This is a genomic window from Priestia sp. D51 (genome assembly GCF_053345675.1).
The window spans coordinates 55,800-113,470 of the sequence record NZ_JBLTIR010000001.1; the positions used below are offsets into that span (position 1 = coordinate 55,800).

Consider the following 57,671-nt stretch of genomic DNA (forward strand, 5'->3'; position numbering starts at 1 on the left):
GCTGAAGCTGTCCCGCTAGCGCTTGGCTATCAATGTCTGCTTGCTCGAGTAAAAATAATAGATAGCGTTCAGATACAAAACCTTTTAAAACATTTTTAATCACTTTTTTCGGCTCTTCTTTTGTTGTTTTGACTAATTGTTGAAAAATCTCTTCTTCGTTTTTGCTAGGAAATAAATCAAGAGACATTTGAACAGTGTTGCTTTTTTGTTTCTTTAACTCTTTAACAACATATTGGCTGCAGCGAAGAGCGGCAGGGCCAGAGATGCCAAAGTGAGTGAAAATCATATCCATCTGATGAGTTATGACAGGTTTGCCTTTTTTATTAAGTACGCTTAGTCCTACGTTGCGAAGCGATAGACCTTGAAGCGTTTTTGTTTTAATAAAGTGTTCGCTAGATGTAATAGGAACTTCTGTTGGGTAAAGTTCAGTAATTTTATGACCTGCATCTTTTGCCCATTGATAACCGTCTCCTGTCGAACCCGTATGAGGCACTGATTTTCCGCCTACTGCAATCACAACGCTTTTCGTTTGGATTGCTTCTCCGTCTTGAAGCACAACTTCTTTCACGGTGTTGTTTTCATAGTTTACGCGTTTAACGGCTGTGTTTGTGCGAATTGTTACACGAAGACGGTGAAGTTCACTAATTAATGCATCAACAACAGATTGTGCTTTATTGCTAACCGGAAACATACGCCCGTGATCTTCTTCTTTTAATTTAATTCCAAGGCCTTCAAAATAGGAGATGATATCTTCGTTATTAAAAACAGAAAACGCACTGTATAAAAAGCGTCCGTTTCCTGGAATGTGTTTAATAAGTTCATCAATCGGAAGGCGGTTTGTTACATTACAGCGGCCCCCTCCAGAAATGGCAAGCTTTCGTCCGAGTTTATTGCCTTTATCAATTAATAATACGTTTGCACCTGACTCACCAGCTGCAATCGATGCCATCAAACCAGAAGGTCCTCCTCCGATTACGACTACATCATATATCATACTTTCACCAACCTGTCTATTCTTAAAAAATTTTAGTTTGTTCACTGACAAATCTCTCAACATTGGATAAAATGGGCTATAGTCTTTGTTTTTTAGCTTGTTGACGAGTGTGAGTGAGTATAAGACCTTTCTTAGTGTATACTCTCACTTGCTTCTTTTCAATTCTATCATTATTATCAGTATGTAACATTAAGTATCGGAGGCAAACGTATGTCTGATTCAAAATTGTTAAGAGGGACCTTTGTGCTAACGCTTGGCACTTATGTATCCCGAATTCTGGGAATGATTTATTTATTTCCATTTGCGATCCTTGTTGGAACCGTAGGGGGAGCACTGTTTGGTTATGGATATAACCAATATGCTATTTATTTAAGTATTGCTACAGCCGGTATGCCAATGGCCGTATCGAAATTTGTATCAAAATATAATGCACTCGGTGATTATTATACGAGTAGAAGAATGTATCGGGCCGGCATGAAATTAATGCTTGTCACAGGAATACTTGCATTTTTACTTTTATATTCGTTAGCGCCTGTTATGTCTAGAATTACACTTGGAGGTTCTGATTTAAATAACTCCTTAGAAGATGTAGTAATGGTTATGCGAATGGTTAGTGTTGCGTTAATTGTAGTACCGATGATGAGTTTAATGCGAGGATTTTTCCAAGGTCACCAGTCTATGGGACCCACAGCTGTTTCACAAGTAGTTGAACAACTTGTGCGGGTTGTCTTTTTATTAGCATCCACTTATATCGTCATCAAAGTTGTACATGGGAGTCTTGCGCTAGCCGTTGGATTTGCTACAATGGGTGCTTTTGTAGGAGCTCTTGCTGGACTTGCCGTATTAATTTGGTACTGGAAAAAACGAAAGCCTCATCTCGATAAAATGGTGAACGAGCAGACGGTAACGCCTACGCGTATTTCTACCGTATCCATTTTTAAAGAGCTGCTTACGTATTCATTGCCCTATGTATTTGTCAGCTTAGCTATTCCGCTTTATCAGTATGTGGATCAATTCACATTTAACCGTGCGATGGTAGCGGCTGGACAAAAAGAAATAGCGGAGTCCATGAACGGAATTGTTCAGTCTTATGTTCCAAAGCTTGTGATGATTCCTGTTTCATTAGCTACTGCATTCGGTTTGACTCTTGTACCAACGATTACACGTTCATTTGTGAATAAAGATTATAATGTATTGCAAAAGCAAATTGATCAAACATATCAAACGATTATGTTTCTTGTGCTGCCAGCATCTGTAGGGTTAATGGCTTTAGCTGGTCCAGCCTATACGTTTTTCTTTGGAACAGATGCATCGGATGCGGGTGGAAATGTCTTGCTTTATTATGCACCCGTAGCTTTATTGTTCTCGTTTTTCACGGTTAATGGAGCTATTTTACAAGGGATCAACAAACAAAAATATGCTGTTTTAAGTCTATTATTTGGATTGATTGTGAAAATTGTCGTGAACGTGCCATTTATTCTTATGTTCCACGAGATCGGTTCAGTTTTAGCGACAGCACTAGGCTATATCGTATCTCTTGTTTATATGTTTGCGCTTATTCAAAAACACGCAAAATATAACTACAGTGAGTTTATAAAACGCTCTGTGCTCATTCTCATTTTTGTTGCGATTATGGGAATCAGCGTAAAAATTGTTTCAGTAGTAATTGGTCTGTTTACAACCCCAGGACGATTCTCTGCCACGGTTATTACGATTATAGGAGCAGCAGTAGGCGGCCTTATTTACTTTATTATTACCTATCGTTCAAGCCTGCTTGAAAAAGTAATGGGAGCGAGGGTAACAGGTGCAATTGAACGAAAGATACTGCGCCGAAATAAACAGCGCAGTGCATAAGAAGATGACTCGTTAGAGTCATCTTCTTTTCAAAAAAAGGAGGATATTACATGCGTTTGGATAAATTGCTTTCTACCATTGGGTACGGAAGCCGAAAAGAAGTTAAAGGTCTTTTAAAGACTGGAGCTGTTAAGGTAGACGGTACAGCGGTTAAAGATGCTAAGGTACATGTTAATCCAGATGAACAAGAAATAACTGTGCATGGCGAAGCCGTTTCTTACCGAGAATTTGTTTACTTTATGCTGCATAAGCCGCAAGGTGTCATATCAGCGACGGAAGATTCTCTTCATGAAACAGTTTTGGACTTATTGGAAATTGACGATGCTGTGTATGACCCATTTCCGGTAGGGCGTTTAGACAAAGATACAGAAGGGCTCTTGCTGCTGACAAATGATGGTCAGCTTGCACATCAGCTGCTATCTCCTAAAAAGCACGTTCCTAAAACGTATTTTGCAAAAATTAATGCGCCGGTGACTGAAGAAGATGCTGAAGCATTTAGACAGGGTGTCACTCTTGATGATGGATACGTAACAAAATCAGCAGAGTTAAAGGTACTAACAAGCGGTGTGGAATCAGAAATTGAATTAACGATCGTTGAAGGGAAATTTCATCAAGTGAAGCGTATGTTTGAAGCAAGAGGAAAAAAAGTAACGTATTTAAAACGTTTATCTATGGGAGCTTTGCTATTAGACGAGTCGTTAGATTTAGGAGAGTACAGGGAGTTAACGGAAGAAGAACTAGCTTTATTACAAAAATCAAATGCCTAAGAAGAGGCGAAAGAAAAAGGAACCTAAGTCTAAAATGGTTCCTTTTTTTGTCCACTTTATTCGACAAGTGAAACATTTCACGTTAAAGCACTTAAACGAGTACCAACTCTGCTTGACGTGCAAATGGAGCGGGGGACTATGCACTCGTCCAAGTCTTGACTTTCTACTGCGTAGAATTTTATCTCTATATATAAATCACTTACTACCCTTGAAATAAACTTACTAGGATGACATCTTGACCTTCTTTTGCGTAGTCGTCCATGTACCGCGACTTGGGCTGCGAACTAAATCATTATATGCTAACACATTCAAGTCACGCTGAATGGTTCTTGGTGTAATACCAAATTCGTCTACGAGCTCTTGCGTTGTAACTGTTCCATTTTTACAAATGAACATATAGACCGATTTGATACGAGTTAGCATTCGATTAGTTGAAGGTTTCAAAAAACCACTTCCTTATTCGTTTTTCGTAAGGCACAACTTCTTTATAACTCTGAGATGTCAAGCACTATTTCAGTCCTTATCCTTATTGTACACAAAATCGACAGAAAAATAAAAGAGAAAACGCAAATTAACACAATATTTACAAAAAATGATATAAATATGTAATCCTTTCGTAACATCTCCTTCCTCTATTTGCACATTTTTTATAGTATATGTAAACAATAAACAAATAGAATCCGTTTTTATCGATTGTGCCTACAAATTATTTCCCGGAATTTTGACTCTGTAAACCTTTGATATGAAAGGAAAGAGACAATTATTTCTTTCTATATAAAGGTATGATAAAGTTAAATTTACCAATAGTAATGATAGATACAATCTGTAAAAGCAGGCAAAGGAGGCACACAGATGACAGCAATTAATTGGAAAGAGGAAGTGCAAAAAAGAGAAGCTGAAATTCTAGCTGAGACGCAGCGTTTTTTGCAAATTAAAAGTGTTTTGACAAGCACAGAAAAAAAAGAAGAGCCATTTGGACCTGGAGTTGCTCAAGCGCTTCACTTTCTTTTAAACAAAGGAAAAAATGACGGGTTTTCCGTCAAGAACGTAGACGGATATGCAGGTCATATTGAAGCGGGAGAAGGAAAAGACCTTCTTGGCATTTTGTGTCACGTAGACGTCGTTCCTGAAGGAGACGGGTGGTCGGTTGATCCATACGGCGGTGAAATAAAAGACGGGAAAATTTTTGCTAGAGGAGCAATCGACGATAAGGGCCCGACGATGGCTGCTTATTATGCGATGAAAATTGTGAAAGATTTAGGGCTTCCTCTATCTAAGCGGGTTCGAATGATTATTGGAACGGATGAAGAAAGTGACTGGAGATGTGTGGACCACTACTTCAATCATGAAGAGATGCCAACGATGGGATTTGCGCCGGATGCGGATTTTCCTATCATTTATGCTGAAAAAGGCATTACAGATGTAGAAATTCGCCAGCAGCCCATTGAAGGAACAAAGGGAAGCGTCCAGCTTACATCATTTGTCTCTGGGCGACGCTACAATATGGTTCCTGATCTTGCAACAGCTGTTCTTGAATTCCATAGTGAAACGGATATTAAAAATAAATATGATCAATTTTTAAAAGATAAGTCTTTAAAAGGTTCAATAACCGAAAAGAGCGGTGCGTATACACTTACTCTAGAAGGAGTTTCAGCACATGGAAGCGTGCCTGATAAAGGGAAAAATGCTGGGCTTACACTTCTTCGCTTTTTACACACATTAGAACTTGATGAACAAGCTAATCAGTTTGTAGGTTATGCAAATGCGTATTTAGTCCAAGATGCACTAGGAGAAAAAATGGGCTTAAATCGCAAAGATGAGGTCACGGGTGATTTAACGATAAATGTGGGAATCATGTCTTATAATCAAGAAGAAGCGGGGCACTTTGGCTTAAATATTCGCTATCCTGTATCAGCTCATATTGACGATATTATTGATACGATTAAAGAAAAAAGTGAATCTTATCAAATGACTATCAAACATTTTACAGATTCTAAACCACATCACGTCGATCAAAAACATGAGCTTATTCAAACGCTTCAAAAGGTTTACCAAGAACAAACAAATGAAGAACCTACGCTTATTTCAATTGGAGGAGGAACATATGCCAGAGCATTAGAAGCGGGTGTGGCATTTGGACCTCTTTTCCCAGGCCGTGAAGAAGTAGCGCACGAAAAAGACGAGTACATGGTAATTGAAGATTTGCTTCGTGCAACAGCTATTTATGCACAGGCTATTTACGAATTGGCTAAATAAAAAGAGGTTGAGACATAACGAAACGAATCCAATTTAAAGGTGAATAACTAGGATACATGAGCTGGACTGTTTGTGACACCGCAGTTGATTTCCATGCAAGGCTTCGCTTTCCGCGGGCGGCCGCTGAGTCTCCTCGTCGCCTGGGCTCCTGCGGGGTCTCACCTGTTCTGCTTTTCCCGCAGGAGTCTTCGCCTTGCCCTCCAATCAACTGCTAGAAGTAACGAAACCGATGAACCTACATTCACCATCACAAAAAAACGAACCATGAATCAAACATGTTGATCAATGGTTCGTTTTTCATTTGAGCTAAAATCCTTTTGTTCCAGCCTCTTTATTATTCATATGAGAATAGGTCGCTTGATAAATAACGTTCACCTGTATCGCAAGCAATACATACGACCACTTGATCAGGAGATAATTTTTTGGCTACCTCGATAGCAGCATAGCACGCAGCGCCAGATGAAGGACCGACTAAAATCCCTTCTTCAGAAGCTAGGCGTCGCGTAATATCGTAGGCTTGTTCATCTTTAATTTTTAAAATTTCGTCGTAAACCTCTATGTTAAGCGTATCAGGAATAAATCCAGGGCTTGTTCCTACAAGCTTGTGCTTTCCAGGTCTTCCTCCAGATAATACAGGAGACCCAGCTGGTTCCACAACATGAACGGTCATATTTGGGTAGTTTTCTCTTAGGACTTCACCTGTGCCCGTGATCGTTCCGCCTGTTCCAGCAGTAGCAACAAAAGCAGATAGGTCTTTTCCTAAATCGTTCATTGCCTCAATAATTTCCTTAGCAGTCGTTTTTCGATGTGCGTCAGGGTTTGCATTATTTTCAAACTGCATGGGCATAAATGCATTTGGAATTTCTTTTGTAAGCTCTTCTGCCTTACGGATTGCGCCAGGCATTTTTTCATCGCCAGGTGTTAGAACAACTTCAGCACCATATGCTTTTAACAAGTTAATTCGTTCTTGAGTCATCGTATCGGGCATGACTAAAATAGAACGATACCCTCTTGCTGCTGCATTCATAGCTAAGCCAATACCTGTATTTCCGCTCGTTGGTTCAATAATGGTGGAATTTTCATTGAGCAAGCCTGCTTTTTCAGCTTCCACGATCATATTAAAAGCAGCACGGTCTTTTACACTACGGCTCGGATTAAAAAATTCTAGTTTTAAGTAAACGGATGCTCCATCTGCTGGTTGAAGACGATTCAATTTAACAAGAGGTGTCTCGCCAATCAAATCAGCCATATTGTTAACAACTTTCATTTTTCTCATCCTTTTCTTATAAAAATTCTCTGTATTATTTCTATGATAACACAATTTCTTATTTTTTAAGCACATGACAAATTTTCAGAAAAACCTCTCTATTTGATCCAGAAAACCTTTAAAATAAATCTAGCTCTTTTTGAACATGACAAATTGGGGAAAGATAATGAAAAGAAAAGGAGGGATTTGATGAAAAGTGATCAACACTATTTTATTGGAATCAACGTGCCAGTCTCCATTGCATATCAGGCAGAAAATTGGGCAAAAGAATTAACACCTTTTCCTTTTAAACAATGGACATACCCTGACGATTATCATATAACACTACAATTCTTAGGATTTGTAGATAACAAAAAGGAAAAGCTGATTAACCGCTTAAAAGAAGTAGCCTCCCGTCATTCAAGTTTTTCACTGCAGACCGTTCAGTACGATGTGTTCGGTGCGTATAACAAGCCTAGAGTGCTTTATGTAAGCCTTAAGCCAAATGATAAGCTTGTGAATCTACAAAGGGATATACAAGCTGTATGGGGAGACCTAAGCGGCTTATACGAAAAACGTCCTTATCGTCCTCATATTACGATTGCAAAGAAGTGGGGAGGGGAAGCCGGGCTTTCGGAAGAGCAGTTAAAGCAAACGTCGGTTGAAGAACAGTTTCAAGTAAGTTCATTTGCCCTTTTTGAAGTTCATCCTGCTAGCAAACCTAAATATAAAAAAATACTATCTTTTTCATTGCAGTCACAGTAGCATATGAACATACAAGCATGGAGAGAGGTTATTTAAAGATCACTCTTATTAAAGGAAAGAAAACGCCGATGATAATAGAGAAACAATCGGTGAACCAAGTGTTAGAGGAATTTTAATTAGGGGATTGATGTAAACGTGGCGCAGCTACTTAAGGTGCAAGATTATATTTCCCGTTATGAAAAAGACGTTTATCACTACACGTCTCAGTTTAATCATTTAAAAAAACATAATTGGAAGAAAGCAAAGCAATTGTTTGAACAAGGGCTATTACATGGCCCTCCTGTAAAAGAAGAAACAAAAGCTCAACGTTCATTTTTGCAAAAAGCAAAAGAGCGGTTTACAAGGAAAAAAGAAACGCTTGAAGTGGAAGAAGCGTTCTCTAGCGATAGCGTGGAAAATCAAGAGCTATTGAGGTTTACAACTCTTCCACAAACAGCGGAAGATTTGAAAATATTGTTTTTAGAAAATGTATTTGATCTTCAAATGAAATGGGCTACATCCACTTTATTTGAGTTCTCGCAAGCAGATCGTAAATATTACCATGATGAAGCTCTCCGTTATTTTATTCAGCGCTTTCCTGATACGTATCTCGTGATGTACAAGCCTGTTTTCCTGATTAATAAAGCTCCGGTAGAAGGGGATATCATTATTGTTACTCCAACGGAAACCCTCTGTATTTGTTTAATAGAAACATATAAAAGTGCTGTTTTTCAGTATTCAAAGGAAAATTTTTGGACAGAGTTAAGAGGAAGAGATCAAAAAAAGATATTAAATCCGTTAATTGGGTTAAATCGAATGGAGCAAATTGTCCGAAGTATCTATCGTACTCACGATATTGAACATAGCGTAAAGAAAATATTACTAAGCAGAAATGGATACATTGACTACGCTGCGGAGCCTTATCAGGTTGAATTTGTAGATGCTAGAAAGTATGAAGAATGGTTTTATGAACTTAGGAAATCTAAAGCGCCTTTAAAGTTTAAACAGATGAAAGCAGCTCAGGTACTGCTCGAACACAGCCAGAGTATTTATTTTGACCGGGAATTCGAAGCAGATGAATAATCCGAACATTCATGCTATGAAAGTGCTTTCGTTTTTGCGTTTGCTACATATAATGCTACTAAAGAGGTAATTGGCATAAGGAGGAGAAAAGGATGACTGGTGATAATAAGTTTCAGGCTTATTTAGATCAAATAGATCGTATTACTGTTTTAGTTCCAACTTCTTATCATGAAGGTCAAATTGATTTTTTTGTGATTAAAGGTGCACAAATGCATGAGACCATCTCTATTGAAAACGTACATGAATTAGAAGGTTTTATCAAATATGAAGGTAAGGTTGAAGAGAGCATAGAAATTGGACATTCGTACGTTATCTGTGATAATCACGGGGAGAAAGTTCCGTTGCAGGTAGGGGCTGTTATACGAACAAAAGAGTTTGATGAAAGATTTTATTATAATCAAAATGATTTGGGTGCAGCCTTTTATTCAGATCATATTATGATAAAAGTCTGGGCCCCGACTGCATCAGCAGTGGTTTTAAAATTAATACATGCAAATAGCGGAGAAGAAGAACTGTACGTTATGACTCGTCAAAGAAAAGGCGTATGGGAAAAGGAACTTCCCTTAGATAAAGAAGGGTATTATTATCGATTTTTAATAGATGTAAACGGTCGGACAAATGAAGCGGTGGACCCTTATGCCGTTGCAGCTACAGCAAATAGTGAATACGGAGTTCTGATAAATCTTCATACAGCCTATGTTCATCCCCATGAAAAGCCGCCTTTCCTTCAGCCAACGGATGCCGTTATTTACGAAATGCATGTTCGAGACTTTTCTATTCATCCTTCAAGCGGGATAGAAAAAAAAGGTACGTACCTAGCTGTTACTGAATCAAGCGGTCAGCCAGGCAAACCAACAGGCCTCCATTATTTAAAAGAGCTAGGAGTGACCCATCTTGAATTTCTTCCTATTAACGACTTTGGCGGAGTAGATGAATTAAATCCTCATGCTTCTTATAATTGGGGGTATAATCCATTGTTGTTTAATGTGCCGGAAGGAAGCTACTCCGCTGACCCTTCAAATCCCACCACTCGTATTGTTGAAGTGAAGCAATTAATATCAACGCTTCATCAACAGGGATTCCGTGTTATTATAGATGTAGTTTATAATCACGTATTTGTACGAGAAGAATCACCTTTTGAAAAAATTGTTCCGGGCTATTATTTTCGACATGATGAGTTTGGGATGCCTTCGAACGGGACGGGAGTAGGAAATGATTTTGCTTCTGAACGGAAAATGGCGCAAAAGTTTATTATCGATTCAGTATTATTTTGGATAAAAGAGTACGATGTTGATGGTTTTCGTTTTGACCTCATGGGAATTTTAGATATAGAAACGATGAAAATCATTCGGAAAAAAATAAATGAAATTGATTCTACTATTTTAGTGTTTGGCGAAGGCTGGGATTTAAATACGCCTCTTCCCCACACTCAAAAAGCAATGATGGCGAATGCCCGCCAAACACCTCAAATCGGCTATTTTAATGACCGCTTTCGAGATTCTGTAAAAGGAAGCACGTTCGATGTGTATGAAAAAGGTTTTATCAGCGGGAATATTCATCAAAAAGAAGCAGTGCAATCTGTGATAGCGGGTAGCATTCTGGATAAAGAAGACAGTCCCGCTTTATTTATAAATCCAGCACAGTCAATTAATTATGTTGAATCACATGATAATCATACGCTGTGGGATAAGTTAACGAATTCAAACGGAGAAGAAGACGAAGACACTCGTAGAAGTCGTCATCGCCTTGCTACTGCTATTGTGCTTCTTTCACAAGGCATACCGTTTCTTCATAGTGGTCAAGAGTTTTACCGCACTAAAAAAGGCGTAGAGAACAGCTATAATTCACCCGATGATATTAATGCACTCGATTGGAATCGAAGAAGGGAATTTTCTTCTGATGTGAATTGGGTTCAAGAGCTGATTCGTATTCGCAAACAGCACGATGCATTTCGCTTGGGGGATGCTTCAGCGATTAGGCAGCATGTCTCTTTTCTAAACACGCCGCAATCCGTTATTGGCTATTGCTTATCAAACGTATTGGCTTACGGTCCGTGGAAGAATATTATTGTGTTTTTTAATCAAGGCCTAATGGAAGAAAAAGTAGTTTTGCCAGAAGGACCATGGAAAATAGCACTTGATCATTGTAAAGTATATAAAAATGGGTATCCTACTATAGAGGATAATGCTATAAATGTTCCAAAGCTTAGCGTTCTTATTTTATTTCAAACGTAATTATTGTCTTCAACCACTTGACGAAAAAAGTGTGATGGAGATAATATTTATAAAGGATGGCTATTGATACATATCCTCAATAGCCGTCTTTTTTATTTACTAAGAAAATAACGTCATGATGTCTTAATAGATTGCTTTATTGAGTGAAATTTTTAAACGAAATGTGTGTGTTGAAATTGAAGGTGAATTGGTTGGAAGATATATTAGGAAGCGAATGGGAAATTACTCCTGCTGGCGGAGCGACAGGAGAAGCTTATTTTGCAAAATTTCAAGACCGAAAGCTTTTTTTAAAGCGTAATTCATCACCTTTTTTAGCAGTATTGTCAGCTGAAGGAATTGTACCGAAGCTCGTGTGGACAAGACGAATGGAAAATGGAGATGTGATCACAGCTCAGCACTGGCTAGATGGTCGAGAATTAAAACCAAAAGATATGAATTCGAGTCGAGTGACAGAATTGCTTAGTAAAATTCATCATTCAAACGAGTTATTAGATATGTTGAAAAGGTTAGGGAAAACACCGCTTCTTCCCGGAGACGTGCTAGCCGATATTCTAGAGAACGTGGACGAGCGACTTCAAAAAGAGAGTATTGTAGAGCAGGGAATCAGCTATTTACAAGCAGAGCTTCCGTCCATTCAGACAGATAAATATGTGGTATGTCACTGTGATGTGAACCACAATAACTGGATGCTTGGAGAGAATACGCAGCTATATTTAATCGATTGGGACGGAGCGATGATTGCAGATCCTGCTATTGATTTAGGTTTATTGCTTTATTGGTACATCAATCCATCTCAGTGGGAAGAATGGCTTGAGCATTATGGGGTTGAACTAACTGAGAACTTGAAAACGAGAATGAAGTGGTATGTGATAAGTCAAACCATTTTATTCATTGAATGGCATCGTTCGAAAAATGAACATTCTGAAATGAATTACTGGCTTGAATATCTTCGGATGTTGCTCGTCAACGACATTCAAGCACAGTAGCAAAGGTTATGACAAGGTAGATAGTTCTTGGACCCATTGTGATAAATTTTGTTGATTGGTTTGAATATGTTCGTCTAAATGAGCAGCACTTTTTGCATCTTGCGTGTATTTATAAACGTTTTGTAGTGTTGCTTGTACGTCTGTGCTAGCATATCCTTTTGCTAACATTGATTGAATTAAACGTTCAACCTGTTCACATTCCGCAACCGTTCCGCAGCAATCACTTTGATGATTAGATAAAATATCTTTTACTATATTCATTTGGTGTTCGGCATTTAAAGGCATTAAGCATCATCCTTTCTCGTATGATGCTCTTATTTTTTTCTATCTAAACACAATTATGCATGAAAATGTCGGTTGTTTCGAATAACCGACATTTTCAATGCGTCAAAATAAATTAAAGAGGTGCAACATGAGATTACGAAACAAACCTTGGGCAAAAGATAAAATTGCTGAAAATCCCCAATACGTGGTTCCAAATCCAGCGGAGTATAAAGGAAACTGGAAAGAAGTTTTTGGAAATGAAAATCCTCTTCATATTGAAGTAGGAACAGGAAAAGGCCAATTTTTAGTAGGGATGGCTAAACAAAATCCGCATATCAACTATATTGGAATTGAAATGTATGAAAGTGTCATCTTAAGTGCTCTAGAACGATTGATTGAAGAAGAGCTTCCAAATTTAAAGTTGTTGAATGTAGATGCTAACCATCTTAGTGAGTTTTTTGCAAAAAATGATGTGGGTCGCGTTTATCTCAATTTCTCTGATCCATGGCCAAAAAAGAGACATGCCAAGCGCCGCTTAACATACAAAACGTTCTTAAGCATGTATGAAAATCTACTGGTTGATGGTGGAGAAATTCACTTTAAAACAGATAATCAAGGGCTATTTGAGTATTCATTGACAAGCTTTTCAGAATATGGACTTCTTCTCAAGTACATTAGCTTAGATTTGCATAAAAGCGATTTTGAAGGCAATGTTATGACGGAATATGAAGAGAAATTTTCGCAAAAAGGCAGCCGCATTTACCGCTGTGAAGTAAAATACCTGAATGAAAAAGACTGAGTTCCTCAGTCTTTTTTTGTTCAAAAAGAGAAGGGGATAGTGATAAAATAAAAAGGAATATAATGGAGGTGTAAAATGGAAACGCTAACAATAGGCGAATTAAAAGTTACATGGCTTCGTGGAGGGAATAATCATTTAGATGGAGGGGCAATGTTTGGTGTTGTTCCAAAAGAGCTTTGGACAAAAAAATATCCCATTTCAGACGGGAATCGAATTCCCATGAGGACTGATCCTTTGCTCGTTCAAACTGAAAAACACCTCATGTTAATTGATGCAGGTATAGGAAATGGGATGTTGGATGAGAAAAAAAAGCGTCATTTTGGCGTAACGGAAGAATCATTTATTGCTGAAGACTTACAAAAGTTAGGGTTCACGTGCGAAGATATTACTCATATCATTATGACGCATCTCCACTTTGATCATGTGTCAGGCTTAACAAAATGTATCAACGGAAACTTTTCCTCTGCTTTTCCAAATGCAAGAATTTTTGTTAGTGACATCGAGTGGAATGAAATGAGGAATCCTAATATACGTTCTAAAAATACGTATTGGAAACAAAATTGGGAATTTATTCAGCATCAAGTAATAACATTTAGCGACAAAGATGAAATTGTGCCTGGAGTAACGGTTCATCATACCGGCGGTCATAGCGATGGTCATGCTGTAGTTATATTAAAAGGAAACAATGACATCTTAGTGCACATGGGCGATCTTTTGCCAACACATGCACATCAAAATGTCTTATGGGTAATGGCATATGATGACTATCCAATGACTTCGATTGAACAAAAGCAGCACTGGTTAGCTTATGCCTATGAGCATCAAGCTTGGCTAAGTTTTTATCATGATGCTTTTTATCGAGCTGTAAAATGGGATAACAAAGGAGAAATAGTTGACGAAATTAAACGGGTGTATTCAGCGTCAATTCAATAATAGCACCGCTTTTTTTATCAATGAAAAACTCGTAATGTTCCTGTTTTGCATCACGTGTTCTGATAATTCCACCTGTATAACCATAAAAAGAGAGACCATGCTTTTGAATGACCTTAGTCGTCGTTTCAATCCATGAGCCGTCGATTGCCCCATTTTGTTTAAAAGCGCTTTTAACAATCGTAAGGGCTTCCGATGAGGAAATTGACGACGTTCTTTTTTGAATAATATAAGCGCTTGCAAATCCGACTGCAGCTCCTGCTATTAGTTGAGTCCATTTCACGTTATTCACCTGCTTTTTAAGGATATGTTTTCATCATTATATCAAATTGTCGAATGCTTTGTTAAGTTGAGTCATAGAAGAGAAGGACGGAACTAGCAACTATTTCCGGTTTTCGATACAATAAAGAAAATGATACATAAAGGAGAGTATATATGAACAATGAAACGCTATCTCTATTTAAAACATTAACGGAGTTACCAGGTGCCGCTGGAAACGAACATCAAGTACGTTCATTTATGCGCTCGCAAATTGAACCCCTTGTAGATGAAGTCATTCAAGATGGGTTAGGAAGTTTATTCGGCGTTCGCTATAATGAAGAAAAAGGTCCTAAAGTAATGGTAGCAGGACATATGGACGAAGTAGGATTTATGGTTACGTCTGTAACTGATAAAGGAATGCTTCGTTTTCAAACTCTAGGAGGATGGTGGAGTCAAGTACTTCTAGCTCAACGCGTCCATGTTGTGACAAAAAAAGGTCCTATCACCGGCGTAATTGCTTCTATCCCTCCCCATTTATTAGACGAATCACAGCGCAACAAGCCAATGGCCATTAAAAATATGATGATTGATGTGGGCGCAGATAGCAAGCAGGAAGTAGCAGAAATGGGCATTCGTCCTGGCGATCAAATTGTACCGATTTGTCCGTTTACGCCAATGGCAAATGAAAAGAAAATACTGGCAAAAGCATGGGATAACCGCTATGGGTGCGGACTTGCGATTGAATTATTAAAAGAAGTAAAAAATGAAAAATTGCCAAATATCTTATATTCTGGAGCTACTGTTCAAGAAGAAGTAGGACTTCGCGGTGCTCAATCAGCTGCGAATATGATTAAACCGGATTTGTTTTATGCACTAGATGCTAGTCCTGCTAACGATACGTCAGGCGATAAAAATGCATTTGGACAATTAGGAAAAGGCGTATTACTTCGTATCTTTGACCGTACGATGGTCACACATAGAGGAATGAGAGAATTTATTTTAGATACAGCGGAGACAAACAGCATCCCTTATCAATACTTCGTTTCTCCAGGAGGTACGGATGCAGGGCGCGTTCATACTTCTAATAACGGAGTTCCTTCTGCAGTGATCGGCGTATGTTCACGTTATATTCATACCCATGCATCTATGATTCATGTGGATGACTATGCAGCTGCAAAAGAATTATTAGTCAAACTTGTACGCTCTACAGACCAAACAACGCTTGATACGATTAAACAAAACGGATAAAGAAGAACAAAGCAGCTGCTTTTGCGGTTGCTTTGTTTCATCATGACAGGAGAAAAAAATGAAAATTGCAATCGGAACGAAGAATCCAACAAAAATAAATGCAGTAAAAAAAGTATTTGGAGATACTTTTACATATGTAGAGGTAGACGTGCAGTCCGGGGTGTCACCACAGCCTTTTTCTGATGAAGAAACCATCCAAGGAGCGATTAACCGCGCGCGTGCTGCTGTTAAAGAGACAGGTGCTGATATCGGCATTGGGCTCGAAGGAGGGGTGCAGGAAACACCTCATGGCTTATTCCTTTGCAATTGGGGAAGTCTTGTTACCTCTAAGGACCTTGAACCGATTTTAGGTGGAGGAGCTCGTATTCGGCTTCCTGAAGCGGTAGCCGACATGCTTCGTCATGATAAAAAAGAATTAGCCGAAGCTATGGAAGTGTATACAAACAAAAAAAATATTCGAAAAAAAGAAGGAGCAATCGGCATTTTCACCAATGGGAATTTAGATCGGACTTCTATGTTTTATCAGGTTGTTTTAATGCTAAAAGGACAGCTGGATTTTAGGACAAATCAAGCTGTTCAATAGGAAATTCCTTTGTAACCCTTTATAATAGAAAAGCATCAGTGTATGATAGTTGCAACAACTCATATACTATGTTTTGATGTAGAAGGATCAAAAAATGTATAGGGCTTTAGCCGTTTAAATACGAAAGTAAAAGAAAAAGTGGAGGAAAGAAAAATGGAAAAAATGCAAACAATTGAACAATACAAAGAAGTCATTAAAGAGGGAAAGCATATCATGATGTTTTCAGCAGACTGGTGCCCAGATTGCCGAGTAATCGAGCCTGTGCTTCCAGAAATTGAGGCGAATCATAGCGAGTATACATTTCACTATGTGGATCGCGACGACTTTATCGATCTTTGTGCAGAATTAAGCATCTTTGGTATTCCAAGCTTTGTTGGTTACAGCAACGGAGAAGAAACAGGACGTTTTGTCAGCAAAGACCGTAAAACAAAAGAAGAAATTGAAGAGTTCATTAACGGCTTAAATGCATAAAACAAGTGAAGACTGATAGCGATAAATTGCTATCAGTCTTCATACATAAAAATGAGAAAAGGAGGCGTAAATATGGCGAAAATGAATAGTCAAAAGATGAGAAAGCTACTTGAAGAGCGATTAACGGGTGCGGATTGGTCATTTTTATTTGACCGTGAAAAAGATACGCTTCGCGTTGAACATAAGGAAACGAAAAAAGGTGTAACCATTTCTTTACCTGGGTTAATTGCAAAATGGGAAGAAAAAAAGGAAGCGGCTCTAGATGAAATGGTATATTATATAAAAGAAGCTCTTCGTGTTATGAACGATGAACAGCAGGTAACGGGAAAAGAAAAGCGCATTTATCCAGTTATTCGCTCAACGTCTTTTCCGGATAAATCGAATGAAGACGTGCCGTTGATTTATGATGAACATACAGCTGAAACACGCATTTATTATGCGCTTGATTTAGGCAATACATATCGTCTATTAGATGAGAAACTAATTCGTAAGGAAAATTTAGATCTATCCGCAGTGCGGGAAATGGCTAAATTTAATCTTCGCTCTTTGCCGATTTCACATAAAAAAGATACGGTAGCAGGCAATGACTTTTATTTTGTAAATCAGAACGATGGATACGATGCAAGCCGAATTCTTAACGAGGCATTTTTGCAAGATTTTGCTTCTAGTGTTTCGGGCACAATGGCTGTAGCAGTACCTCATCAAGATGTGCTGATTCTAGCTGATATCCAAAACGAAACGGGTTATGATATTCTTGCGCAAATGACCATGAGCTTTTTTGCAAGTGGACGTGTACCCATCACAGCTCTTTCATTTTTATACGAAAACGGTGAGCTAGAACCTATTTTTATTCTAGGAAAAAATCGCAGTAAAGGACGGGACTAATTATGAATCTTTTTTATAATAAAGAAGGTATCGGCGATACGTTAATCGTCAAGCTAGAAGATATTGCAATTGAAAATCGCACGTTTGAAACAAAAAGCGACGTTGTGCGTATCTTTGATCAAAAATCAAATACAACGGCTGGCTATAACATCTTTCATGCTTCTTCTAAGTTAAAAGTAGAGGGAAATGGTTCTCTTGAATTAACAGAAGAAATGGTGGAAGAAGTAAATCGTGTACTTAGCGAAAGCGGTTTTGAAGGTAAACTTGAAGTGGATTTATCTCCTAAGTTTGTAGTTGGATATGTTCAAGAAAAAGAAAAGCATCCAAATGCAGATAAGCTAAACATCTGTAAAGTAGATGTTGGCACAGAAACACTTCAAATTGTATGTGGAGCACCAAATGTAGACGCAGGTCAAAAAGTCGTCGTAGCAAAAGTAGGAGCGGTTATGCCAAGCGGTATGATCATTAAAGATGCAGAGCTGCGCGGTGTACCTTCTTCAGGCATGATTTGCTCTGCTAAAGAGCTGGCGCTTCCGAACGCTCCTCAAGAAAAAGGGATTTTAGTACTTGAAGACAAATATGAAGTAGGTCAGCCTTTTCAAGCATAAAAGCAGAGTGTGATACTAATTTATAGGGCAAAAGCAGGATGTTTTTTTACACGTATATTTCAAAGCGTTACAGTTGCTGAAAAGCAATTGTCAATTCTTAAAAAGGTTTGATAAAATTAAAAGCCACTAGTATAGACTAGTGGCTTTTTTCGCGTTTAATTATGAGTGCTAATTAAACATGAAAAAATATTTTTGCAAAGAGGAATTTTACTGTATAAATAAGGGAAGCAAAATAGTAGATTTTATAGTAAGAGTTCAAGCATACGTGATAGAATGATAAATGAAAAGATAGTATATATATCCATCTCAGAGAATACTTTGAGGCCAAAGGTAAATAAAGGATGCATGGATAGCTTTTTGTAGATGTCGCAGCACTGCGATATAAGAGGCTAAACGAAGTAAGATAGTCTGATAGAAAGAGTGATAAAAATGGGTTTTGTACGAAAAGTAATGGATTATTTACTAGGATACGAAGTGAAAGAAATCGTTGTAGACGAACATGGAAATACAACGGAAGAATACCCTTTAAATAGAGAAAAAACAATTCCTAAAAAGAAGGCTACTAAGCCTAAACAAATGCAGTCAGTTCATCAAAAGCCAGTGATGAAAGCAGCGCCAAAACCTTCTGTTCCACACTCGGCCAGAACGCAAAAGCGGAATTACAGTGAAGAGCAGCAAGATGTTCATACAAAAGTAGCTTATCAATACCCAAAAGGAACGTTTCGTTTCCCTTTAATTGATGATACGGGAGAAGCAAAAAAGGCAGCAGCTCCTAAAAATGAACCAAGGCCTGTAGCAAAAAAGGCACCGGCTCCGTTTTATCAAGAGCCTGTTCGCAAGTCGGCGCTAACGCAGCCTAAGTCAGTATCTCAGCCGTTAAAAGCGGTATCTGAAAAGAAAGAAGCGATTCCGCAAGTAAGAAAACGTCCGTTCCGTCCGACTGAAATCCCTTCACCTGTTTATGGGTTTAATAAGCGGCCTTCTAATGTTGTACAAAACGGAAGTGAGGAAGTAGTAGAATATGAGCTTCCGAGTACACAGTTATCAAAAGCAGCGTTTGAAGATGAAATTTACCGACGAGCGATGAATACGTCTGTTGTAGAGCCGTTAAGAAAACCAGTTTCTAAGCCTATAGCGGAAGAAGCACAGATTCAAGAAACGGAAGAAATGATGCAACTGTCTTCTCAGCGTTTTGCTCAGTGGAAGCAATATGAGGAAAATCAAAAAGAGAAGATATCATTTCCTGAAGAAAAGCCAAGTTCTTCAGTAGCCGTAAAAGAACAGGAAGAGGTTCCAACTTTTGAAGAATCACATGCGGTCGAACCGTTAGTGGCAAAAGAGAAAGCTACCGACTGGGATTTGGCGGAAGAAACAGCAGTAGCTGAAGAGGCTCCAATTTCAAAGGAAACGCCTCCGTTTGAATCATCCGTTTCTTTCCAACAAGAGATCGGAAATGAAGCTGAAGAGGCAGAAGCAGAAACGTTGATGGAAGAAAGCCCAGCGTTTTTACAAGCAGAAGAAGTAGAAGCACTAAAGCCTAGAAAGAGAGAAGAAGTTCCAGCCGCTGAAAAAGAAAGTCACGTCATTCTAGAAGAGCCAACAAACAGTGTTCATGTTGAAGCAGAACATAAGCTGAATTCTGAAAGTTTACATCCATCGCAACCCGCAGCTGATGAATGGCAACCAGAAGCGGTATCCGCTGTTGTGCACCGAGAGCTTGAAAATTCAGTGATAAAAGAGGAAGAGAGCAGGATGCAAGAAAGTCAAGAGTTACAAGGACAAGTACAGCAAGAGTCAGCTGTAGAACCTCTTGTACCTGCAGAACAGCCAGGGAATGCTGAACGAGCTCGCGGTAAGCGATTAGTGCCTTTTAACGTGATGATGCTGAAAAAAGACCGCACAAAGATGGATAACAGCGCTCGAGAAAAAAGTCAGCCGTCCCAAGGTTCATACCAAACGCCGAAGGCAGAAGCTCTGCAAAAAAAAACGGAAGTAAGTAGGCAAGAAGAAGTTCACGGTGAAAAAACCGAAGAAGCGGTTCCGCAGGCTTCATTAAAATCTGAAGAACCTGTAAATGTAAAAGCTTCTTCTCCTTATACATTTCCTGGAATGAACTTGCTTAACATTCCTCCAGCTGCTATTGAAGAAGATAATCAATGGGCGGATGAGCAGCGTGAGCTTTTGGATATGACATTAAAAAACTTTAACGTTCGAGCTAAGGTCGTAAACGTCACGCAAGGTCCTACCGTAACCAGATTTGAAGTACATCCTGAACCCGGTGTGAAAGTGAACAAAATTACGAATTTAACAGATGATATTAAACTGAGCCTAGCCGCGCGTGATATTCGAATTGAAGCGCCAATTCCAGGGAAAAATACGATTGGAATTGAAGTGCCAAATCGTCAAAGTAAGCCGGTGTTAATTCGCGAAATTTTGAGGCATCCTTCTTTTAGAAAAGATAACTCTCCTTTAACGGTGGCGTTAGGGTTAGATATTTCAGGAACGCCGGTTGTGACTGACTTGAACAAAATGCCTCACGGTTTAATTGCTGGAGCGACGGGGTCTGGTAAAAGTGTGTGTATTAATACCATTATCGTCAGCTTGCTTTATAAAGCTGCGCCACACGAAGTCAAGCTTATGTTAATTGACCCTAAAATGGTTGAGCTAGCTCCTTACAACGGCATTCCGCATTTAGTCAGCCCGGTTATCACGGATGCGAAAGCAGCTACTACAGCTTTAAAGTGGGCAGTAGAGGAAATGGAGCGCCGTTACGAACTGTTTGCACATGCGGGCGTACGTGATATTACAAAATACAACGAACGTGTAAAAGAACATAATGAAAAAAGCGGGGAGCTGCCGTATCTAGTTATTATTATTGATGAACTTGCCGACTTGATGATGGTATCTCCAGGGGAAGTAGAGGAAGCTATTTGCCGTATTGCACAAAAGGCAAGAGCGTGTGGCATTCACTTATTGCTTGCAACGCAGCGTCCTTCCGTAGATGTTATTACAGGCTTAATTAAAGCAAATGTGCCAACGCGTATCGCATTTTCTGTTTCTTCGCAAGTTGATTCACGTACAATTATCGACACAGGAGGAGCAGAGAAGCTATTAGGTAAAGGTGATATGCTGCTTCTTGAAAACGGATCTTCTAAAAGCGTTCGAATTCAAGGGAACTTTGTTTCAGATGAAGAAATTGATCGCGTTGTAGATCATGTCAAAAAGCAAATGAAGCCAACATACTTATTTGATCAAGAAGATTTGTTGAAAAAGCAGCAAAGCTTTGCTTCAAATGAAGAAGATGAGCTTTTCTATGAAGCATGCGAGTTTGTGCTAGACCAAGGCGGTGCATCTACTTCCAGTCTGCAAAGACGCTTCAGAATGGGGTACAATCGCGCAGCGCGCCTAATTGATATGATGGAGCAGCAAGGAATTATTTCAGAAGCAAGAGGAAGCAAGCCGAGAGATGTACTCATTACCGAAAACGAGCTTCAGGAAATGGAAAGTCAAACAGCCACTTCTACATTTTAAGCTGTTTTTCTGCATGTAGGTTAAAAAAAGAGGCTATGCAAAATCAGCAGGATACAGCTTTATGTGAGCTAACGCTCTGTCACTGTATCCGCCGCCTCTTTTTTTCCTCCTTTAAGTTCGTTTATACAGAATTTGAGTAGGGATTTTGGAAGAAATCCATCAGGAAAAAAAGGAAAAGGTTTGTCAGAACTAGTAAAATGATTTACTATATGTAAGGATAATGTGTGTTTTGCTTTTTTAGCATGTGATAGTTTGCTATCATTTCTCACCAGCTGAAACATATGAGCTGAAGGCGTTTAAAGAGGACAAACCAAAATAATTAGAGTACGAGTGAAGAGTAATGACAGAAGAAAATCATGAACTGATTAACTTTAATGAAATTCGTGAACAAAAGCAGCTTCAGTCTGATAATGCTATTTGCGACTTTTACAATCAATATTTCTTTTTTGTGAACCGCTATACGAATATACGAGAAAAAGTGCGGGCTTCACATCTATTTAAAGAGTTAGTAAACTTGCCTCATGAGGCGGCTCTATCTGATTCCCATGAACAATTATTTTTTCAGTGGTTTGCATTTGAATATGTAACCATTCAGGGGAAAACCCTGCTGCAGCTGTTTTTAGCTGATCAGGCGAAGCAGAAAACAGAGTCGTTTTTAATTCAAGGAGCCTTTTTTTTGACGAGTGTACTAGAGCCAATTATTGTGTCTAAAGTACCTAATTCGTTTTTCTTAAAAGGATATACCCCATTGACAAATGAGCAGGTTATCATCAAAGATGTAAGAGGAAGATTTGCAAATTTAGAGGAACAACAAGTAATTTGGATTCGAAAAATAAAATCAATCGGATATGACGTGTTAATTGACTCTTTCTTTTTAGGACATAAACAACGCATTGAACAGTTAGTAACCCAATATAATGACAAAAAAAATGCAATGACATGGCGATCGTTTTTAAAACAGCAGGCTATATACTATGTGATGAAGCCAAAATAAAAGGCCGTTTCGCAATGGAAGAGAGTAGAAATGGAGTCATGGAGTTATGTTATAAGAAGTGATATAATGTACGAATGTTATCGTGAAATCAGCAATCAAACGACATTTATATACGTTTGTAAGAGCAATTCTAGATAACCGTCATATACTGTCTTACAGATAGACGAATGTTGGAGGTTCTTTATATGACAGTTTACCATTTTGTAGGTATTAAAGGAACAGGAATGAGTGCGCTTGCGCAAATCCTAAACGATATGGGCTTTCAAGTTCAAGGATCGGATATTGAAAAAGAAATTTTTACGCAAAAAGCACTAGAACAGCAGGGAATTCCTGTTTTACCATTTGATAAAAATAATATTAAAGACGGCATGACTGTAATTGCAGGAAATGCTTTTCCTGATACGCATGAAGAAATTGCAGAAGCAGCTTCAAAAGAAGGAGTCAAGCTTGTACGCTATCACCGTTTCTTAGGTGACTTTATGAAACAGTATACGAGTGTAGCCGTAACAGGAGCACACGGAAAAACATCCACAACGGGTATGTTAGCGCATGTGATTCAAGGAGCTGAACCTACTTCATATTTAATTGGAGACGGTACGGGTAAAGGTGTAAAAGACAGCAAGTATTTTGCGTTTGAGGCATGTGAGTATCGCCGCCACTTCTTATCTTATACGCCAGACTATGCAATTATGACGAATATTGATTTTGATCACCCTGATTATTTTGCCAATATCGATGATGTATTTAGCGCGTTCCAAGAGATGGCACTTCAAGTCAAAAAAGGAATTATTGCCTGTGGTGACGATGAACATCTTCAGCAAATTCAAGCGAAGGTACCTGTTCTTTATTACGGATTAGGCGAAGAAAATGATTTCCAAGCACGTAATATCGTAAAAAGCACAACAGGCACAACATTTGACGTGTTCGTTCGAAATACATTCCACGCATCATTTGAGATTCCAGGGTATGGCGACCATAACATCTTAAATGCACTTTCCGTTATTGCACTTTGTCATTATGAAGAAATTGACGTTGCTGTGCTGCAAGAGCGTTTTAAAACATATCAAGGTGTAAAGCGTCGTTTCAGCGAAAAGAACGTTGGCAAACAAGTGCTAATCGATGATTATGCACACCATCCAACGGAAATTAATGCAACGATTTCAGCTGCTCGTCAAAAGTATCCAAACCGTGAAGTTGTGGCTGTTTTCCAACCGCATACGTTTACGCGTACACAAACGTTCTTAGAGGACTTTGCAGCAAGCTTACAGCACGCTGATAAAGTATATCTATGTGACATTTTTGGATCAGCCCGTGAGCATCAAGGTAAATTATCAATTGAAGATCTACGAAGCAAAATCAGCGGAGCTGAATTAATTAATGAAGAAACAATTGAATCGTTAAAAGACCATAATGAAGCTGTATTAGTATTTATGGGTGCTGGAGACATTCAAAAGTTTGAAAAACTATATCAGCAGACCGTATCATAAAAAAAGGCACTCTCCTGAGTGCCTTTTTTTATTTCAAAACTCATTTCAAATTTTCAGGATTTAACGCTTTTAATTCTTCAATGACAAATAGCCCGTCTTTACGAATCAACACGTCATCGAAATAAATCTCACCGCCACCGTATTCTGGGCGCTGAATCATCACCATATCCCAGTGAATATTTGACTTGTTTCCATTATACGCATCTTCGTAGCACTCGCCAGGAGTGAAGTGGAAGCTTCCGTCAATTTTTTCATCAAATAAAATGTCTTGCATTGGATGTTGAATATACGGATTTACGCCAATCGCAAATTCGCCAACAAAACGTGCGCCTTCATCTGTATCAAAAATGCCGTTGATGCGTTCTGTATCATTAGCGGTTGCTTCAACAATCTTACCGTTTTTAAATGTTAAGGATACATTCTCAAACGTAAAGCCTTGATAGTTAGAAGGAGTGTTGTAAGAAATTGTTCCGTTTACAGAATCACGTACAGGAGCCGTGTATACTTCACCGTCCGGAATATTCATTTCTCCGGCACACTTCACTGCAGGAATATCTTTAATAGAGAACGTTAAGTCTGTATTCTCACCCGTTAAACGCACTTTGTCCGTACGGTTCATGAGCTCAACTAAAGCATCCATCGCTTTGCTCATTTTGCCATAGTCTAAGTTGCATACATCGAAATAAAAATCTTCAAATGCTTCTGTACTCATTTTAGCAAGCTGCGCCATTGAATCGTTTGGGTAGCGAAGAACGACCCATTTTGTTTTTGGAACGCGAATTTCTCTATGTACTTTTTTACCGATCGTATTCCCTTGGATTTTCATTTTATCTGCCGGAACATCTGATTGTTCAAAAATGTTTGAACCAGAACGTAAGCCAATATAAGCATCCATTTCTTTCATCACATTTGCTTCGAAGTCTGCCATCATATTGTACTGCTCTTCTTGTGCACCGTTTAAAAGAGCTCGGTCTACCGAATGATCTTTTAGCAGTACAAACGGGTAGCCACCAGCCTTGTACGCTTCATCTACAAGTGCTGTCACAAGCTCGCGCTGAAGTCCAAAGTTTTCGATTAATACTTTTTCTCCTTTTTGAAGGCGAACAGAATAATTAATTAAATTTTTAGCTAATGTTGCAATTCTAGGGTCTTTCATAAATAGTGCCTCCTTAAAATAACAATGATTGATGATTCACTTTCTATTGTACCCCACTGAGCTTATTTTGTTTGTTTTTATGCTTTAAAATCCTTTTTTTCTTTAGGAAGGGAAATAACTCATATATCGCGAAATAATGTAGCAATCTTCCCTTTTTATGAATAAATGCAGAGAGAATATGGTAAAGTTAAAGAGTCTATAGGGAATAGAAGGTTTAATTGTTTATAAAATTGGGAAAGTAGTTATAACAAGAGAGATAAAAATAGGAGGTGCCTTGCACAGATGGTTATTATTCTTTATTTAAGCGCTGCTATTGTTGCCATTGCGATTTTTTACCTGGTGGTTTCCGTGTCAAAAACATTGAAATCCGTTCAGCACACATTAAATTCAGTGGCAGGTACTTTAGACGGTGTAGAAAAGCAAATGACAGGAATCACAGCTGAAACAACTGCACTTTTACATAAGACTAATCTGTTAGCTGAAGATATTCAGCGTAAATCCGAAGCGCTGAACACAGTCGTGGATTCTGTTAAAGGCGTAGGTGACTCAATCCAAGACCTAAATAAGTCGATTAAAAGCGTATCATCAAGCGTTTCAGAGAAAGTAGAAGAAAATAAAGAAACTGTTGCTCAAGTCGTTCAATGGAGCAATGTTGCATTAGACGTATGGGAACGTATAAAATTAAGAAAACAGAAAAAAATTGACGCGGAGCCTGTACCTGTTGAAGTAAAAGAAAAAGCGGTTCAACGCTCACGCTCATTTTCATAAGGATGAACTTTAAAGGAGGAGACGCATATGTCAAACAAACCAAATAAACCAAACAACACTTCAAATAAAGGCTTTTTAGTAGGAACAGTGATTGGAGGAGTTGTAGGAGCTGCAACGGCATTATTACTTGCTCCAAAATCAGGTAAAGAGTTCCGTTCGGATTTAAATGAGCAGGCAGCTTACGTTCGTTTAAAAACAGAGCAAGCGAAAAACAGCGCTGTTGAAAAAGGACAAGGGTTTGCTCAAACGGCTAAAGAAAAAACGGCTGGTTTATCACAAACATTATCTGAGCAATCTTCACAAGTAGTGGACAAAGTAAAAAACTTCCGTAAAGTAGATCCTGAACACGAAGCATTACCTCCAACGAGCTTAGAAGTGCTTGCTGATGAAGTGGAGTCTCAAAGCAACGAAGACGTTCAACAGAAGCTAACAGAAGCTCAAAAAGCATTAGATGAAGTGGAAAGCACAGTGCCACGACCATAATAAAGAATCAAAAGCGTTTACCCTATAGGGTGAACGCTTTTTTTGTATGTAATTTAGGTTGGGTAACGGCAAGTAAATGTTAGTTTCATCAGAGGGATTTTAATTTAACAAGTTCTTTTCTTTCTATGCTGAAAATAACTTCACCTTATAAATAAATTCATTAGCATTATACATAAAGCTGAGCACTCTTTTTGTATGGAAACGGTCAAACCATGTAAACTTAAGAGTAAGTACAGAAAGGGTGAAAAAAATGAAAAAGATTTCAACAGTTGAAGAGTTCGAACAAGTTATTAAGGAAAACCATCGCTTTTTATTTTTAAAGCACAGCACGACGTGTCCAATTAGTGCAGCTGGTCATGAGGCATTTTCAGCGTTTGCTTCTAGTCATGAAGACATTCCTTCTTATTATCTTCATGTGCAAGATTCACGAGACGTATCCAACTATATTGCTGAAACGTATGAAGTGAAGCATGAATCACCTCAAGCGCTTCTGTTTGAAGATGGAAAAGTGAAGTGGCACGCTTCTCACTGGAACATTAACGAAGAAGAATTAGCGAAAAATGTAGCTCATTAATTGAAAGAGGCTGGTACAAAAGCAGTTTAGGTGAAGGAAGATCCGAACGATTAATCGTTCGGTTTTTTTTGTAAGCTGATTGCGGTTTCATCCACTTTTTCGTACAATAGATGTAGTTTAGCACATAAAAGCAGAGAAGCCCCTTACATATATCCTCCATCACCTATCATCTTGTGTAGTAACCCTGCTAAACGGATTTTTTAAAATCAGTGAAAGGGTGGACGTACATGACGAATTCAGATCTTCAGCATTTGCGATCTCAAATTGACGAAGTAAATATGAAACTGTTAAAGCTTATTAATGAGCGAGGCGAGCTTGTTCAAGAAATAGGAAAATTAAAAGGAATGCAGTCAACCAAACGGTTTGACCCTGTTCGTGAACGAGCAATGCTTGATGCGATTTTAAGCAAGAATGAAGGACCGTTTCAAACATCTACGCTTCAACATATTTTCAAAGAGATTTTCAAAGCTCATTTAGAGCTTCAAGAAGATGATCATCGTAAAGCACTTCTTGTATCCCGTAAAAAGAAGCCGGAAAATACAATCGTTACGGTAAAAGGAGAAACAATTGGTGACGGACTTCAGCGTTTTGTAGCAGGACCTTGTTCCGTTGAAAGCTATGAGCAAGTAGCAGCCGTAGCAAAAGCCGTAAAGCAGCAGGGTGTGGGGATGCTTAGAGGCGGAGCCTACAAGCCAAGAACATCTCCTTATGATTTTCAAGGCCTTGGCTTAGAAGGACTGCAAATTTTAAAAAGAGTAGCTGACGAATATGATTTAGCCGTTATTAGTGAAATTGTCGACCCCGCTGATATTGAAACAGCTGTAGAATACGTAGATGTGATTCAAATTGGTGCTCGTAATATGCAAAATTTTGAGCTGTTAAAAGAAGCGGGTGCGGTGAAGAAGCCTGTCTTATTAAAGCGGGGCTTAGCCGCTACGATTGATGAGTTTATTAATGCTGCTGAATACATTGTATCAAAAGGAAATGATCAGCTGATTTTGTGTGAACGAGGAATTCGTACGTATGAGCGAGCAACGCGAAATACGCTGGATATTTCAGCCGTTCCCATTTTAAAACAAGAAACTCATTTACCTGTTTTAGTCGACGTCACGCATTCAACAGGAAGACGAGATTTGCTTGTTCCAACGGCTAAAGCGGCTCTTGCCATTGGTGCGGATGGAATTATGGCAGAAGTTCATCCAGATCCGGCGGTAGCACTTTCTGACTCAGCTCAGCAAATGGATATTCCGCAATTTACAGAATTTATGAAGCAGCTAAAACCTATATGTAACTTAAATTTATAAAAAAACGTAAAAAAGAAAAATTCGTATACTTTTATGACAAGTTTGAGGCACTTAATGGTTTCAAGCTTGTTTGCCTTTCGTTATAATAAAGATAAGCGAAATTATCACGTATTTTGAAAACAATCGATAACTTTTGTCAAAATAGGAAAGAATAAGTGCAAATCCAAAAAACAAGAATTTATGAAATTCTCGTGAAACTTGTCGGAAAAAGGCGGTAAATACGTTGCGGTGAAGCACATAGTATCGTATAGTAGTTACAGATATTCGCTATCATTCTGTGAGTGCATATGATATAAATTCGCGATTCACTTTTTTTATTTACTTACTATACACCGTCTTTTACATTGTTACATATAAACTGGTAAAATTGTCTTTGCACACGTAATAATAAGGGCATAACAGGAATGATTTAGATGCATACAGGGTATCTAAGCTGTATGTAAGAGTGAAGGAGCTAGAAATAGCCATTCTATAAAGGAAGATGGATTTATATACGTAAATACAAGAAATGAAATAAGGATAAAATAAACGAAATGTTTTTCGATAAGGAGTGTTTGTTGTGAACGTAACAATTTATGATGTAGCAAGGGAAGCAAGCGTGTCGATGGCAACGGTTTCTCGTGTGGTAAACGGAAATCCAAATGTAAAACCATCAACTAGAAAAAAAGTATTAGAAACAATTGAAAGACTAGGCTATCGTCCGAACGCAGTAGCGCGTGGATTAGCCAGTAAAAAAACAACGACAGTAGGAGTTATCATTCCTGATATTTCAAATATTTTCTATGCAGAGTTAGCGCGTGGAATCGAAGATATTGCAACAATGTACAAGTATAATATCATCTTAAGTAACTCCGACCAAAATCAAGATAAAGAACTTCATCTTTTAAATAACATGCTTGGTAAACAAGTAGACGGAATCATCTTCATGAGTGGGAATGTAACGGAAGAACACGTAGAAGAGTTAAAAAAATCACCGGTTCCAGTTGTACTTGCAGCATCAATCGAATCAACTAACCAAATCCCATCTGTAACTATTGATTATGAACAAGCAGCTTTTGATGCAGTGCAATCACTAATTGACAGCGGTCATAAAAATATTGCATTCGTTTCAGGTACGCTAGAAGAACCGATTAATCATGCGAAAAAAGTAAAAGGGTACAAGCGTGCTCTTACTGAAAGCGGATTGCCTGTACGCGATTCTTATATTGTAGAAGGAGACTACACGTACGATTCAGGTATTGAAGCAGTTGAAAAACTATTAGAAGAAGATGAAAAGCCAACTGCTATTTTCGTTGGAACGGATGAAATGGCATTAGGCGTTATTCACGGGGCACAAGATCGCGGGTTGAATGTACCAAACGATCTAGAAGTTATCGGTTTTGATAACACAAGACTTTCAACAATGGTTCGTCCTCAGTTAACATCTGTTGTACAGCCAATGTATGATATTGGTGCAGTAGCGATGCGTCTCTTAACGAAATACATGAACAAAGAAACGGTAGACAGCAGCATTGTACAGCTTCCTCACCGCATCGAGTTCAGACAATCAACAAAATAATACCTGTGAATGAATAAGAACGAATCCAAAGTTCAGACACGGGGAGATAGAATATGAAAAAAATTGATATGCTCACACCTATAGGGATACTAATTGGTATCTCTATGGTTGTGTTTGGGGTTATTTCAAGTGGAGGAATGAGCGGTTTTTTAGCTTTTATTGATGTGCCATCGATTTTAATTGTACTGGGAGGCGTTTTTGGTACGCTGTGCGTGAGCTTTCCGTTAAAACAATTAAAAAATATGGGAAGAGTAGGGAAACAAGCGTTTCAATCGAAAGAAATAAACGTAGAAGAAATTGTAGGAACATTTGTACATTTATCGGAAAAAGCGCGTCGAGAAGGGCTTCTATCGCTAGAAGCAGAGCTTGAACAAATCGATGATTCATTTGTGAAAAAAGGTATTTTGCTAGCCATTGATGGAGTAGAACCAGAAATGATTCGAGAGTTGCTTGAAGCTGAAATAGCTGCAGTAGAAGAAAGACATACGAGAGGTCGAAGTATGTTTGAAAAAGCAGGCGATTATGCCCCCGCTTGGGGAATGATTGGGACGCTCGTTGGGCTAGTGCTAATGCTTAAAAGCCTTAATACCCCTTCATCGCTTGGGCCTAACATGGCAATTGCTCTTTTAACGACTTTCTACGGGGCGCTGCTTTCAAACTTGTTTTTTCAGCCAATCGCAGCTAAATTAGCTGGTAAAACGGAGCATGAGCTTTTTGTTAAAGAAGTGATTATTGAAGGTGTCATCGGCTTGCAGGCGGGGCAAAATTCTCGCTTTGTGCAAGCAAAGCTAAAAGTATTTGCCCCTGTTGAAAAACGAAAGCTGGAAGAAAAGAGAGAACACGTTCGTGAAGCGTAGAAGAAAAAGGTATTCGGCACAGTCGCCAAAATGGATGGTAACATTTGCTGATTTGGTGACGTTAATATTAGTTTTTTTTATTTTACTATTTTCAATGTCTAGCGTTGATAATCAAAAGTTTCAGACCGTTGTCAATTCGCTTACAAGCGGTGGCTCATTAGCTTCTGTAGAAAAGAGCCAGCAGTCTCAAAAGCTGGATAACATTTTAGCGAAAGTGCAAAATTACCTGAAGGAAAATAAGCTTCAGAATGTTATTACTGCTAAGCGAGATGAACGCGGAGTTGTGCTTATTTTACAAGAACAGGTGCTGTTTGAAACAGGACAGGCAGACATTTTGAAGAAAGGTACCCCTTTCCTGGATGAATTAGGAAGGTTATTCAGTACTATTCCAAATGATATTAAAGTAGAAGGTCATACCGATAATCGACCTATTCACACCTATCGTTATCCATCTAATTGGGAACTATCGGCAGCGCGTGCCAGCGGCGTCATACGTTATTTAACGAACCACTTTTCTCTTTCTGCTAACCGCTTTGAAGCACTTGGATACGGAGATACAAAGCCGCTTGTTCCGAACACGTCTAATGACAATTTACAAAAAAATAGACGCGTCGAAATTATTATTTCAGATCCCGAAGCACAGTGAAAAAGGCCATACGTTTGTATAGCCTTTTTTTAAGAATGAGATGTATGAGAACGAATAGGATAAAGAGCGCGCTCAAGAGTTTGAGCGTTTTTTTCTGTTATTTCTGGTTTTCTTGGAATTGGCTGATAGATATTAGGTTCATCATCCCACTGCGTGCAAATGGGGTGAGGCGATACTTTTGTCCATTTTTCAAGCCATGATAGAGGAAGCATGCCTTCTGCCTTTCGTTCAATCATTTCAAGCCAAATGAATGACCAAGCCCGAGGAACAACCCGCCAAATATCATAACCTCCTCCGCCAACCGCAATCCATCTTCCCTGACAGTATTCATGGGCAATTTCATGAGCAATTTTAGGAATCTCACGGTATATTTTCGTGGTGCCGCATAAATGAGTGAGCGGATCGTAATAATGAGAATCGGCTCCATTTTGTGTCAAGATAACATCTGGTTTAAAAAAAGCAGCTACTTCTTTTAAAGAGGTCTTATAAACGTCGAGCCAAGACTCATCTTCCGTATAAGCATCAACAGGCACATTAAATGAATAACCATAGCCTTCACTGTGCCCGCGTTCGTTAACGTTTCCCGTGCCTGGAAACAAGTAGCGTCCCGTTTCATGAATGGAAAGAGTACAAACGGAAGGATCGTCATAAAATGTCCATTGCACGCCGTCACCATGGTGAGCATCTGTATCGACATAGAGGACGCGCGCGTTGTACTTTTGCTGCATATATTTGATGGCTACCGCGCTATCGTTATAAATACAGAAGCCGGAAGCTTTTCCTCGAAAGCCGTGGTGCAATCCTCCTCCTAAATTTAGAGCATGCTTAGCTTTTCCAGTCATTACATAATCTACAGCCGTAAGTGTACCCCCAACTAAAAACGCACTGGCTTCATGCATGTTGGGAAACATAGGTGTATCTTCTGTTCCAAGACCAAAATCTGCTGCTTTTTCAACAGAAAGCTCGCCGCTTCCTGCTAATTTTACCGCTTGAATATAGCTAGTATCATGGACAAGCTGAAGTTCTTCATCAGATGCCATCCGCGGTAATACAATATCTTGATTGCCTAAAGCGCCAAATTCCCGTAACAGTTCATATGTTAGTTGAACACGAAGCTGGTTAAACGGATGATTGTTGCTGAATTTGTACGAAAGAATATCATCTGAATAAATAAATACAGCATTACTAGTCATTACGTCATCTCCGGTAATTTAGGCCATAGCACCTCATAGCCGTTTTCTTTTAATGTATTTATACTAATCAATGGATTAATAGCTTGAATGCGAAGCACAAGGATTTTATATCGTTCATCTACATCAGGGTAGACAAGTACGCTTAAGATGTTTGTTCTCTTTGAACCAAAGAGGGATGTAACTTCAGCAAGCACGCCAGCCTTATTTTCTACTTTTATTTCAATTTGTGAACCTGGCTTATTAGTGCCGGTAAGCTGAATAAACGTATGTAGTAGATCTCTTTCGGTAACAACTCCTACTAACCGCTTGTTTTTTGTGACGGGAATACAACCGATTTGGTGTTCATAAAAAATGCTTGCAATTTCTTCAACAAAATCAAGAGGGTGAGCTGTAATGACTTCTGTTTTCATAATCATCCGCACGGGTTCGGATAGAAGAGCAGATGTATAAGTATTATCTAAAATAGATGGACTTGCATCTCTTACGTCTCGATCAGAAATGATGCCAACTACGTGATGGAGGTCATTAACGATAGGAATATGTCTAATCTTATGTGTATCTAAAAGTTTCATAGCTTCAGCAATCGTATGGTCGGGGGTTAAGGTAACGAGATCGGTTTTCATCATCTCTTCAACAATCATCAGACACAGCTCCTTTTCTTAAAGGTCAGCTCAATACATAAAGCGATTTCGAAAGCGCAGGCTATCAAATTCTTGTATGCTTTCTTGAGGGACTCTGCTCCCGATTCTTACCATCAAACAATTAGCAGGGTGGGAGCTAATCTCCGGATCATCTGTGGCAAACCACGTCAGTCCGCCTTTATTCATCATTTTCTCCATAATCTTGCGGTAATCCCACACATTTAGCCCTGTTCCTTTTAAATCCCAATGCCAGTAGTATTCTGTCGTAATGACAATATAATCTTCCATTGCATCATCCATCATAGATACGATAAGCAAGTTTTTGCCAACAGAGTAGCTGCGAAACGGGGCAGCTACCTCTATAGCTCCTAATTCGATTAAATTCTCCATATTTCCTTCCGACCATCGTTCTAGAGGATCGGGATATAAAAAGGTGACATAACCAATGATTGTATGATGATGACGAGCAATAATGATTCTACCTTCAGGCAAGTTGGCAATCTCGATCAATGCTTCTTTTTGCTGTTCAGGTGGACGAAAGGCCGTTAGTTGCTCATGAAAATCAAGTTGTTGCAAGGTTTGTGAGGAGACAGGTCCTTCAATAACAATTGCTCCAACCGCTGTTTTTAGTTCTTTCATATTGTATGTTTGGGAATGTTTCACATGAATCACCACCTTCAAGCAGTCTTATCTGTATTATAATACAAAAAAAACTCTACATTAAAGCGTTTTCAAAAAATTAAATAAAAGAAAAGGAGTTTTTTCAAAAACATAGAATAGGAAATTAAAAGAGATTCTTGTTAATTCGACACTTATATAACAAAGGTTGTCATATAACAAGGGAGACTATTATCCCAATTCCGACAAATAATTTTTATAAAATTGTGAAAAGTCTATTTTTGTTATATAATAGGTTTGTAAATTTTATACATAAGGGGGAGTTTGTGATGAAGGTGGAAGCGCTTCCTGTAATTGAAGGGGTATACAACTTACAGGACTACGATAAAACGTATCAAACCTTTGACTGGTCACAAGTGGAGAAGGAATTTTCATGGCATGAAACAGGTAAATTAAATGCAGCTTATGAAGCAATTGATAAGCACGCAAACTCTACGCGTAAAAATAAAGTTGCGCTTTATTATCGAGATGCGCAGCGCAATGAAAAATATACATTCAAAGAAATGAAAGAATGGTCAAACAAAGCCGCAAACGTGCTAAAACAAGCAGACGTAGAGAAGGGAGATCGTGTGTTTATCTTTATGCCTCGCTCTCCGGAACTTTATTTTGCATTGTTAGGCGCGGTGAAGCTTGGCGCTATTGTTGGGCCTTTGTTTGAAGCATTCATGGAAGGTGCAGTAAAAGATCGTTTGCAAGACAGTGATGCAAAAGTGTTAATTACAACGCCTGAACTGCTGAGCCGCGTTCCGGTGAAGGATTTGCCAGCTTTAAAACACATTCTCCTTGTAGGGGAAAATGTAGCAGAAGAAGGCATTCAACTAGATTTTCTGAAGCGATTAGAAGCGGCGAATAAAGAGGTGGAGATTGAGTGGGTAGATAGAACAGATGGTATGCTGCTTCATTATACATCAGGTTCAACTGGAAAACCAAAAGGGGTGCTTCACGTTCATAATGCAATGCTTCAGCATTATCAAACTGCTAAGTGGGTGCTCGACTTAAAAGATGACGATGTGTATTGGTGTACAGCAGATCCGGGTTGGGTAACGGGAACTTCCTACGGAATTTTTGGTCCTTGGCTTGCTGGAGCAACAAATGTGATTGTAGGAGGACGCTTTAGTCCAGATGCATGGTATCAAGCACTTGAAGATTTTGGCGTAACGGTTTGGTACAGTGCGCCTACAGCATTTCGTATGCTAATGGGTGCTGGAGATGACTTAGTTAAACGCTATGATTTAAGCAGCCTCAGACATGTATTAAGCGTGGGAGAACCATTAAATCCTGAAGTGGTACGCTGGGGAATGAAGGTTTTCCAAAAACGTATTCATGACACGTGGTGGATGACTGAAACTGGAGGTCAGACGATTTGTAATTACCCGTCTATGAAAATTAAACCAGGATCTATGGGAAAACCTATTCCGGGTGTACAAGCAGCAATCGTTGACGATCAAGGACAAGAGCTTCCACCTTATCGAATGGGTAACTTAGCAATTAAAAAAGGCTGGCCATCTATGATGCATGCAATTTGGAACAACAAGGAAAAGTATGAGTCATACTTTATGCCAGGCGACTGGTACGTATCAGGTGATTCCGCGTATATGGATGAAGACGGTTATTTTTGGTTCCAAGGCCGAATTGATGACGTTATTATGACCGCAGGAGAACGAGTTGGTCCATTTGAAGTAGAAAGTAAGCTTGTTGAACACCCTGCTGTAGCAGAAGCGGGTGTCATTGGTAAGCCTGATCCTGTGCGTGGGGAAATTATTAAAGCGTTTATCGCACTTAGAGATGGGTATGAATCTTCAGATGAACTGATTGAAGATATTCGTCAATTTGTGAAAAAAGGGTTAGCTGCTCATGCAGCTCCACGTGAAATCGAGTTTAAAGATAAGCTACCTAAAACACGAAGCGGTAAAATTATGCGTCGCGTTTTAAAAGCGTGGGAATTAGATTTGCCAACGGGCGATTTGTCGACGATGGAAGACTAAGGAGTAAACGTTTCAATCTTTGTATGGAAAATAAGTGATTTTTATAAAGTTCAAACAGCCAGCTGTTTGAACTTTTTTTTGGACTTGAATTTTAAAATGAAATCATTCATAATTGTGGGGTGTAAACTTTTAAATAAAATAAACTGCAGTGATAGGAAGAAGTAATACTTGTCTCCCTGTTTAAGAGAGCTGATGGTTGCTGAAAATCAGTACATAGACAAATATGAAATACGTCCTTGAGCATCTTTTGTGAACTTACAGTAGCAAAAGACGGGTAGACCGTTACATCATTTAAGTGGGAAATAATTTATTTCCAAATAGGGTGGTACCGCGATATTTTCGTCCCTTCTTTTTTAAGAAGGGGCGTTTTTTATGTTGTTCAACAAATTGTAACGAGCAATTAGATAAAGGAGAGAATATAACATGGATATTTTACAAGATCTTGAGTTTCGAGGGCTCATTAATCAACAAACGGATGAAAAAGGTTTAAATGAACTTTTGAGTAAAGAGTCTGTTCGTTTGTACTGTGGATTCGATCCAACAGCCGACAGCCTTCACATCGGCCACATGCTTCCTGTTTTAATTTTGCGTCGCTTTCAACAAGCTGGACACCAACCGATTGCATTAGTTGGTGGAGGTACGGGTCTTATTGGAGATCCAAGCGGTAAAAAAGCAGAGCGTACGTTAAATGAAAAAGAAACGGTTGCTATGTTTAGTGAGCGTATTAAAGGTCAGCTTTCACGCTTCTTAGATTTTGAAGAAGGTGAAAATGCAGCGGTTATTGCGAATAACTATGACTGGATTGGCACGTTAGATGTTATTACATTCCTACGAGATATCGGTAAAAACTTTGGTATTAACTACATGATGGCAAAGGATTCTGTTCAATCTCGTATCGAATCAGGCATCTCATTTACGGAATTCAGCTACATGATTTTACAATCATATGATTTCTTGAACTTATACCAAACGTATAACTGTAAGCTTCAAATTGGCGGCAGCGACCAATGGGGAAATATTACAGCTGGCTTAGAATTAATTCGTAAATCAGAAGAAGATGCAAAAGCATTTGGATTAACAGTTCCGCTTGTAACAAAAGCAGACGGCACGAAGTTCGGTAAAACAGAAGGCGGAGCAATTTGGTTAGACGCTGAAAAAACAAGTCCGTATGAATTCTACCAGTTCTGGATTAATACAGATGATCGTGATGTTATAAAATATTTAAAATACTTTACATTCTTATCACATGAAGAAATTAATGAATTAGCAGCATCTGCAAAAGAAGCGCCTGAAAAACGCGAAGCACAAAAAGCACTAGCAGCGGCGATGACTACGCTTGTACACGGTGAAGAAGCTCTTGAGCAAGCCATTCGTATTTCGCAAGCTTTATTTAACGGAAGTATTTCAGAGTTAACAGCAGAAGAAATTAAGCAAGGATTCAAGGATGTTCCTTCTTACACGCATACAGGTGAAGATATTGGTTTAATCGATTTACTTGTAGAAAGTAAAATCTCTCCTTCTAAACGTCAAGCGCGTGAAGATATTTCAAACGGTGCGATTTACTTAAACGGTGAGCGTGAGCAAGATTTGCAAAAAACAGTAGGAGCAGAAGACCGTATTGAAGGTCAATTTACAGTAATTCGTCGAGGCAAGAAAAAATATACGCTTATTCAATACGCATAAAAAAAGGCCGAAAGGCCTTTTTTTGTATAAAGACAGTAAAAAAGCCGCTCCATAGGGAACGGCTTTTTACTATTAACGAGAGTAGAACTCTACGATTAGTGCTTCGTTGATTTCAGCAGATAATTCAGAACGCTCAGGTAAGCGAGTGAATGTACCTTCTAATTTCTCAGCGTCTACTGTTAAGTAGTCTGGTACGAAGTTGTTAACTTCAAGCGCTTCTTTCACGATTGAAAGGTTGCGAGATTTTTCGCGAACACCGATCACTTGACCAGGTTGTACACGGTAAGATGGGATGTCAACGCGTTTACCGTCAACTAAAACGTGACCGTGGTTAACTAATTGACGAGCTTGACGACGAGTGCGTGCAAGACCCATACGGTATACTAAGTTATCAAGACGAGCTTCTAAAAGAATCATGAAGTTCTCACCGTGCTTACCAGTTAATTTACCAGCAGCAACGAATAAGTTACGGAATTGACGCTCAGTTACACCATACATGTGGCGTAATTTTTGCTTTTCTTGTAATTGTAAACCGTACTCAGAAATTTTCTTACGTTGACCTGGGCCGTGTGGACCTGGAGCGTAAGGGCGTTTTTCTAATTCTTTACCTGTACCACTTAGAGAAAGACCTAAGCGACGAGAGATTTTCCAACTTGGACCTGTATAACGAGCCATGATGACTCCTCCTTGTTTGTGTTTTTATTTTATGCAAAACAAAAACAGACACATTCTAGCGATATGCTCATTTTGTTTTCATGTACCATCGCTCTAGCAGCAGAGAGTTACACGATACACCATCTTTTTAAAAGAATTGCTACTTCTGTAAAACAACCTTTTAATGAGGAACAAAATGAAAAAACATAAAGAAGATTGTATAAGCTGCAATATTTCACACAACGAGTATTATAGGTGTTTCCTCGTATAAAGTCAAGGAAGATTGAAGATTAAAAGATTGTAAAAGAAAGGATATATTCATTTGAAGTATGAAAAGAGAAGAAAGAACGTAAGAAAACGGTGGTGATGGCTAATCAAACGTTTGTTTAATAAGCAAAAACCGCTGATTTGCAGCGGTTTTTTTGCTTATTCATATTTAAAGAAAAGAAGTGAGTTCTTTGACGAATTCTTCAAGATACTGTTGATCGATTTCATCAAAGCGATTTTTGATTGGACTGTCAATATCAAGAACACCTAAAAGCTGACCGTCTTTTACAATTGGTACAACGATTTCAGATTGAGAAGCGGCATCACATGCAATGTGGCCAGGGAAGGCGTGAACATCTTCAATTCGCTCTGTTTTTTGATTTTGAGCTGCTGTACCGCATACGCCTTTTCCAAGTGGAATACGAACGCAAGCCGGCAGTCCCTGGAAAGGTCCAAGCACTAACTCCCCGTCTTCCATTAAATAAAAACCTACCCAGTTTACTTCATTTAAAAATTGATTTAGCAAAGCTGAAGCATTTGCTAGATTAGCAATCGTATTGCTTTCTCCTTCTAATAAGGCGCGTAATTGCTTAATTACTAATTCATAATCCTTTTGTTTTGAGCCGCTGTAGTTTTCGACATTAAACAATGTATTCTCCTCCATTCAACATAAGATTTAATGAATTTTTATCAGGAAACGTCAGTTTTAACGCTACTTTGTCGATAAAAGATTACAGGAACTAAAAAGCCTATCACGAATTATGTAGAGAGGCTACTAAAATCCTTTTTAAATACTGTAACGATTTCTACACAATTTTGCAATCATATGTGTTTTGTAAAAATAAATCGAAATGAGGTGTAGATAGATGGCTGTACAGTCAAAAACGAAAGAGAAAATTATTGATGCGGCCGTTTCTCTTTTTAACGTAAAAGGTTTTGATGGTACGTCGGTGCGCGAGATTGCAGGAAAAGCGAAAGTGAACGTAGCGAATATTTCATATTATTTTCATAGCAAAGAAGGATTGCTTGAAAGTTTAGTGATTTCTTATTTTGAAGGTTATATTGGGGTGTTGGAGCAAGCATTTCAAGAAATGAAAAAGCTGTCTTCAACAGAAAGTATGATCGTAATGATTCGAGCTATCTTACATTACCAGCACGAAAATAGGCATATTGCCCGGCTCGTATATAGAGAAATCTCTCTTGACACGATTTTAATTCGAGAAGTTATGACTACGTATTTAACCAAGGAAAAATACTACTTAAAAACAATCCTTGAAAGAGGGATGAAAGAAAAGGAGTTTCGAAAGCTGCACGTTTCCTTTACAATCATTGAGCTTAAGGGCATGCTGTCTATGCCTTATCTTCATCCTCAGTACCTAAGTGAAGTTCTTCATATATTGCCTCACGAACCGTATTTTGTTCAGCAATATGCGATTGAGCTTGAGCGATGGGTGCACACAACGGTATGTTTGCCATATGAACGGACAAACAAACTTCGCGTTCAATTATCTTAAATGAAGCTCTCTATAGCCTTGGCCTAAATCCTTCGCACAGTGGGCGTCTGACCCATATACGAGAGGGATTTTTTTCTGTTGGGCTGCCTTTACGACAAAGGGAGCTGGATACGCTTCCTTGCACAAAGGTTTAAACAACCCTGCACCATTATAATCCAACGCCAGATCTTTCATTTTTATTTCATCGAGTATTGATAAAATAATAGGGGAAAGTGTGTCTTCATATGGAAAGCGAGTTTGAAATTTATGTACGAGTGTCATATGACCAATGCGCTTGGGCTTATAAACGCCTAAATTGGCCTGTACAGAGCGTAATACCGTGTTGTAATACTTATCATATACTTTGCTTACGCTGCCAAACTTCTGTACAATATGTGCAAATACGTCAGCGCTAAAATCCAGGCAGTCATATCCTTCTTCATGTTTTAAGAAATGGACAGAAAGGATGCTGTCATCGAGACAAGGACCATACTCGTTTAAGAAATCTGTTGTTTCTTGTTCAAATCCTTCAATAAAGTCAACTTCCAATCCGACATTGATACGAATATCGCGCTCAAATTCTTTTTTAACTTGCTGTACGTTTTGAATGTAGCGATCAAGTTTGTCAGGATCCATTCCGCTGTCGCGATCAGGCGTCGGATCACTGAAGCTTTTTGGTAATGGAGCATGCTCTGTAAACGAAATCTCGCCAAAGTTCAGGGAAATCGCCTGTTCAACATATTGTTGCAATGAATCAGGTGAACCGTGTGGGCAAAATGGAGTATGAATATGTTTGTCAACTTTCATAAAAAATGCCTCCTTTTTTCTTCTTTTTCCATTGTAACGACACAAAGTGACTCCATGCCAATATTTTGTATAAAAAAATTTAATTTTTTGCTCAAAAGTTGGACTTTACATGGTATCATAAAAACATTGACGCAAAAAAATTTAAAGGATTAAATTCACCCTTTTTATAAATAAGAAACTTGTCATGTAGAACGCACTGTAAGGGGGCTTAGTATGGAATTCATTATAGCACTAATCATACTTATTATCGGATTAGTTGTGTACGGAATGTTTTCACGTAAAAAGATTTATCAAGAAATTGATCGCCTGGAAACGATCAAAGTCGAATTAGCAAATACGCCAGTTGCAGAGGAAATTTCAAAAGTAAAAGAATTGAACATGACAGGTCAAACTGAAGAGCTATTTGAACGTTGGCGTGAGCAGTGGGATGAAATTATATCAACTAATCTCCCGAAAATTGATAAAGAACTGTTTGAAACGGAAGAAGCAGCAGATAAATACCGGTTTAAAAAAGCGAAGCAGTTATCTATACATATTGATCAAGCCTTAGAACAAACCAAGATAGATATTGAAAACATACTTACTGAACTTCAAAATTTAATTGGTAGCGAACAAGATAATCGATATGATATTGAGGAATTAAATCAGCTTCACCGCCACGTGAAGAAAAAATTGCTCGCACATCGGTATTCCTATGGAAATGCTGAAAAAACGTTAGAATACGCAATTAATACATCTAAAGAGCAGTTTAAAAAATACGAGGAAGAGACGATTAACGGAAACTATCTTCAAGCACGTGAGATTGTTCTTCAATTAAAAACTGATTTAACAGCTATTGATTCGTATTTAGAACAAATTCCAAAAGTGTTAGTTGAGTGTCAGACCACTCTTCCTGTTCAGTTCAATGAACTGCTTGACGGGTTCCGCGAAATGAGTGAGCAGGGATATGTGTTAGATCATCTGCAAGTAGAAGAAACGGTAGAGCTTTTAAAACAAGAAACTGCTGAAATTATTGCAGATATTGAAGAATTATATGTGGAAGAAGCGATTACAAAACTAGATGATGTGAACGAACGCTTAGAGCAGTTATATGACTCACTTGAGCATGAGGTTTTCTCCTATCATAAAATGAACCGTGAATCTCATACGGTATCTAACTTCCTTCGTATGCTTCAAGAACGAAACCGTGAACTTCGTGAAGAAACGCTATTTGTACAGCAGAGCTATCATTTTAAAGAGCGCGATTTAGACGTATATTATAAAATGGACCGCGAACTAAAACGATTGACTAACTTGTACTATAATATTTCGGACAAGGTGGCGGAGCACAATTTAGCCTACAGTGTGATCCAAGAAGAACTCGAAGACGTTTCCAAACAGCTTAACCAATTAAAAGAATCTCAGGAATCCTATAGCGATATGCTACAAGCTCTTCGCAAAGATGAGCTCTCGGCTAAGGACAAAATAGAAGAACTGAAATCTCAGTTGATTGAAGCAAGACGCCTTATTCAAAAAAGCAACCTTCCCGGTGTTCCTGAAGAATACAAAGTGCAGCTTGAAAAAACGGTTCATATCTTAAATGAAGTAACCGCTAAGCTGAAAGAAAAACCGCTTAATATTCAAGCTGTTCAATCTTTACTTGAAGATGCTGTTGGTTTTGTTCAGGATACATTTGATGAAACAGAGGCAATGTTAGAAGAGGCGCGACTCGTTGAAAGAGTGATTCAATACGGTAACCGTTATAGAAGTACTCATCACTCGATTGCACAGTCTTTAGAAGAAGCAGAAGAAGCGTTTCGTCATTACGAATACAAAGAAGCATTAAAACAGGCATCTGCAGCTATTGAGCAAGTAGATCCTGGTGCGCTGGATCGTATACAGCGTATTGTATCTTCACAGAGTTAAAAAGCTCGTGTCCAAAGGACACGAGCTTTTTTATGACGCTTTTCTTTGTATACTATCTGTGTGATGTGTACCTCTTGCAATACTAATAATATAGCCTATGAAGGCAGCAGCAACTGTTGGAATAAGCCAGCCAAGGCCTTGGCTATAAAGCGGCAAATAGTTTTTGAAAAAATTGTCTATGCTTGTTAGGATAATTCCTGCTGCTTTTAACCCGTCAAAAATGCTCAGAATCGAGCTAATGATTACGGCTGTCACATATACTTCTCGACCAAACGAAATGGCTCTTTCAATTAATGATAAAGCAATTAGCGTAATGGCAATAGGGTATACAAAGGTCAAAATAGGTATGGAAATAGAAATTAATTGAGTAAGCCCTACATTTGAAATAACAGCACTAAACAGCATTAAAATGACAACAAATGTTTTATATGACATGCTTGGCACCAGCTGCGTGAAAAATCGTGCGCAAGCAGAAGTTAATCCGATGGCTGTCGTTAGACAAGCAAATGTAATAGCGAGTCCTAAAATAATGGTGCCAAACGAACCGAATAATGTTGTAGCTACAGCTGTTAAAATAGCTCCTCCATTTTCTTTCATACCAATTGCTTCTACGCTTGAAGCGCCGACATACGCGAGAGAAAGATAAACGATAGCTAACCCAGCAGCAGCAATCAACCCGGCTTTGATACATACCGAAGCAAGTGTTCGTTCGTCCGTTACGCCTTTTTCCTTAATACTGTTGATAACAACGATGCCAAATACGAGAGCTGCAATTGTATCCATTGTCAAATATCCATCAATAAAGCCGCCCGTAAATGGAGAGGCTATATATTTGGCGTGAGGTTCTTGAAAAGAACCCATAGGTGTCATTAAACTTTTGATAGCTAAAAGAGCTAATACTGCGAGCAGTAAAGGAGTTAGAATTTTTCCTATGCGATCAACAATTTTAGTTGGATTCAATGATAAATAAAGTGTTAGGCCAAAGAAAATAACGGTATAGACCATTAAAGGAATCTTGCTTGCAACCGCATTTTCTGATAAAAATGGGGTCACACCGATTTCAAACGCTACCGTATCCGTTCTGGGTATACCAAAAAAAGGGCCAATTGCTAAGTAAAGCAATATAGTAAAAGAAATCCCGAAAATAGGGTGAACTTTTTTAGCTACTTCGGTAAAGTTTCCATTACTTTTAGAAACAGCGATTATCCCCATAAGCGGAAGTCCTACACCTGTAATGAGAAAACCGATAATGGAACTCCAAGTGTGTGTTCCGGCTTGCTGTCCGAGCAAAGGAGGGAAAATCATATTTCCCGCTCCGAAAAAGAGAGCAAACAGCATAAGACCGATGGCAAGTATTTCTTTGTTAGTGAGTGCTTTGGTTTTCATAATGCCTCCTAGTGTTTCTTATGTTGATGATTAAATTTTCTGATTTTTTAAAAACTAAAAGTACGTGATACATACTACCACATTTATGGAATCATATATAGGGTTTTTTGAAAAAATCTAAATAGTTTATTAATAATAAAAGGAACGCCTAATTTAAAAAAATACCAAGGTGTGGTATGATAATACGTTGTTCCGAAAAAATGAAGAAGGGGGCGCGCATCCTTGATTTATTTAGATAATAGCGCTACAACAAAACCCTATAATGAAGTCATACAATCTTTTACCAAAGTAGCTACAACTTATTATGGCAATCCATCGTCCCTCCATCAATTTGGCGTACAGGCGGAGAATTTGTTGAGCCGTTCACGTGAGCAAGTAGCAGAATTGCTGCACGTATCGTCAAATGAAATTATCTTTACATCAGGAGGAACAGAAGGGAATAATTTGGCTATTAAAGGCGTAGCGATGCAATATAAAAGCCGAGGTCAGCATATCATTACGACAAATATTGAACATGATTCCGTTCATGAACCATTTAAGCAGTTAGAAGCACTAGGATTTAACGTTACGTATGTTCCGGTAGATTCAAGTGGATTTGTGTCACCTGCGGCTATTGAATCAGCTATTACGGATGAAACCATTTTAGTATCTGTTATGCATGTAAATAATGAAATTGGCACCATTCAGCCAATTGAAGAAATTGGACAGATGCTCACGAACTATTCGAAGGTGCTTTTTCATGTCGATCATGTGCAGGGGGTTGGAAAAGTTCCGCTTTCTTTAGCAAATCATAAAATTGATTTATGCACATTATCAGGACACAAAATTCACGGCTTAAAAGGAACGGGAATTTTATATAAACGAAATGGAGTTCAGCTTCATCCGTTGCTTAGCGGAGGCTCTCAGGAAATGCAGCATCGATCAGGCACGGAAAATGTTCCGGGAATCGTAGCATTTGCTAAAGCACTTCGTTTAACACTTGAACATGCAGCTCAGAATCAGCAAAAAATGCAGAAAATAAAAGCAGAACTGATGGACAAACTTTCTGCTCACGAAAGAATCACGATTAATACGCCGAATGAGCATTCAGCTCCCCATATTATAAATTTTACAGCGCAAGGTATTAAAGGTGAGGTTTTTGTTCACGCTCTTGAAGAAAAAGGAGTGTTTGTATCAACTACATCTGCCTGCTCATCAAAACGAAAAAAGCCAAGTAAAACGCTTTTAGCTATCGGTAAAAATTACGAAGAAGCCGATCAGTCCATTCGTTTGAGCTTGTCAGGATTAAATGACTATAATGAAGTAACGCCCATTATAAATGCTATTTTCACAGTAATTGAAGATCTAAAGAAAGTAATGAGGTAAATAACTATGATATATAACCATATTTTAATTCGATACGGAGAAATCTCCACTAAAGGACAAAATAGAAAAAAATTTGTTGCGCAGCTAAGAAAAAATATTGTAACGGCTCTTAGTGCATTCCAAAACATTCACGTAAAATACACAAGAGACCGCATGTATATTCACTTAAATGGTGAAAATCACGAGCCTATCATTGAACGTCTTCAGCAAATCTTTGGTATTCAAAGTTTTAGTTTAGCATTAAAAGTTGAAAATGAACTTGAAGCCATTCAAGAAGCAGCGCTAGAAGCAATGAAAGAATTTGATATAGAAGGAAAAACGTTCAAAGTATCTACTCGAAGAGCGTACAAACAATTTCCTCTTGATACAAACGAATTAAATTATGCAGTAGGAAGTCATATTCTACGAAATACAGAGCATCTACAAGTAAATGTAAAAGAGCCAAGCGTAAATGTACGAGTAGAAGTGAGAAGTGAAGCAACGTATATTACATGTTTTGATTATCGCGGAGCAGGGGGTCTTCCAGTTGGTACGAGTGGAAAAGCGATGCTCATGCTTTCTGGAGGAATCGACAGCCCGGTTGCAGGATACTTAGCTATGAAGCGCGGTTTAGAAATAGAAGCGGTTCATTTTTATAGTCCGCCTTTTACAAGTGAACGTTCTAAGCAAAAAGTAATTGATTTAACGCAAAAATTAACGGCTTATCACGAAAAAGTAAAGCTTCACATTGTACCGTTTACAGCTGTACAGCAAGCGATTCAAAAGCAAATTCCAGAGAATTATACCATGACCTCTACACGCCGTATGATGCTTCGAATTACGGACCTTATTCGTGAAAAAAATGAATCGTTAGCTATCGTAACTGGCGACAGCTTAGGGCAAGTAGCTAGTCAAACGGTTGAGAGCATGTATGCGATTAATGAAGTGACGAATACGCCAATTTTGCGTCCGCTTGTGACAATGGATAAAACGGAGATTGTGGAAATTGCCCGTAAAATTGACACACATGAAATTTCGAATCGTCCGTATGAAGACTGCTGTACCATTTTTACGCCAAGCTCACCAAAAACTAAGCCAAAGCGTGAAAAAATAAATCGATACGAACAATTTTATGATTTTGAAACATTAATTCAAGAAGCGGTAAATAATGTAGAAACGCTTGAGATGACAGCTTCTTCGGCTACAAATACCGCAGACAGCGTAGAAGATTTGTTTTAAAAGTAAAATTTCATAAAATTACCAAAAAAATAATGTATGATGCCATGTGTTTTGACACAATCTATATTCAACAAGGAGGTGAAAACACATGGCAAACACAAACAAATTAGTAGCTCCTGGTTCAGCAGCTGCTATCGACCAAATGAAATACGAAATCGCTTCTGAATTCGGTGTAAATCTTGGACCAGAAGCAACAGCTCGCGCTAACGGATCTGTTGGTGGAGAAATCACTAAACGCTTAGTTCAAATGGCTGAGCAACAACTTGGTGGTAAATAAGTCATATTAATTAAATAATGATGGCTAAAAAGAGTGGGGGAAACCTCACTCTTTTGTCTTGTTTGTTTTGTCACGTATAATAGAGACAAGATCAAGCTTTATAAAATAAAGGAGATGTTGGCGATGGGGACTTTATTTTACGGCGGCAAAATATATACGATGCTAAAAGAAGGTGAGCATGTAGAAAGCGTATATGTTGAAAAAGGATTCATTGAAGATATAGGCGCAGAAGAAGATCTAAGAATCAAATGGGGTGCTGAGATTGACAAAGAAGTACACCTCAAAGGACACCCAATGTATCCGGGCTTTGTAGATAGCCATCTTCACTTAATTGGTCACGGTGAAAAGCTTCTTCGGCTTGATTTGTCTCAAGCTACTTCTCGGGAAGACGTGTTGAGGCGTGTTCGACAAAAAGTAGAGAGTACACCAAAAGGAGAATGGGTGATCGGGGAAGGCTGGGATGAAAATCAGTGGGAAGATTCCTCATTGATTCAGTATCAAGATCTTGATCAGCTTTCAACTGAACATCCTATTATGTTGAAGCGAGTTTGTCGTCACGGATTAGTAGCGAACGGAACAGCTCTTAAAATAGCCGGAATTACAGCTGAAACACGTGATCCGGAAGGAGGTATTATCCAGAGGGATGAAGCTGGAAATCCTACCGGTTTTTTGGCTGATCAAGCGCAAGAATTAGTAACGGCTCATATTCCTCAAGTATCAGAAGCATACATTCGACAAGCGCTTTCAGTGGCCATTAAAGATTGTGTTCGGCACGGATTAACGGGTGGACATACGGAAGATTTAAATTATTATGGAGGCTTTCTGCGTACATATCAAGCATTTCAAGACGTTATTCATAAAGAAAAGCAGCTGTTTCGTGCTCATTTACTTGTTCATCATGAAGTTGTAGATGATATGTATACATACTGTGAAGAAAAGAAAGACACATCCGATTTTATCGAAATAGGACCAATGAAGATTTTTGCTGATGGTTCGCTTGGCAGTCAATCTGCGCTTTTAAGCTTTCCCTACAAAAGCGACCCTTCTACAAGAGGTGTAGCTATTCAATCACTAGATGAATTAAAGCAGCTAGTGCGGAAAGCGAGAGAATTGGGCATGACCGTTGCAATTCATGCGATTGGTGATTTAGCGTTTCAATATGTAGTAGAAAGCATCGAGCAATATCCTCCTCAAACAGGGCAAAGAGATCGTATCATTCATGCGCAGATTTTACGAAAAGATTTAGTTGATCTTGTAAAAAATCTTCCTGTTGTATTGGATATTCAGCCTCGATTTTTAGCCAGTGATTTTCCATGGGTTATTGAAAAAATTGGAGAAGAGCATTTGGATTATTGCTATGCGTGGAAAACGTTATTGGACGAGGGCGTTATGTGTGCAGGGGGATCGGATGCGCCTATTGAACCTATCAATCCAATGTTAACGATTCATGCAGCGGTTTCAAGAAAAACTTCTCCAAACAGCTCGGTCGTTTACATACCTTCTGAGCGACTGACTGTATTTGAAGCTGTTCAGCTGTTTACGTTAGGAAGCGCGCAGGCCATTCATCAAGAGCATAAAAAAGGATACGTTCAAAAGGGTTATGTAGCTGATTTTACCGTATTAGAAAGAGATCTGTTTGAGATACCTGCAGATGATATTCCATGGGTACGGGTGCAGATGACTGCTATTGATGGAGAAATTGTATATCAAAAATAAAAAGCGCCCAAGGGCGCTTTTTGTTATAGAAATGTACGCTTAACTCGTTGCCAGAAAGAGTTATCTTTCAGCTTAACCGTTTTAATTTGACGGTCGCTTAAACGAATTTGAACTTGATCAACTTGACGTGCATTTAATGCTTCGTTATCTATTCCAATAATTGGATTGTGGTTGTTGTCATTGGATAGTTTTAAAGTGAGCGTATGCTCAGCGCTTAGGATGAATGAAGATCCTAATGTACGATAGTTATTATTATTTAACGATGCTAATTCGCTGACTTGCATACAAGGAATTAACGGATCAACTACGGCTCCATTTACCGATTTATTATAAGCCGTACTGCCTGTTGGTGTTGAAATAATCATCCCATCCCCACGGAATGTTTCAAAGTGATTTTCGTTAATAAAAACATCTAGACTGAATGTTTTTATAACACCTGATCGAATGGAACATTCATTTAAGCAATAAAAAGAAGTTCCTTGATCAATTTGAGTTTGTAAAACGGGAAATCGACGTACTTCTATATTTTCTGTTGTAATAGCTTCAATCATTTTATCCGTTTCATCAATATGAAAATCGCAGTAAAAGCTTAGCTGATCTGAAGTTGTGACACCAGCATATAAGCAGTCATCTCGAAAGCCAGATTGACGGACAGCCTGCAAGAAAGCTCCGTCACCGCCAATACTTACAATGATGTTAGCGCTGTCGAAATGGTCTACTACATGAAAATCATATTGTTTTGCAAGTTCAATAAGTGGACTTACGAGCGTCTTTGTTTCCTGGTTTTTTGGATGAAAGAAATAAACGTTGCGACGATTTGGCATAGATAGTTCCCCCTTGTTTGTCTGATATGTAAAATATTAGCGATAAAGTAAACTTTTTAAAAAAAGTTTGTTACAATAATTATAGCATTATTGCTTTAAAAATTAAAAGAATAATCTTTTAATTCTGACACCTAAAAAGGAGGATTTTCATGAACAAAAAAAGGTGGATTGCTCTTTTGATTGCGGCCTGCTTATTCATTTTCTCTGCGATTGTTAATGTTGGTTTTTCAGTCAAAGAAGAAAAAGATGACGGTCTGGCAGGCATATTTGGAGGAGACGACAGTGAACTATCAGAAACAGTTATCGAAAAAGGGAATGCAGCTAAGAAAATTGCAGTACTAGAGGTCAATGGAACGATTCAAGATACAGGAAGCGGTTCCTCTCCGCTTATGTCTCAAAATGGTTATAACCACCAAGCATTTTTAAAGCAGCTAGAGGCTGCAAAAAATGATAAGGCAGTTAAAGGAGTCATTATTAAGGTGAATTCACCGGGCGGGGGCGTCGTTGAAAGTGCTGAAATACATAAAAAAATTGAAGAGCTGAAGAAAGACACGAAAAAGCCAGTTTATATTTCAATGGGATCAATGGCTGCTTCAGGAGGCTATTACATTTCAACAGCTGCTACTAAAATCTATGCAATCCCTGACACTTTAACAGGTTCACTAGGTGTAATTATGCAAAGCGTTAACTATGGCAAGCTGGCGGATAAACTAGGAGTAGAATCTGTTGTTATTAAAAGCGGGGCTCATAAAGATATTATGTCTCCAACAAGAGAAATGACCGGAGAAGAAAAAGAAATTATGCAAACACTTGTAGACAACTCGTATGATGGTTTCGTCAATGTTATCTCTGAGGGACGCCACTTGTCTAAAGAAAAAGTGCGTTCTATTGCAGATGGACGAGTGTACGATGGACGTCAGGCTAAAGAGCTGAAGCTGGTCGATCAACTAGGCTATTTTGAAGATACGGTAAAAGGAATGGAGAAAGATTACAAGTTAAAAGGTGCACAAGTAATTCAATACAATCAAGGATTCGGACTGCCTTCTTGGCTTTCAATGAGCATGCAAAAAGTAATTGGTGGAGATGAACAAGTTACCGCAATGTTAAAAACATTTGCGCAGCCAAGCTCTCCGCGCTTGATGTATTTATATGCAGAATAGAGGTGGGAACATGGAAAATCAATCTCATTCAACCGAATCAAACGACACTATAAAACATGAGCCAGCGGTAAGTGCTCCAATAGGTAGTGAATTCCATTATGCAGGCTTTTGGATGCGCTTTTGGGCATATCTTTTGGATCTAGCTGTAGTAGCTAGCTTGAACTCCCTGCTGATCAAACCCATTTTCCATTTAGCAGATATTCCTCAAGGGGATGGATTTTTTTCTCCCTATACGATTGTGACGGTGATTATCTTTTATGGTTATTTTGTTTTAATGACCAAGTATTTTGGACAAACGCTTGGAAAGATGGTGTTTGGGCTTAAAGTAGTATCACTGAAAGACTCCACTTTAACTTGGCCTGTTGTGCTGTTTCGTGAAGGAATTGGACGTTATATTTCTAAAACAGTTTTTTTACTTGGCTATTTGTTAGTTGCTTTTTTACCTAAAAAGCAAGGAGCGCATGATTACTATGCAGATACAACCGTTATACATGAAGGTACAATAAGCAGATAATAAAAAGAAGCTGGGGCAAAAGTATTTAGACGAATTGAAAACCGAACCATTGATCAAGATTTTTGATTAGTGGTTCGGTTTTTTTGTTAGGGTAAACGTAGGTTTCATTTATGTAGATCTTTCTAGCAGCTGATTGGATTCATTTCGTTATGTCTCAACCTCTTTTTATTGTTTTCATAAGGTTTAATATTCTGTGTTTTGGAGATAATGTGAAGCTAAGAAGGAGTGAAGGATGTGCTATGGCTTTTATGGATATTGCTAGCACTTTTAATTGTTATTGTACTTATTGTATGGACAAAAATCACGCTATTTGTAGAGCTTCATCATGTCCGAGATAACGATTATTACAGAGTGAGACTCAGGGCTTGGTTTGGTCTTATTCGCTATACATATGAAATTCCGGTAGTGAAAGTAAAAAAAGATTCTCCTCGTTTGCTTGTTGAAAAGAAGAAAGGAATGGGTGATCAAGGAAAAGAAGACGAGAATTCATGGAGTGATTATTCTGTAGAAGACGGGTTAAGCATGTTAGAAAATGCGAAGCAATTCCTTGAACAGGTAGTCGGTTTTCATAAAATTTTTCGTCGTTTCTTACAGAAAGTGACGGTAAGGGATATTAAATGGCACAGCCGTTTCGGCTTAGGTGATGCTGCGTTAACAGGCGTACTTACCGGGGCTGTATGGTCTGCAAAGGGGGGCATAGTTGGTATAATCAGCCGTTATATGAAACTAAAAGATATGCCTGTAATGAGCGTTACTCCTGTATTTCAACATCTTTGGTCAGAAACGGTATTTGAGTGCATAATTTCTTTTCGAGTTGGTCAAGCTATTCTAGTAGGTTTACGGACCTTGAGATACTGGCGGCATACGTCCAAAAAGCGTCGCAAAAGATGGAAGTCGTCAAATAAGAACAAGACACACTCTGTGAAAACATAAGGAGGTTATCTTAATGGCAGAACATCCAATTAAAAGTTTAATGTCGACAGCTATGGAAAATTTAAAGGAAATGATTGATGTTAATACAATCATTGGTGATCCCGTAGAAACACCTGATGGCAGCGTTATTTTAACTGTCTCAAAAGTAGGTTTTGGCTTTGCAGCGGGCGGAAGCGAGTTTGGAGTAGAAGGGCATGCGCCATCTTCTCCAGGGCAGCATCAGCAAGAATCAGGTCATCCATTTGGCGGAGGTAGCGGTGGCGGTGTATCAATTACGCCAATTGCCTTTTTAATTGTGAGTGGAAGCGGAATTAAAATGCTTCACCTTAATGAAAGTACACATTTATATGAAAAGATTTTAGATACAGCACCTCAAGCAATTGAACGCGTGCAGCAAATGTTCAAGCGAAATAACCATCAGCAGGATCATCATAATCAACAAAATCAGCATCATGACGGTGCAAATGATTTTAATTTGTAGGGATAAAATAAAGCTTTGCTTGCTTCTTTGAACGATAAAAGAAGCAAGCAAAGCCTTTTTTTATTGGGCATGTTTTCTAGCATATAGCGTTATAGTATGTATGTCATTTAATTGCAATATAGAGACAGACAAGCTAATATGAACAGTGTACATACTTATTTAAAGGAGGAATTATTCGTGACTAAATTTAAAGGTAACGATGTAACATTATTAGGAAATCAAGTAAAGGTTGGAGACAAGGCGCCAAACTTTACCGTTTTAGCAAATGATTTATCAGAAGTAACGCTTGACAGTACAAAGGGTTCTGTTCGCCTAATCAGTGTAGTTCCTTCTATTGATACTGGAGTTTGTGATGCGCAAACTCGCCGCTTCAACGAAGAAGCAGCTAAATTAGATAACGTAAAAGTATTAACAGTGAGCGTAGATTTACCGTTTGCTCAAAAGCGCTGGTGTGGTGCTAATGGCATTGATAATGTTCAAACATTATCTGACCACCGCGACTTATCTTTCGGCGAAGCATATGGTGTAGCTATTCAAGAATTACGCTTATTGGCTCGTTCAATCTTTGTAGTAGACTCAAATGACAACGTAACGTATGTTGAGTACTTACCAGAAGTAACTGAGCATCCGAACTACGAAGCAGCAATCGAAGCAGCTAAAGCAGCTAAGTAAGATTGTCGATGGCGTTCGGCAGAAGGCGGAAAACAATGTTTTTCGCCTTCTTTGTGTTTTAAGAAGCTTTTATGATAAAATATGATGTTCCAAATAGGACGTTTACTCATTTATATAGATATCATTTCATTACACAGGAGGCAGAATATGAGTCAATTAGCTAGTATGGAAAAGCTATTTGGTGTAATTGATCAAACAGCTATTATTTTAAGAAAAGAACTAAACTGCGTATATTTAGAAGCAGTAGCTGAAACGGGAGAAAACTTGTTTCAAGGAACTATTTTGCAAGAAGAGCTAGATGAGGTAACCAAAAAACGTTTAAAAAAAGAATACGATTCAATCACGCTTGATCATTTTGAAAAAGAAACGATTCGAAAAGCATATCAGCTAGCTATTTTAAAAGGGATGAAAGAAGCAGTTCAGCCTAACCACCAAATGACCCCTGATGCTGTAGGACTATTTGTCAGCTACTTAGTTGGAAAATTCATGGAAGGAAAAGATAAGTATACGCTTTTAGATCCAGCAGTAGGAGCTGGAAACTTATTAACAACCATTTTAAATACACACGCTGCGTCAATTGAACATGTATACGGTGTAGATGTGGATGATTTATTACTTCAACTGACATATGTAAATGCAAACTTACAGAAGCACGGCGTTCAATTATTTAATCAAGACAGCTTACAGCCGCTTTTTATTGATCCTGTTGATTTAGTTGTCTGTGACCTGCCGGTTGGTTATTATCCAAACGATGAAGGGGCAAAAGAGTATAAAGTAAGAGCTGAAGAAGGTCATACCTATGCTCATCACTTATTCATTGAACAAAGCTTGCGCCATGTAAAAGACGGAGGATACGTAGTAGCTCTTATTCCAAATAACTTGTTCGAATCTGAACAGTCTCATTTATTACAGCCGCTGCTAAAAGAGGAAGCAATCGTTCAAGGAATCGTTCAGCTGCCGCTTTCAATGTTCAAACAAGAGCAGGCTGCTAAGAGTATTATCATTCTTCAAAAGCAAGGAGAAGGGGTAACGGCACCTGAGAACGCGCTGCTTGTGAATTTGCCGAAGTTCAGTAATCGAGAAGCAATGAGTGATATTATGGCTCAAATGGACCAATGGTTTCGCGTTAATAAAAAGTAAGTCTTTTTCGAAAATAATGAATATTTGCCGGTAGCGTTTTCATGATGTATAGCTCTTGAAATCTATTGTCGTGAATGATTAAATGAATAAGGATAGAAATCGTGTCGAAATGCATAGAATATTGTAGAGATTACACTTTTATGTTCTGTTCGTTATGTTTATGATGCACGTATAATAAAGAAGGAGCTGTTTTTTTATGTCAAAAATCATGGCAATCAACGCCGGCAGTTCTTCACTTAAGTTTCAATTATTTGAAATGCCAAGTGAGACGGTATTAACAAAAGGTTTAGTAGAACGAATTGGTTTAGATAACGCTGTTTTCACGATCTCGGTAAATGGTGAAAAACAAACGGATATTACAGAAATCCCTGACCATGCTGTTGCAGTTAAAATTTTAGTTGAAAAGTTACTTTCTCAAAACATCATTCAATCATACGATGAAATCACTGGTGTAGGTCACCGTGTCGTACACGGCGGAGAGAAATTTGCTGACTCTGTTTTAATCACAGATGAAACACTAGCGGAAATTGAAGCTTTATCTGATTTAGCACCGCTTCACAACCCAGCAAACATTGTGGGAATTAAAGCGTTCCAAGATATTCTTCCAAATGTTCCAGCTGTAGCAGTCTTCGATACAGCATTCCATCAAACAATGCCAGAAAAATCATTCTTGTACAGCTTACCGTACGAGTACTATGAAAAGTATGGCGTTCGTAAATACGGTTTCCACGGCACATCTCATAAATATGTTTCTGAGCGTGCAGCTGAGCTTCTTGGACGCCCAATTGAACAATTACGCTTAATCTCTTGTCACTTAGGTAACGGTGCAAGTATCGCTGCAATTGAAGGCGGAAAGTCAATTGATACATCAATGGGCTTCACACCATTAGCTGGTGTAGCAATGGGAACTCGTTCAGGTAACATTGACCCTGCATTAATTCCATTTATTATGGAGAAAACAGGAAAAACTGCTGACGAAGTATTAAATGTATTAAATAAAGAAAGTGGTCTTTTAGGTGTATCTGGTATTTCTAGTGACCTACGTGATCTAATCAAAGCAAGCGCTGAAGGCAATGAACGCGCTGAAACAGCACTTGAAGTATTTGCTAGCCGTATTCATAAATATATCGGTTCTTATGCTGCTCGTATGTCTGGTGTAGATGCAATCATCTTCACAGCAGGTATTGGAGAAAACAGTGATGTTGTACGTGCTCGCGTTCTTCGTGGTTTAGAGTTCATGGGCGTTTATTGGGATCCAGCTTTAAATAGTGTACAAGGAGAAGAAGCATTTATTAGCTACCCTCATTCTCCAGTTAAAGTTATGGTTATTCCTACAGACGAAGAAGTTATGATTGCACGTGACGTTACTCGTTTAGCGAATATTTAAGTTCATAAAGTGCCTCTTCAATGCATGAATTCTCATAAATTGTCAGGCAAACTAACGAAAAGCTGATTTCCTTGTTAGGAAATCAGCTTTTTTATATAGCGTAAGGAGCTGACGGTTGAAAGAAGGTTTACAACGTATAGAAGAAAGAAATAATATAGGAAGCAAAATGTAACGGATGCATTATTTGTTATAATAAAAATAAAACTACTTATTTCTTGAAAGGGTGACATGATGATATTAACGAATCGCGAAGAACAGCTTTTGGAAGAAATCTATAAATGGGAAGAGAGCTTACAGAGCGTAGAAGCAACTGAGATGGAGTTATTGTACGAAGAATGGTTAGAAAAAGGGCTTAACTTAATTCCTGCTTCTGTTCGTGAGACCTATTTACATAAAATTGATGAGGGACTCTTTCAGTTAACTGCATTAATTCAAGGTACGGAAATGCAAACTCAAGCGACAAAACGAATTATTGAAACCGCCCGTGTATTCAAAGAAGATATCACAGATCTGTCAGAAATGAATTCCCTTCAAGTAGATCAGCTTTCTTATATATGCGAACAGCAAATGGCCAAGCTGCGGTTGTATGCGCTGAGTCAAGGAGCACTTTCAGGAACCGGCCAATCGCTGCTAGTCGGTATTGATATACCCGCTGTTTTATGCATGAATATTCAAGCGGTGCAACAGGCAGCAATGAGCTACGGCTATCATATCCAGACTCCTTCAGAGCTTATGCTAACGCTAAAAGTTTTTCATGCAGCAACGTTACCTAGACACCTTCAGGCTGAGGGGTGGCATCAATTAAAGAGTGAGCTAAGCCAAGAATTTGACCCGTATTTTTATGAAGGTGTTGATCAAATTGTAGATAAGACGTGGCTGCAAAAAATCGTTGTGCAAATTGGAAAAACGCTAGCTATATTTGCTGCGAAGCGAAAAGTTTATAATCGTTTGCCAATTGTGAGTATGATGGTTGGCGGAGGGATGAATTATCGAATGGCCAAACAAGTGACAGATTATGCGAAGCGCTTTTACCAATACCGCTATTTGCTGGATAAGAAAAACGAGTCTCATTAATTTTTCATGAGACTCGTTTTTTTGTCTATCCGTGAACTTTTTTTGATATTTCCTCATTTGTTCGATACCAAATCCACAAATCATTAATAATAGAAGCAAGTTCTCCTATCTCGCTATTTAATTCACAGGAGCGGATAAAATTAGTCTCATCTTCTAACGCCGCTTGTTTTTGATTAATTCTCTTTTCTACAGATTGAATTTTGTCTGGAATTTGCCCTCGAATGGATTCCCATGTTAGGAGGATATCCTGCTGAACTTTTTCAGAATAGAATGTCCATTCTCTTTCAAGAGCAGGAATTTTTATACCGAGTCTGTTATCATAAGTAAAAAAGCGCTCCATTTTTTCACCTCTTCCCTTCCATTTTATACAATGACAAAAGCCAGAGCTACTTTAAGTGAAAAATAAATCATTTATACTTGATTTATGCATATAAATATACAATGCATTTAAGGCAGGAATATTCATTCACGTCTATTTTTACAGTATTTTAAAAGCTTTTATCCTATTAAATTAAAAAAAACGTGAATTTATATACTTTTTTTTGAATAACTATTGAAAATAGATTAAAAAGTTGTTAAAGTAATAGTAGATTAAATGAATAAAAATTAAAACGGTTGTATTAATATATATATAATTTGTAGGAGGA

56 protein-coding genes and 1 other annotated feature (1 of these 57 only partly in view) are annotated in these 57,671 nt (G+C 38.5%); of the genes, 40 read left to right on the forward strand and 16 right to left on the reverse strand.

What is annotated here, in order from left to right; translation table 11 throughout:
• A protein-coding gene (locus tag ACNHOZ_RS00380) for a BaiN/RdsA family NAD(P)/FAD-dependent oxidoreductase (RefSeq protein ID WP_048019678.1) crosses the window boundary here: on the reverse strand, nucleotides 1–994 show its 5' portion. The gene continues 278 nt to the left of window position 1, outside the view; 994 of the gene's 1,272 nt are visible here — the first part of the coding sequence; the start codon lies at nucleotides 992–994; its stop codon lies beyond the left edge, outside the window.
• Between the two features lie 210 nt (nucleotides 995–1,204).
• Between ACNHOZ_RS00380 and ACNHOZ_RS00385 the strand changes: the two genes are divergently transcribed.
• Together ACNHOZ_RS00385 and ACNHOZ_RS00390 are read left to right on the forward strand one after the other, a co-directional pair.
• On the forward strand, nucleotides 1,205–2,848 hold the full coding sequence (locus ACNHOZ_RS00385) for a putative polysaccharide biosynthesis protein (RefSeq protein ID WP_028411836.1): 1,644 nt from the start codon (nucleotides 1,205–1,207) through the stop codon (nucleotides 2,846–2,848).
• A 50-nt stretch (nucleotides 2,849–2,898) separates the two neighbouring features.
• Nucleotides 2,899–3,615 carry a pseudouridine synthase gene (locus tag ACNHOZ_RS00390; RefSeq protein ID WP_028411835.1) on the forward strand — a complete coding sequence of 239 codons (717 nt, stop codon included), beginning with the start codon at nucleotides 2,899–2,901 and terminating at the stop codon, nucleotides 3,613–3,615.
• Nucleotides 3,616–3,837: 222 nt separating this feature from the next.
• Here the strand turns inward: ACNHOZ_RS00390 and ACNHOZ_RS00395 are convergent, their stop codons facing one another.
• On the reverse strand, nucleotides 3,838–4,059 hold the full coding sequence (locus ACNHOZ_RS00395; protein WP_013059517.1) for a DeoR family transcriptional regulator: 222 nt from the start codon (nucleotides 4,057–4,059) through the stop codon (nucleotides 3,838–3,840).
• A gap of 408 nt (nucleotides 4,060–4,467) precedes the next feature.
• Here ACNHOZ_RS00395 and pepV point away from each other — a divergent pair, with 408 nt between their 5' ends.
• Nucleotides 4,468–5,871 carry a dipeptidase PepV gene (gene pepV, locus ACNHOZ_RS00400; RefSeq protein ID WP_028411834.1) on the forward strand — a complete coding sequence of 468 codons (1,404 nt, stop codon included), beginning with the start codon at nucleotides 4,468–4,470 and terminating at the stop codon, nucleotides 5,869–5,871.
• Here pepV and ACNHOZ_RS00405 read toward each other — a convergent pair.
• Both ACNHOZ_RS00405 and cysK read right to left on the reverse strand, forming a co-directional pair.
• Nucleotides 5,864–6,079, reverse strand: a complete 216-nt coding sequence (locus ACNHOZ_RS00405; RefSeq protein ID WP_047749728.1) for a hypothetical protein — start codon at nucleotides 6,077–6,079, stop codon at nucleotides 5,864–5,866. The genes pepV and ACNHOZ_RS00405 overlap by 8 nt on opposite strands.
• A 126-nt stretch (nucleotides 6,080–6,205) precedes the next feature.
• Nucleotides 6,206–7,138: a cysteine synthase A gene (gene cysK, locus ACNHOZ_RS00410; RefSeq protein ID WP_033579594.1), complete on the reverse strand. Its 933-nt coding sequence runs from the start codon at nucleotides 7,136–7,138 to the stop codon at nucleotides 6,206–6,208.
• 189 nt (nucleotides 7,139–7,327) lie between these two features.
• On the opposite strand from cysK, the gene thpR reads away from it, so the two are divergent.
• The 4 genes from thpR to ACNHOZ_RS00430 all read left to right on the forward strand — a co-directional run bounded on the left by thpR (nucleotide 7,328) and on the right by ACNHOZ_RS00430 (nucleotide 12,164).
• Nucleotides 7,328–7,882, forward strand: coding sequence for an RNA 2',3'-cyclic phosphodiesterase (thpR, locus tag ACNHOZ_RS00415; RefSeq protein ID WP_028411832.1), 555 nt, complete (start codon nucleotides 7,328–7,330; stop codon nucleotides 7,880–7,882).
• Nucleotides 7,883–8,017: 135 nt separating this feature from the next.
• The gene (locus ACNHOZ_RS00420) at nucleotides 8,018–8,944 is read left to right on the forward strand and encodes a hypothetical protein (protein WP_048019679.1); all 927 of its coding nucleotides are present in this window, start codon (nucleotides 8,018–8,020) and stop codon (nucleotides 8,942–8,944) included.
• 92 nt (nucleotides 8,945–9,036) lie between these two features.
• Nucleotides 9,037–11,178: a type I pullulanase gene (gene pulA / locus ACNHOZ_RS00425; RefSeq protein ID WP_048019680.1), complete on the forward strand. Its 2,142-nt coding sequence runs from the start codon at nucleotides 9,037–9,039 to the stop codon at nucleotides 11,176–11,178.
• 161 nt (nucleotides 11,179–11,339) lie between these two features.
• The gene (locus ACNHOZ_RS00430) at nucleotides 11,340–12,164 is read left to right on the forward strand and encodes a phosphotransferase family protein (protein WP_176344694.1); all 825 of its coding nucleotides are present in this window, start codon (nucleotides 11,340–11,342) and stop codon (nucleotides 12,162–12,164) included.
• A 6-nt stretch (nucleotides 12,165–12,170) separates the two neighbouring features.
• On the opposite strand, the gene ACNHOZ_RS00435 is transcribed toward ACNHOZ_RS00430, so the two are convergent.
• Entirely contained in the window at nucleotides 12,171–12,449 is a 279-nt protein-coding gene (locus ACNHOZ_RS00435) for a YtzH-like family protein (RefSeq protein ID WP_028411828.1), read from the reverse strand.
• Between the two features lie 127 nt (nucleotides 12,450–12,576).
• Between ACNHOZ_RS00435 and trmB the strand changes: the two genes are divergently transcribed.
• A complete protein-coding gene (trmB, locus tag ACNHOZ_RS00440; protein WP_028411827.1) occupies nucleotides 12,577–13,227 on the forward strand; it encodes a tRNA (guanosine(46)-N7)-methyltransferase TrmB in 651 nt (216 codons plus the stop codon).
• Between the two features lie 75 nt (nucleotides 13,228–13,302).
• On the forward strand, nucleotides 13,303–14,160 hold the full coding sequence (locus tag ACNHOZ_RS00445; RefSeq protein WP_048019681.1) for a YtnP family quorum-quenching lactonase: 858 nt from the start codon (nucleotides 13,303–13,305) through the stop codon (nucleotides 14,158–14,160).
• Here ACNHOZ_RS00445 and ACNHOZ_RS00450 read toward each other — a convergent pair.
• A complete protein-coding gene (locus tag ACNHOZ_RS00450; RefSeq protein WP_028411825.1) occupies nucleotides 14,129–14,440 on the reverse strand; it encodes a PepSY domain-containing protein in 312 nt (103 codons plus the stop codon). The genes ACNHOZ_RS00445 and ACNHOZ_RS00450 overlap by 32 nt on opposite strands.
• Before the next feature lie 152 nt (nucleotides 14,441–14,592).
• Here ACNHOZ_RS00450 and ACNHOZ_RS00455 point away from each other — a divergent pair, with 152 nt between their 5' ends.
• The 8 genes from ACNHOZ_RS00455 (at nucleotide 14,593) to murC (ending at nucleotide 24,225) form a co-directional block, all read left to right on the forward strand.
• Nucleotides 14,593–15,666, forward strand: coding sequence for a M42 family metallopeptidase (locus ACNHOZ_RS00455; RefSeq protein WP_013059506.1), 1,074 nt, complete (start codon nucleotides 14,593–14,595; stop codon nucleotides 15,664–15,666).
• A 58-nt stretch (nucleotides 15,667–15,724) separates the two neighbouring features.
• The gene (locus ACNHOZ_RS00460) at nucleotides 15,725–16,249 is read left to right on the forward strand and encodes a DUF84 family protein (protein ID WP_048019682.1); all 525 of its coding nucleotides are present in this window, start codon (nucleotides 15,725–15,727) and stop codon (nucleotides 16,247–16,249) included.
• A 153-nt stretch (nucleotides 16,250–16,402) separates the two neighbouring features.
• Nucleotides 16,403–16,720 (forward strand): thioredoxin family protein, encoded by a 318-nt coding sequence (locus ACNHOZ_RS00465; protein ID WP_028411823.1) that lies wholly within the window; start codon nucleotides 16,403–16,405, stop codon nucleotides 16,718–16,720.
• A gap of 72 nt (nucleotides 16,721–16,792) precedes the next feature.
• Nucleotides 16,793–17,605 carry a DUF1444 domain-containing protein gene (locus ACNHOZ_RS00470; protein WP_080754456.1) on the forward strand — a complete coding sequence of 271 codons (813 nt, stop codon included), beginning with the start codon at nucleotides 16,793–16,795 and terminating at the stop codon, nucleotides 17,603–17,605.
• 2 nt (nucleotides 17,606–17,607) lie between these two features.
• Complete coding sequence (ytpR, locus tag ACNHOZ_RS00475; protein ID WP_028411821.1) at nucleotides 17,608–18,213, forward strand: YtpR family tRNA-binding protein; 606 nt, start codon at nucleotides 17,608–17,610, stop codon at nucleotides 18,211–18,213.
• A 429-nt stretch (nucleotides 18,214–18,642) separates the two neighbouring features.
• Nucleotides 18,643–21,744 carry a DNA translocase FtsK gene (locus tag ACNHOZ_RS00480; protein ID WP_048019683.1) on the forward strand — a complete coding sequence of 1,034 codons (3,102 nt, stop codon included), beginning with the start codon at nucleotides 18,643–18,645 and terminating at the stop codon, nucleotides 21,742–21,744.
• A gap of 340 nt (nucleotides 21,745–22,084) precedes the next feature.
• Nucleotides 22,085–22,738: a hypothetical protein gene (locus tag ACNHOZ_RS00485; RefSeq protein ID WP_028411819.1), complete on the forward strand. Its 654-nt coding sequence runs from the start codon at nucleotides 22,085–22,087 to the stop codon at nucleotides 22,736–22,738.
• A 185-nt stretch (nucleotides 22,739–22,923) separates the two neighbouring features.
• Nucleotides 22,924–24,225 (forward strand): UDP-N-acetylmuramate--L-alanine ligase, encoded by a 1,302-nt coding sequence (gene murC, locus ACNHOZ_RS00490; RefSeq protein WP_013059499.1) that lies wholly within the window; start codon nucleotides 22,924–22,926, stop codon nucleotides 24,223–24,225.
• Nucleotides 24,226–24,265: 40 nt separating this feature from the next.
• Here murC and ACNHOZ_RS00495 read toward each other — a convergent pair whose 3' ends face one another.
• Nucleotides 24,266–25,381, reverse strand: a complete 1,116-nt coding sequence (locus tag ACNHOZ_RS00495; protein ID WP_028411818.1) for an aminopeptidase — start codon at nucleotides 25,379–25,381, stop codon at nucleotides 24,266–24,268.
• A 282-nt stretch (nucleotides 25,382–25,663) separates the two neighbouring features.
• Between ACNHOZ_RS00495 and ACNHOZ_RS00500 the strand changes: the two genes are divergently transcribed.
• From ACNHOZ_RS00500 to motS, 7 genes are all read left to right on the forward strand, one after another.
• A complete protein-coding gene (locus tag ACNHOZ_RS00500; protein WP_028411817.1) occupies nucleotides 25,664–26,149 on the forward strand; it encodes a DUF948 domain-containing protein in 486 nt (161 codons plus the stop codon).
• Between the two features lie 27 nt (nucleotides 26,150–26,176).
• Complete coding sequence (locus ACNHOZ_RS00505) at nucleotides 26,177–26,632, forward strand: YtxH domain-containing protein (protein ID WP_013059496.1); 456 nt, start codon at nucleotides 26,177–26,179, stop codon at nucleotides 26,630–26,632.
• 250 nt (nucleotides 26,633–26,882) lie between these two features.
• Nucleotides 26,883–27,206 (forward strand): bacillithiol system redox-active protein YtxJ, encoded by a 324-nt coding sequence (gene ytxJ / locus ACNHOZ_RS00510; protein ID WP_028411816.1) that lies wholly within the window; start codon nucleotides 26,883–26,885, stop codon nucleotides 27,204–27,206.
• Nucleotides 27,207–27,433: 227 nt separating this feature from the next.
• The gene (locus ACNHOZ_RS00515) at nucleotides 27,434–28,510 is read left to right on the forward strand and encodes a bifunctional 3-deoxy-7-phosphoheptulonate synthase/chorismate mutase (RefSeq protein ID WP_028411815.1); all 1,077 of its coding nucleotides are present in this window, start codon (nucleotides 27,434–27,436) and stop codon (nucleotides 28,508–28,510) included.
• 559 nt (nucleotides 28,511–29,069) lie between these two features.
• Nucleotides 29,070–30,068 (forward strand): catabolite control protein A, encoded by a 999-nt coding sequence (ccpA, locus tag ACNHOZ_RS00520; RefSeq protein ID WP_013059493.1) that lies wholly within the window; start codon nucleotides 29,070–29,072, stop codon nucleotides 30,066–30,068.
• A 53-nt stretch (nucleotides 30,069–30,121) separates the two neighbouring features.
• Nucleotides 30,122–30,925 (forward strand): flagellar motor protein MotP, encoded by an 804-nt coding sequence (motP, locus tag ACNHOZ_RS00525; RefSeq protein WP_033579602.1) that lies wholly within the window; start codon nucleotides 30,122–30,124, stop codon nucleotides 30,923–30,925.
• Entirely contained in the window at nucleotides 30,915–31,571 is a 657-nt protein-coding gene (gene motS / locus ACNHOZ_RS00530) for a flagellar motor protein MotS (RefSeq protein ID WP_028411813.1), read from the forward strand. Before motP ends, motS begins: the two co-directional genes overlap by 11 nt.
• Before the next feature lie 29 nt (nucleotides 31,572–31,600).
• On the opposite strand, the gene ACNHOZ_RS00535 is transcribed toward motS, so the two are convergent.
• The 3 genes from ACNHOZ_RS00535 to ACNHOZ_RS00545 are packed head-to-tail and all read right to left on the reverse strand — an operon-like array spanning nucleotide 31,601 to nucleotide 34,068.
• On the reverse strand, nucleotides 31,601–32,764 hold the full coding sequence (locus ACNHOZ_RS00535; RefSeq protein WP_028411812.1) for an acetoin utilization protein AcuC: 1,164 nt from the start codon (nucleotides 32,762–32,764) through the stop codon (nucleotides 31,601–31,603).
• Nucleotides 32,764–33,405 carry an acetoin utilization AcuB family protein gene (locus ACNHOZ_RS00540; protein WP_028411811.1) on the reverse strand — a complete coding sequence of 214 codons (642 nt, stop codon included), beginning with the start codon at nucleotides 33,403–33,405 and terminating at the stop codon, nucleotides 32,764–32,766. The genes ACNHOZ_RS00535 and ACNHOZ_RS00540 overlap by 1 nt, the downstream gene beginning before the upstream one ends.
• A gap of 30 nt (nucleotides 33,406–33,435) precedes the next feature.
• Nucleotides 33,436–34,068, reverse strand: a complete 633-nt coding sequence (locus ACNHOZ_RS00545) for a hypothetical protein (RefSeq protein ID WP_048019684.1) — start codon at nucleotides 34,066–34,068, stop codon at nucleotides 33,436–33,438.
• 284 nt (nucleotides 34,069–34,352) lie between these two features.
• Here ACNHOZ_RS00545 and acsA point away from each other — a divergent pair, with 284 nt between their 5' ends.
• Together acsA and tyrS are read left to right on the forward strand one after the other, a co-directional pair.
• Nucleotides 34,353–36,068 (forward strand): acetate--CoA ligase, encoded by a 1,716-nt coding sequence (acsA, locus tag ACNHOZ_RS00550; protein WP_028411809.1) that lies wholly within the window; start codon nucleotides 34,353–34,355, stop codon nucleotides 36,066–36,068.
• A gap of 139 nt (nucleotides 36,069–36,207) precedes the next feature.
• Nucleotides 36,208–36,418: a binding site (T-box leader), on the forward strand.
• A gap of 73 nt (nucleotides 36,419–36,491) precedes the next feature.
• Nucleotides 36,492–37,751 (forward strand): tyrosine--tRNA ligase, encoded by a 1,260-nt coding sequence (gene tyrS / locus ACNHOZ_RS00555; protein WP_028411808.1) that lies wholly within the window; start codon nucleotides 36,492–36,494, stop codon nucleotides 37,749–37,751.
• Between the two features lie 72 nt (nucleotides 37,752–37,823).
• On the opposite strand, the gene rpsD is transcribed toward tyrS, so the two are convergent.
• Nucleotides 37,824–38,426, reverse strand: a complete 603-nt coding sequence (gene rpsD, locus ACNHOZ_RS00560) for a 30S ribosomal protein S4 (protein WP_013059485.1) — start codon at nucleotides 38,424–38,426, stop codon at nucleotides 37,824–37,826.
• A 415-nt stretch (nucleotides 38,427–38,841) separates the two neighbouring features.
• On the reverse strand, nucleotides 38,842–39,321 hold the full coding sequence (locus ACNHOZ_RS00565; RefSeq protein WP_014458011.1) for a GAF domain-containing protein: 480 nt from the start codon (nucleotides 39,319–39,321) through the stop codon (nucleotides 38,842–38,844).
• A 217-nt stretch (nucleotides 39,322–39,538) separates the two neighbouring features.
• On the opposite strand from ACNHOZ_RS00565, the gene refZ reads away from it, so the two are divergent.
• Nucleotides 39,539–40,186 carry a forespore capture DNA-binding protein RefZ gene (gene refZ / locus ACNHOZ_RS00570; RefSeq protein ID WP_014458012.1) on the forward strand — a complete coding sequence of 216 codons (648 nt, stop codon included), beginning with the start codon at nucleotides 39,539–39,541 and terminating at the stop codon, nucleotides 40,184–40,186.
• On the opposite strand, the gene hisJ is transcribed toward refZ, so the two are convergent.
• Nucleotides 40,178–40,972, reverse strand: a complete 795-nt coding sequence (hisJ, locus tag ACNHOZ_RS00575; RefSeq protein WP_048019685.1) for a histidinol-phosphatase HisJ — start codon at nucleotides 40,970–40,972, stop codon at nucleotides 40,178–40,180. The genes refZ and hisJ overlap by 9 nt on opposite strands.
• A 213-nt stretch (nucleotides 40,973–41,185) precedes the next feature.
• On the opposite strand from hisJ, the gene ezrA reads away from it, so the two are divergent.
• Nucleotides 41,186–42,877: a septation ring formation regulator EzrA gene (gene ezrA / locus ACNHOZ_RS00580; RefSeq protein ID WP_013059480.1), complete on the forward strand. Its 1,692-nt coding sequence runs from the start codon at nucleotides 41,186–41,188 to the stop codon at nucleotides 42,875–42,877.
• A gap of 30 nt (nucleotides 42,878–42,907) precedes the next feature.
• On the opposite strand, the gene brnQ is transcribed toward ezrA, so the two are convergent.
• Entirely contained in the window at nucleotides 42,908–44,263 is a 1,356-nt protein-coding gene (brnQ, locus tag ACNHOZ_RS00585) for a branched-chain amino acid transport system II carrier protein (RefSeq protein WP_014458014.1), read from the reverse strand.
• Nucleotides 44,264–44,485: 222 nt separating this feature from the next.
• On the opposite strand from brnQ, the gene ACNHOZ_RS00590 reads away from it, so the two are divergent.
• From ACNHOZ_RS00590 to ACNHOZ_RS00605, 4 genes are all read left to right on the forward strand, one after another.
• Entirely contained in the window at nucleotides 44,486–45,628 is a 1,143-nt protein-coding gene (locus ACNHOZ_RS00590; protein ID WP_014458015.1) for a cysteine desulfurase family protein, read from the forward strand.
• A gap of 6 nt (nucleotides 45,629–45,634) precedes the next feature.
• Nucleotides 45,635–46,846, forward strand: a complete 1,212-nt coding sequence (thiI, locus tag ACNHOZ_RS00595) for a tRNA uracil 4-sulfurtransferase ThiI (RefSeq protein ID WP_014458016.1) — start codon at nucleotides 45,635–45,637, stop codon at nucleotides 46,844–46,846.
• Between the two features lie 88 nt (nucleotides 46,847–46,934).
• A complete protein-coding gene (locus ACNHOZ_RS00600) occupies nucleotides 46,935–47,123 on the forward strand; it encodes an alpha/beta-type small acid-soluble spore protein (RefSeq protein WP_013059477.1) in 189 nt (62 codons plus the stop codon).
• 123 nt (nucleotides 47,124–47,246) lie between these two features.
• A complete protein-coding gene (locus tag ACNHOZ_RS00605; RefSeq protein ID WP_048019686.1) occupies nucleotides 47,247–48,839 on the forward strand; it encodes an amidohydrolase in 1,593 nt (530 codons plus the stop codon).
• Nucleotides 48,840–48,862: 23 nt separating this feature from the next.
• On the opposite strand, the gene ACNHOZ_RS00610 is transcribed toward ACNHOZ_RS00605, so the two are convergent.
• A complete protein-coding gene (locus tag ACNHOZ_RS00610) occupies nucleotides 48,863–49,663 on the reverse strand; it encodes an NAD kinase (RefSeq protein WP_048019687.1) in 801 nt (266 codons plus the stop codon).
• Nucleotides 49,664–49,812: 149 nt separating this feature from the next.
• Here ACNHOZ_RS00610 and sppA point away from each other — a divergent pair, with 149 nt between their 5' ends.
• The 8 genes from sppA to ACNHOZ_RS00650 all read left to right on the forward strand — a co-directional run bounded on the left by sppA (nucleotide 49,813) and on the right by ACNHOZ_RS00650 (nucleotide 57,024).
• On the forward strand, nucleotides 49,813–50,823 hold the full coding sequence (sppA, locus tag ACNHOZ_RS00615; protein WP_028411801.1) for a signal peptide peptidase SppA: 1,011 nt from the start codon (nucleotides 49,813–49,815) through the stop codon (nucleotides 50,821–50,823).
• A 10-nt stretch (nucleotides 50,824–50,833) separates the two neighbouring features.
• Nucleotides 50,834–51,337: an RDD family protein gene (locus ACNHOZ_RS00620; protein WP_033579607.1), complete on the forward strand. Its 504-nt coding sequence runs from the start codon at nucleotides 50,834–50,836 to the stop codon at nucleotides 51,335–51,337.
• Nucleotides 51,338–51,571: 234 nt separating this feature from the next.
• Complete coding sequence (locus tag ACNHOZ_RS00625) at nucleotides 51,572–52,270, forward strand: DUF2953 domain-containing protein (RefSeq protein WP_028411799.1); 699 nt, start codon at nucleotides 51,572–51,574, stop codon at nucleotides 52,268–52,270.
• Between the two features lie 13 nt (nucleotides 52,271–52,283).
• Nucleotides 52,284–52,751 (forward strand): GerW family sporulation protein, encoded by a 468-nt coding sequence (gene ytfJ / locus ACNHOZ_RS00630; RefSeq protein WP_028411798.1) that lies wholly within the window; start codon nucleotides 52,284–52,286, stop codon nucleotides 52,749–52,751.
• Between the two features lie 138 nt (nucleotides 52,752–52,889).
• Nucleotides 52,890–53,423, forward strand: coding sequence for a thiol peroxidase (tpx, locus tag ACNHOZ_RS00635; RefSeq protein ID WP_045291207.1), 534 nt, complete (start codon nucleotides 52,890–52,892; stop codon nucleotides 53,421–53,423).
• A 147-nt stretch (nucleotides 53,424–53,570) separates the two neighbouring features.
• A complete protein-coding gene (locus ACNHOZ_RS00640) occupies nucleotides 53,571–54,563 on the forward strand; it encodes a class I SAM-dependent methyltransferase (RefSeq protein WP_048019688.1) in 993 nt (330 codons plus the stop codon).
• Nucleotides 54,564–54,759: 196 nt separating this feature from the next.
• On the forward strand, nucleotides 54,760–55,950 hold the full coding sequence (locus ACNHOZ_RS00645; RefSeq protein WP_013059468.1) for an acetate kinase: 1,191 nt from the start codon (nucleotides 54,760–54,762) through the stop codon (nucleotides 55,948–55,950).
• Nucleotides 55,951–56,181: 231 nt separating this feature from the next.
• Nucleotides 56,182–57,024, forward strand: a complete 843-nt coding sequence (locus tag ACNHOZ_RS00650; protein ID WP_028411795.1) for an EcsC family protein — start codon at nucleotides 56,182–56,184, stop codon at nucleotides 57,022–57,024.
• A 25-nt stretch (nucleotides 57,025–57,049) separates the two neighbouring features.
• On the opposite strand, the gene ACNHOZ_RS00655 is transcribed toward ACNHOZ_RS00650, so the two are convergent.
• The gene (locus ACNHOZ_RS00655) at nucleotides 57,050–57,364 is read right to left on the reverse strand and encodes a hypothetical protein (RefSeq protein WP_028411794.1); all 315 of its coding nucleotides are present in this window, start codon (nucleotides 57,362–57,364) and stop codon (nucleotides 57,050–57,052) included.
• Nucleotides 57,365–57,671: the final 307 nt, after the last annotated feature.

What these genes read in the sequence shown, in the direction of transcription:
- ACNHOZ_RS00385 (WP_028411836.1), top strand. Translation starts at nt 1,205, where the DNA reads ATGTCTGATTCAAAATTGTTAAGAGGGACCTTTGTGCTAACGCTTGGC.
- ACNHOZ_RS00390 (WP_028411835.1), top strand. Translation starts at nt 2,899, where the DNA reads ATGCGTTTGGATAAATTGCTTTCTACCATTGGGTACGGAAGCCGAAAA.
- pepV (WP_028411834.1), top strand. Translation starts at nt 4,468, where the DNA reads ATGACAGCAATTAATTGGAAAGAGGAAGTGCAAAAAAGAGAAGCTGAA.
- cysK (WP_033579594.1), bottom strand. Translation starts at nt 7,138, where the DNA reads ATGAAAGTTGTTAACAATATGGCTGATTTGATTGGCGAGACACCTCTT.
- thpR (WP_028411832.1), top strand. Translation starts at nt 7,328, where the DNA reads ATGAAAAGTGATCAACACTATTTTATTGGAATCAACGTGCCAGTCTCC.
- pulA (WP_048019680.1), top strand. Translation starts at nt 9,037, where the DNA reads ATGACTGGTGATAATAAGTTTCAGGCTTATTTAGATCAAATAGATCGT.
- ACNHOZ_RS00430 (WP_176344694.1), top strand. Translation starts at nt 11,340, where the DNA reads ATGTGTGTGTTGAAATTGAAGGTGAATTGGTTGGAAGATATATTAGGA.
- ACNHOZ_RS00435 (WP_028411828.1), bottom strand. Translation starts at nt 12,449, where the DNA reads ATGCCTTTAAATGCCGAACACCAAATGAATATAGTAAAAGATATTTTA.
- trmB (WP_028411827.1), top strand. Translation starts at nt 12,577, where the DNA reads ATGAGATTACGAAACAAACCTTGGGCAAAAGATAAAATTGCTGAAAAT.
- ACNHOZ_RS00445 (WP_048019681.1), top strand. Translation starts at nt 13,303, where the DNA reads ATGGAAACGCTAACAATAGGCGAATTAAAAGTTACATGGCTTCGTGGA.
- ACNHOZ_RS00455 (WP_013059506.1), top strand. Translation starts at nt 14,593, where the DNA reads ATGAACAATGAAACGCTATCTCTATTTAAAACATTAACGGAGTTACCA.
- ACNHOZ_RS00460 (WP_048019682.1), top strand. Translation starts at nt 15,725, where the DNA reads ATGAAAATTGCAATCGGAACGAAGAATCCAACAAAAATAAATGCAGTA.
- ACNHOZ_RS00465 (WP_028411823.1), top strand. Translation starts at nt 16,403, where the DNA reads ATGGAAAAAATGCAAACAATTGAACAATACAAAGAAGTCATTAAAGAG.
- ACNHOZ_RS00470 (WP_080754456.1), top strand. Translation starts at nt 16,793, where the DNA reads ATGGCGAAAATGAATAGTCAAAAGATGAGAAAGCTACTTGAAGAGCGA.
- ytpR (WP_028411821.1), top strand. Translation starts at nt 17,608, where the DNA reads ATGAATCTTTTTTATAATAAAGAAGGTATCGGCGATACGTTAATCGTC.
- ACNHOZ_RS00480 (WP_048019683.1), top strand. Translation starts at nt 18,643, where the DNA reads ATGGGTTTTGTACGAAAAGTAATGGATTATTTACTAGGATACGAAGTG.
- ACNHOZ_RS00485 (WP_028411819.1), top strand. Translation starts at nt 22,085, where the DNA reads ATGACAGAAGAAAATCATGAACTGATTAACTTTAATGAAATTCGTGAA.
- murC (WP_013059499.1), top strand. Translation starts at nt 22,924, where the DNA reads ATGACAGTTTACCATTTTGTAGGTATTAAAGGAACAGGAATGAGTGCG.
- ACNHOZ_RS00495 (WP_028411818.1), bottom strand. Translation starts at nt 25,381, where the DNA reads ATGAAAGACCCTAGAATTGCAACATTAGCTAAAAATTTAATTAATTAT.
- ACNHOZ_RS00500 (WP_028411817.1), top strand. Translation starts at nt 25,664, where the DNA reads ATGGTTATTATTCTTTATTTAAGCGCTGCTATTGTTGCCATTGCGATT.
- ACNHOZ_RS00505 (WP_013059496.1), top strand. Translation starts at nt 26,177, where the DNA reads ATGTCAAACAAACCAAATAAACCAAACAACACTTCAAATAAAGGCTTT.
- ytxJ (WP_028411816.1), top strand. Translation starts at nt 26,883, where the DNA reads ATGAAAAAGATTTCAACAGTTGAAGAGTTCGAACAAGTTATTAAGGAA.
- ACNHOZ_RS00515 (WP_028411815.1), top strand. Translation starts at nt 27,434, where the DNA reads ATGACGAATTCAGATCTTCAGCATTTGCGATCTCAAATTGACGAAGTA.
- motP (WP_033579602.1), top strand. Translation starts at nt 30,122, where the DNA reads ATGAAAAAAATTGATATGCTCACACCTATAGGGATACTAATTGGTATC.
- ACNHOZ_RS00535 (WP_028411812.1), bottom strand. Translation starts at nt 32,764, where the DNA reads ATGACTAGTAATGCTGTATTTATTTATTCAGATGATATTCTTTCGTAC.
- ACNHOZ_RS00540 (WP_028411811.1), bottom strand. Translation starts at nt 33,405, where the DNA reads ATGATTGTTGAAGAGATGATGAAAACCGATCTCGTTACCTTAACCCCC.
- acsA (WP_028411809.1), top strand. Translation starts at nt 34,353, where the DNA reads ATGAAGGTGGAAGCGCTTCCTGTAATTGAAGGGGTATACAACTTACAG.
- tyrS (WP_028411808.1), top strand. Translation starts at nt 36,492, where the DNA reads ATGGATATTTTACAAGATCTTGAGTTTCGAGGGCTCATTAATCAACAA.
- rpsD (WP_013059485.1), bottom strand. Translation starts at nt 38,426, where the DNA reads ATGGCTCGTTATACAGGTCCAAGTTGGAAAATCTCTCGTCGCTTAGGT.
- refZ (WP_014458012.1), top strand. Translation starts at nt 39,539, where the DNA reads ATGGCTGTACAGTCAAAAACGAAAGAGAAAATTATTGATGCGGCCGTT.
- hisJ (WP_048019685.1), bottom strand. Translation starts at nt 40,972, where the DNA reads ATGAAAGTTGACAAACATATTCATACTCCATTTTGCCCACACGGTTCA.
- ezrA (WP_013059480.1), top strand. Translation starts at nt 41,186, where the DNA reads ATGGAATTCATTATAGCACTAATCATACTTATTATCGGATTAGTTGTG.
- brnQ (WP_014458014.1), bottom strand. Translation starts at nt 44,263, where the DNA reads ATGAAAACCAAAGCACTCACTAACAAAGAAATACTTGCCATCGGTCTT.
- thiI (WP_014458016.1), top strand. Translation starts at nt 45,635, where the DNA reads ATGATATATAACCATATTTTAATTCGATACGGAGAAATCTCCACTAAA.
- ACNHOZ_RS00600 (WP_013059477.1), top strand. Translation starts at nt 46,935, where the DNA reads ATGGCAAACACAAACAAATTAGTAGCTCCTGGTTCAGCAGCTGCTATC.
- ACNHOZ_RS00605 (WP_048019686.1), top strand. Translation starts at nt 47,247, where the DNA reads ATGGGGACTTTATTTTACGGCGGCAAAATATATACGATGCTAAAAGAA.
- ACNHOZ_RS00610 (WP_048019687.1), bottom strand. Translation starts at nt 49,663, where the DNA reads ATGCCAAATCGTCGCAACGTTTATTTCTTTCATCCAAAAAACCAGGAA.
- sppA (WP_028411801.1), top strand. Translation starts at nt 49,813, where the DNA reads ATGAACAAAAAAAGGTGGATTGCTCTTTTGATTGCGGCCTGCTTATTC.
- ACNHOZ_RS00620 (WP_033579607.1), top strand. Translation starts at nt 50,834, where the DNA reads ATGGAAAATCAATCTCATTCAACCGAATCAAACGACACTATAAAACAT.
- ytfJ (WP_028411798.1), top strand. Translation starts at nt 52,284, where the DNA reads ATGGCAGAACATCCAATTAAAAGTTTAATGTCGACAGCTATGGAAAAT.
- tpx (WP_045291207.1), top strand. Translation starts at nt 52,890, where the DNA reads ATGAACAGTGTACATACTTATTTAAAGGAGGAATTATTCGTGACTAAA.
- ACNHOZ_RS00640 (WP_048019688.1), top strand. Translation starts at nt 53,571, where the DNA reads ATGAGTCAATTAGCTAGTATGGAAAAGCTATTTGGTGTAATTGATCAA.
- ACNHOZ_RS00645 (WP_013059468.1), top strand. Translation starts at nt 54,760, where the DNA reads ATGTCAAAAATCATGGCAATCAACGCCGGCAGTTCTTCACTTAAGTTT.
- ACNHOZ_RS00650 (WP_028411795.1), top strand. Translation starts at nt 56,182, where the DNA reads ATGATATTAACGAATCGCGAAGAACAGCTTTTGGAAGAAATCTATAAA.
- ACNHOZ_RS00655 (WP_028411794.1), bottom strand. Translation starts at nt 57,364, where the DNA reads ATGGAGCGCTTTTTTACTTATGATAACAGACTCGGTATAAAAATTCCT.